General features: G+C 72.0%; 49 protein-coding genes and 1 riboswitch (1 of these 50 running past the window's edge). Of the genes, 27 read left to right on the top strand and 22 right to left on the bottom strand.

What is annotated here, in order from left to right; genetic code table 11:
- Positions 1-221, top strand: partial view of a zf-HC2 domain-containing protein gene (locus P3T34_RS09750; protein WP_280665612.1) — the 3' end only. Its footprint begins 487 nt before the window's first position; only the last 221 of its 708 coding nucleotides appear in the window; its start codon lies beyond the left edge, outside the window; it ends in the stop codon at positions 219-221.
- 10 nt (positions 222-231) lie between these two features.
- On the opposite strand, the gene P3T34_RS09745 is transcribed toward P3T34_RS09750, so the two are convergent.
- Together P3T34_RS09745 and cobN are read right to left on the bottom strand one after the other, a co-directional pair.
- Complete coding sequence (locus P3T34_RS09745) at positions 232-1353, bottom strand: glycosyltransferase (RefSeq protein ID WP_280665611.1); 1122 nt, start codon at positions 1351-1353, stop codon at positions 232-234.
- Between the two features lie 200 nt (positions 1354-1553).
- Positions 1554-5183 carry a cobaltochelatase subunit CobN gene (gene cobN / locus P3T34_RS09740; protein ID WP_280665610.1) on the bottom strand — a complete coding sequence of 1210 codons (3630 nt, stop codon included), beginning with the start codon at positions 5181-5183 and terminating at the stop codon, positions 1554-1556.
- Positions 5184-5311: 128 nt separating this feature from the next.
- Positions 5312-5385, bottom strand: a riboswitch (cobalamin riboswitch).
- 204 nt (positions 5386-5589) lie between these two features.
- Here cobN and P3T34_RS09735 point away from each other — a divergent pair.
- The 3 genes from P3T34_RS09735 to P3T34_RS09725 are packed head-to-tail and all read left to right on the top strand — an operon-like array spanning position 5590 to position 8983.
- Positions 5590-6798 (top strand): cobalamin biosynthesis protein CobG, encoded by a 1209-nt coding sequence (locus P3T34_RS09735; protein ID WP_280665609.1) that lies wholly within the window; start codon positions 5590-5592, stop codon positions 6796-6798.
- Positions 6795-7421 carry a precorrin-8X methylmutase gene (locus P3T34_RS09730; protein ID WP_280665608.1) on the top strand — a complete coding sequence of 209 codons (627 nt, stop codon included), beginning with the start codon at positions 6795-6797 and terminating at the stop codon, positions 7419-7421. Before P3T34_RS09735 ends, P3T34_RS09730 begins: the two co-directional genes overlap by 4 nt.
- Entirely contained in the window at positions 7418-8983 is a 1566-nt protein-coding gene (locus tag P3T34_RS09725) for a precorrin-2 C(20)-methyltransferase (RefSeq protein ID WP_280665607.1), read from the top strand. Before P3T34_RS09730 ends, P3T34_RS09725 begins: the two co-directional genes overlap by 4 nt.
- Positions 8984-9709: 726 nt before the next feature.
- Here the strand turns inward: P3T34_RS09725 and P3T34_RS09720 are convergent.
- Positions 9710-10453 (bottom strand): cobalt-precorrin-6A reductase, encoded by a 744-nt coding sequence (locus tag P3T34_RS09720; protein WP_280665606.1) that lies wholly within the window; start codon positions 10451-10453, stop codon positions 9710-9712.
- A gap of 29 nt (positions 10454-10482) precedes the next feature.
- Here P3T34_RS09720 and P3T34_RS09715 point away from each other — a divergent pair, with 29 nt between their 5' ends.
- Entirely contained in the window at positions 10483-11616 is a 1134-nt protein-coding gene (locus P3T34_RS09715; RefSeq protein ID WP_280665605.1) for a cobalt-precorrin-5B (C(1))-methyltransferase, read from the top strand.
- Here P3T34_RS09715 and cobM read toward each other — a convergent pair.
- Both cobM and cbiE read right to left on the bottom strand, forming a co-directional pair.
- Positions 11613-12365 (bottom strand): precorrin-4 C(11)-methyltransferase, encoded by a 753-nt coding sequence (cobM, locus tag P3T34_RS09710; RefSeq protein ID WP_280665604.1) that lies wholly within the window; start codon positions 12363-12365, stop codon positions 11613-11615. The genes P3T34_RS09715 and cobM overlap by 4 nt on opposite strands.
- The gene (cbiE, locus tag P3T34_RS09705; RefSeq protein ID WP_280671930.1) at positions 12362-13618 is read right to left on the bottom strand and encodes a precorrin-6y C5,15-methyltransferase (decarboxylating) subunit CbiE; all 1257 of its coding nucleotides are present in this window, start codon (positions 13616-13618) and stop codon (positions 12362-12364) included. Before cbiE ends, cobM begins: the two co-directional genes overlap by 4 nt.
- Positions 13619-13820: 202 nt before the next feature.
- On the opposite strand from cbiE, the gene P3T34_RS09700 reads away from it, so the two are divergent.
- The 6 genes from P3T34_RS09700 (at position 13821) to P3T34_RS09675 (ending at position 20931) form a co-directional block, all read left to right on the top strand.
- The gene (locus P3T34_RS09700) at positions 13821-14321 is read left to right on the top strand and encodes a SigE family RNA polymerase sigma factor (RefSeq protein ID WP_280665603.1); all 501 of its coding nucleotides are present in this window, start codon (positions 13821-13823) and stop codon (positions 14319-14321) included.
- A 62-nt stretch (positions 14322-14383) separates the two neighbouring features.
- Complete coding sequence (locus tag P3T34_RS09695; RefSeq protein WP_280665602.1) at positions 14384-15130, top strand: hypothetical protein; 747 nt, start codon at positions 14384-14386, stop codon at positions 15128-15130.
- Positions 15131-15156: 26 nt separating this feature from the next.
- Positions 15157-16971 carry a penicillin-binding transpeptidase domain-containing protein gene (locus P3T34_RS09690; protein WP_280665601.1) on the top strand — a complete coding sequence of 605 codons (1815 nt, stop codon included), beginning with the start codon at positions 15157-15159 and terminating at the stop codon, positions 16969-16971.
- Positions 16972-17024: 53 nt separating this feature from the next.
- The gene (locus tag P3T34_RS09685) at positions 17025-17873 is read left to right on the top strand and encodes a class I SAM-dependent methyltransferase (protein ID WP_280665600.1); all 849 of its coding nucleotides are present in this window, start codon (positions 17025-17027) and stop codon (positions 17871-17873) included.
- A gap of 293 nt (positions 17874-18166) precedes the next feature.
- Positions 18167-19684: an FAD-binding protein gene (locus P3T34_RS09680; protein WP_280665599.1), complete on the top strand. Its 1518-nt coding sequence runs from the start codon at positions 18167-18169 to the stop codon at positions 19682-19684.
- A gap of 212 nt (positions 19685-19896) precedes the next feature.
- A complete protein-coding gene (locus P3T34_RS09675) occupies positions 19897-20931 on the top strand; it encodes a carbon-nitrogen hydrolase family protein (RefSeq protein ID WP_280665598.1) in 1035 nt (344 codons plus the stop codon).
- On the opposite strand, the gene P3T34_RS09670 is transcribed toward P3T34_RS09675, so the two are convergent.
- Positions 20928-21425 (bottom strand): Lrp/AsnC family transcriptional regulator, encoded by a 498-nt coding sequence (locus P3T34_RS09670; protein WP_280671925.1) that lies wholly within the window; start codon positions 21423-21425, stop codon positions 20928-20930. The genes P3T34_RS09675 and P3T34_RS09670 overlap by 4 nt on opposite strands.
- Before the next feature lie 74 nt (positions 21426-21499).
- The gene (locus tag P3T34_RS09665; protein WP_280665597.1) at positions 21500-21694 is read right to left on the bottom strand and encodes an AsnC family protein; all 195 of its coding nucleotides are present in this window, start codon (positions 21692-21694) and stop codon (positions 21500-21502) included.
- Between the two features lie 121 nt (positions 21695-21815).
- On the opposite strand from P3T34_RS09665, the gene P3T34_RS09660 reads away from it, so the two are divergent.
- From P3T34_RS09660 to P3T34_RS09635, 6 genes are all read left to right on the top strand, one after another.
- Positions 21816-22982: an alpha-hydroxy-acid oxidizing protein gene (locus P3T34_RS09660; RefSeq protein ID WP_280665596.1), complete on the top strand. Its 1167-nt coding sequence runs from the start codon at positions 21816-21818 to the stop codon at positions 22980-22982.
- A gap of 428 nt (positions 22983-23410) precedes the next feature.
- A complete protein-coding gene (locus P3T34_RS09655; RefSeq protein WP_280665595.1) occupies positions 23411-24379 on the top strand; it encodes a sugar ABC transporter permease in 969 nt (322 codons plus the stop codon).
- 81 nt (positions 24380-24460) lie between these two features.
- A complete protein-coding gene (locus P3T34_RS09650; RefSeq protein WP_280665594.1) occupies positions 24461-25801 on the top strand; it encodes an extracellular solute-binding protein in 1341 nt (446 codons plus the stop codon).
- On the top strand, positions 25798-26670 hold the full coding sequence (locus P3T34_RS09645; protein WP_280665593.1) for a carbohydrate ABC transporter permease: 873 nt from the start codon (positions 25798-25800) through the stop codon (positions 26668-26670). Before P3T34_RS09650 ends, P3T34_RS09645 begins: the two co-directional genes overlap by 4 nt.
- Complete coding sequence (locus tag P3T34_RS09640; protein WP_280665592.1) at positions 26663-27472, top strand: HAD family hydrolase; 810 nt, start codon at positions 26663-26665, stop codon at positions 27470-27472. Before P3T34_RS09645 ends, P3T34_RS09640 begins: the two co-directional genes overlap by 8 nt.
- Positions 27473-27474: 2 nt before the next feature.
- Positions 27475-28737, top strand: coding sequence for an MBL fold metallo-hydrolase (locus P3T34_RS09635; RefSeq protein ID WP_280665591.1), 1263 nt, complete (start codon positions 27475-27477; stop codon positions 28735-28737).
- 82 nt (positions 28738-28819) lie between these two features.
- Here P3T34_RS09635 and P3T34_RS09630 read toward each other — a convergent pair whose 3' ends face one another.
- Positions 28820-30064 (bottom strand): glycosyl hydrolase family 8, encoded by a 1245-nt coding sequence (locus P3T34_RS09630; RefSeq protein WP_280665590.1) that lies wholly within the window; start codon positions 30062-30064, stop codon positions 28820-28822.
- Between the two features lie 175 nt (positions 30065-30239).
- Here P3T34_RS09630 and P3T34_RS09625 point away from each other — a divergent pair, with 175 nt between their 5' ends.
- Positions 30240-31649 (top strand): FAD-dependent oxidoreductase, encoded by a 1410-nt coding sequence (locus P3T34_RS09625; RefSeq protein ID WP_280665589.1) that lies wholly within the window; start codon positions 30240-30242, stop codon positions 31647-31649.
- A gap of 27 nt (positions 31650-31676) precedes the next feature.
- Here P3T34_RS09625 and P3T34_RS09620 read toward each other — a convergent pair whose 3' ends face one another.
- Together P3T34_RS09620 and P3T34_RS09615 are read right to left on the bottom strand one after the other, a co-directional pair.
- Positions 31677-32354, bottom strand: a complete 678-nt coding sequence (locus P3T34_RS09620) for a Tat pathway signal sequence domain protein (protein WP_280665588.1) — start codon at positions 32352-32354, stop codon at positions 31677-31679.
- A gap of 59 nt (positions 32355-32413) precedes the next feature.
- Positions 32414-33334, bottom strand: a complete 921-nt coding sequence (locus P3T34_RS09615) for a hypothetical protein (RefSeq protein WP_280665587.1) — start codon at positions 33332-33334, stop codon at positions 32414-32416.
- Positions 33335-33633: 299 nt separating this feature from the next.
- Between P3T34_RS09615 and P3T34_RS09610 the strand changes: the two genes are divergently transcribed.
- From P3T34_RS09610 to P3T34_RS09595, 4 genes are all read left to right on the top strand, one after another.
- Positions 33634-34491 (top strand): TetR/AcrR family transcriptional regulator, encoded by an 858-nt coding sequence (locus tag P3T34_RS09610; protein ID WP_280665586.1) that lies wholly within the window; start codon positions 33634-33636, stop codon positions 34489-34491.
- A gap of 142 nt (positions 34492-34633) precedes the next feature.
- The gene (locus P3T34_RS09605) at positions 34634-35260 is read left to right on the top strand and encodes a DUF6230 family protein (RefSeq protein ID WP_280665585.1); all 627 of its coding nucleotides are present in this window, start codon (positions 34634-34636) and stop codon (positions 35258-35260) included.
- A 2-nt stretch (positions 35261-35262) separates the two neighbouring features.
- On the top strand, positions 35263-35733 hold the full coding sequence (locus P3T34_RS09600) for a DUF6114 domain-containing protein (protein WP_280665584.1): 471 nt from the start codon (positions 35263-35265) through the stop codon (positions 35731-35733).
- A 116-nt stretch (positions 35734-35849) separates the two neighbouring features.
- Positions 35850-36167, top strand: coding sequence for a hypothetical protein (locus P3T34_RS09595; protein WP_280665583.1), 318 nt, complete (start codon positions 35850-35852; stop codon positions 36165-36167).
- Between the two features lie 577 nt (positions 36168-36744).
- On the opposite strand, the gene P3T34_RS09590 is transcribed toward P3T34_RS09595, so the two are convergent.
- The 7 genes from P3T34_RS09590 to P3T34_RS09560 form a co-directional block, all read right to left on the bottom strand.
- Positions 36745-37842: a M48 family metalloprotease gene (locus tag P3T34_RS09590; RefSeq protein ID WP_280665582.1), complete on the bottom strand. Its 1098-nt coding sequence runs from the start codon at positions 37840-37842 to the stop codon at positions 36745-36747.
- Positions 37843-37888: 46 nt separating this feature from the next.
- Positions 37889-38446: a Pycsar system effector family protein gene (locus tag P3T34_RS09585; protein WP_280665581.1), complete on the bottom strand. Its 558-nt coding sequence runs from the start codon at positions 38444-38446 to the stop codon at positions 37889-37891.
- The gene (locus tag P3T34_RS09580; RefSeq protein WP_280665580.1) at positions 38443-39402 is read right to left on the bottom strand and encodes a PE-PGRS family protein; all 960 of its coding nucleotides are present in this window, start codon (positions 39400-39402) and stop codon (positions 38443-38445) included. Before P3T34_RS09580 ends, P3T34_RS09585 begins: the two co-directional genes overlap by 4 nt.
- A 30-nt stretch (positions 39403-39432) precedes the next feature.
- Positions 39433-41724 (bottom strand): hypothetical protein, encoded by a 2292-nt coding sequence (locus P3T34_RS09575; RefSeq protein WP_280665579.1) that lies wholly within the window; start codon positions 41722-41724, stop codon positions 39433-39435.
- The gene (locus P3T34_RS09570) at positions 41721-42509 is read right to left on the bottom strand and encodes a hypothetical protein (RefSeq protein WP_280665578.1); all 789 of its coding nucleotides are present in this window, start codon (positions 42507-42509) and stop codon (positions 41721-41723) included. The genes P3T34_RS09575 and P3T34_RS09570 overlap by 4 nt, the downstream gene beginning before the upstream one ends.
- 99 nt (positions 42510-42608) lie before the next feature.
- Positions 42609-43340 carry a Crp/Fnr family transcriptional regulator gene (locus P3T34_RS09565; protein ID WP_280665577.1) on the bottom strand — a complete coding sequence of 244 codons (732 nt, stop codon included), beginning with the start codon at positions 43338-43340 and terminating at the stop codon, positions 42609-42611.
- 373 nt (positions 43341-43713) lie between these two features.
- A complete protein-coding gene (locus P3T34_RS09560) occupies positions 43714-44505 on the bottom strand; it encodes an alpha/beta fold hydrolase (RefSeq protein ID WP_280665576.1) in 792 nt (263 codons plus the stop codon).
- 124 nt (positions 44506-44629) lie between these two features.
- Between P3T34_RS09560 and P3T34_RS09555 the strand changes: the two genes are divergently transcribed.
- Positions 44630-45064 carry a MarR family transcriptional regulator gene (locus P3T34_RS09555; RefSeq protein WP_280665575.1) on the top strand — a complete coding sequence of 145 codons (435 nt, stop codon included), beginning with the start codon at positions 44630-44632 and terminating at the stop codon, positions 45062-45064.
- A gap of 23 nt (positions 45065-45087) precedes the next feature.
- On the opposite strand, the gene P3T34_RS09550 is transcribed toward P3T34_RS09555, so the two are convergent.
- From P3T34_RS09550 to P3T34_RS09540, 3 genes are all read right to left on the bottom strand, one after another.
- Positions 45088-45237 (bottom strand): hypothetical protein, encoded by a 150-nt coding sequence (locus tag P3T34_RS09550; protein ID WP_280665574.1) that lies wholly within the window; start codon positions 45235-45237, stop codon positions 45088-45090.
- A 398-nt stretch (positions 45238-45635) separates the two neighbouring features.
- Positions 45636-46865, bottom strand: a complete 1230-nt coding sequence (locus P3T34_RS09545) for a transcriptional regulator (protein ID WP_280665573.1) — start codon at positions 46863-46865, stop codon at positions 45636-45638.
- Positions 46862-47182, bottom strand: coding sequence for an antibiotic biosynthesis monooxygenase (locus tag P3T34_RS09540; protein WP_280665572.1), 321 nt, complete (start codon positions 47180-47182; stop codon positions 46862-46864). The genes P3T34_RS09545 and P3T34_RS09540 overlap by 4 nt, the downstream gene beginning before the upstream one ends.
- 913 nt (positions 47183-48095) lie before the next feature.
- Here P3T34_RS09540 and P3T34_RS09535 point away from each other — a divergent pair.
- Both P3T34_RS09535 and glmS read left to right on the top strand, forming a co-directional pair.
- On the top strand, positions 48096-48374 hold the full coding sequence (locus P3T34_RS09535; RefSeq protein ID WP_280665571.1) for a hypothetical protein: 279 nt from the start codon (positions 48096-48098) through the stop codon (positions 48372-48374).
- A 51-nt stretch (positions 48375-48425) separates the two neighbouring features.
- Complete coding sequence (gene glmS, locus P3T34_RS09530) at positions 48426-50252, top strand: glutamine--fructose-6-phosphate transaminase (isomerizing) (protein ID WP_280665570.1); 1827 nt, start codon at positions 48426-48428, stop codon at positions 50250-50252.
- A 60-nt stretch (positions 50253-50312) separates the two neighbouring features.
- Here the strand turns inward: glmS and P3T34_RS09525 are convergent, their stop codons facing one another.
- Both P3T34_RS09525 and P3T34_RS09520 read right to left on the bottom strand, forming a co-directional pair.
- Positions 50313-52274 (bottom strand): putative Ig domain-containing protein, encoded by a 1962-nt coding sequence (locus tag P3T34_RS09525; protein ID WP_280665569.1) that lies wholly within the window; start codon positions 52272-52274, stop codon positions 50313-50315.
- 178 nt (positions 52275-52452) lie between these two features.
- Positions 52453-54246 (bottom strand): glycoside hydrolase family 15 protein, encoded by a 1794-nt coding sequence (locus tag P3T34_RS09520; protein ID WP_280665568.1) that lies wholly within the window; start codon positions 54244-54246, stop codon positions 52453-52455.
- Between the two features lie 182 nt (positions 54247-54428).
- On the opposite strand from P3T34_RS09520, the gene P3T34_RS09515 reads away from it, so the two are divergent.
- Together P3T34_RS09515 and P3T34_RS09510 are read left to right on the top strand one after the other, a co-directional pair.
- Complete coding sequence (locus P3T34_RS09515) at positions 54429-55205, top strand: SAM-dependent methyltransferase (protein ID WP_280665567.1); 777 nt, start codon at positions 54429-54431, stop codon at positions 55203-55205.
- Entirely contained in the window at positions 55202-57439 is a 2238-nt protein-coding gene (locus P3T34_RS09510; protein WP_280665566.1) for an EAL domain-containing protein, read from the top strand. Before P3T34_RS09515 ends, P3T34_RS09510 begins: the two co-directional genes overlap by 4 nt.
- The last annotated feature ends 232 nt before the right edge of the window (positions 57440-57671 follow it).

The raw sequence follows: 57671 nt of genomic DNA, 5'->3' as shown, positions 1-57671 counted from the left end.
GGGTGAGCGGACCGCGCGAGTGCGACCTGGTGGCGGTCTCGACCAGTGGTCAGCGCCAGACCGTCACCAGCTGGTACATCGGCCCGACCGGCTACGGGTCCGGGCCCGCCCAGGAGTTGCGGACCGCCGGCGGCGCGGGCTTCCACGCCGCCGACATCAGCCACTTCGACGTCCAGGACCTGGCCACCGGCCGGGTGCTGGTGAGCATCCCGACGGGTTGAGCGGCCAGGATCAGCGCGCGACCAACTGCTCGAAGTTCGCGACCAGCGCGGCGGGCGTCGGCTGGGCGGCGTTCTCCGCCTGGATCCGCACGGCGCCCTCCCGCAGCGCGGCGTCGGTCACCAGTCGGGTGAGCAACTCGCTGTCCACGTCGGCCGATTCCGAGCGCAACGCGAATCCGCAGCGCTGCGCCGCCAGCACGTTGATGAAGTGGTCGGCGCCCTGCGGCATGATCAGCTGGGGTATGCCCGCCACCAGCGCCGTCATCATCGTGCCTGAGCCGCCGTGGTGCACCAACGCATCGGCGCCGGCGAGCAGTTCGGCCAGCGGCACCCACGGGAGCGCGCTGACGTTGGCCGGAAGGGTGCCGAGTGCCTCCAGGTCCGCGCCGCCCACCGCGAGCAGGAAGTCCGCGTCCACCGTCGAGGCGGCCTCGGCCAGTTGGACGATCGAGCGGACGCCGTCCAGCTGGGTGAGCACGGTGCCCAGGGTGACCACCACGCGCGGCCGCTCGGAGCGGCGCAGCAGCTCGGCCGGTACCACCCCGCCGCCGTTGTACGGGACGTAGCGCACCCGCCAGCCGTCGCCGTCCCCGCCGAGCGAGGGCGGGACCACGTCCAGCGAGATCGGGCGGGCCGGTCCGGCCACCCCGTGCGCCTCGTACTGCCCGGCGAACTCGGTGGCCAGCTTGCTGATCATGTCCTGGCCCGAGGCGACGCCGAAGTTCTGCACCAGGGAGGGGAGTTTGAGCTTCGCGGCGACCAGCGGCGCGCTGGCCTGGAAGGAGTCGTAGACCAGGACGTCCGCGCCCCAGCCGGCCGCGGCCTCCAGCAGGCCCTCCACCGTGGACTCGGAGAGGTGGGCGAAGGCCCTGACCGCGCCATGGGGAATCCCGGTCTGGGTCCGGTCGACGTTGACGTAGGCGGCCTCCCCGTTGTTCACGTGCTCGAAGGCCTCCCGGACGGTCATGCCGTCGCCGATCCGGGTGATCGGGAGCCCGGAGCTGCGGATCACGTCGAGCGGCTCGGCGACGGCGAACAGCACCTCGTGCCCGGCGGACCGCAGGGCCTGGGCGGTGGGCACCATCGGGAAGAGGTGGCCGGCCGAGGCCGGGCTGGTGAACAGTATGCGCACGGCACTACTCCTGGTGAGGTACAGGTGGTCAGTTGACGCTCTCTGCAGTCTGTCCGCTCGCACTGATGATCAGTCAAATCGACCCCGACGGGCCGTGCGACAACCGGACGTTCTGCGCCGGCCCCTTGCCAAAAGCGCGCCGCGGTGCGCAAAGCCCACCGCGGCGCTGTGCTCAACTCTCGGGGCTCAACTCTCGGGGCTCAGCTTTCGGCGCCGTCCTCCAGATCGCCCTCGGCCTCCAGGAAGGCCGCGCGCAGCTCGTCCAACAGTCCAGGGTCCGGCTCGGCCCACAGGCCGCGGTCGGCCGCCTCCAGGAGCCGCTCGCTGATCCCGTGCAGGGCCCAGGGGTTGGCGTCGGTGAGGAACTGTCGGTTGACCGGGTCCAGCACGTACTCCTGGGTCAGCCGCTCGTACATCCAGTCCGCGACCACGCCGGTGGTGGCGTCGTAGCCGAACAGGTAGTCGACGGTGGCGGCCATCTCGAAGGCGCCCTTGTAGCCGTGCCGGCGCATCGCCTCCAGCCAGCGCGGGTTGACCACGCGGGCGCGGAAGACCCGGGCGGCCTCCTCGGTCAGCGTGCGGGTGCGGACCGTCTCGGGGCGGGTGGAGTCGCCGATGTACGCGGCCGGCGAGGAGCCGGTCAGTGCGCGGACGGTGGCCACCATGCCGCCGTGGTACTGGAAGTAGTCGTCCGAGTCGGCGATGTCGTGTTCGCGGGTGTCGGTGTTCTTGGCCGCCACCGTGATCCGCTTGTAGGCGGTCTCCATCTCCTCGCGCGCCGGGCGCCCGTCCAGGCCGCGGCCGTAGGCGTAGCCGCCCCAGGCCGTGTAGACCTCGGCGAGGTCGGCGTCGGTGCGCCAGTCGCGGCTGTCGATCAGCTGCAGCAGGCCGGCCCCGTACGTCCCCGGGCGGGAGCCGAACACCCGTACGGTGGCCCGGCGTTCGTCCCCGTGCTCGGCCAGGTCGGCCTGCACGTGAGCCCGCACGAAGTTGTCCGCGTCGGACTCCTCCTGGGCTGCGGCCAGGCGCACCGCGTCGTCCAGCAGGGCGACCACGTGCGGGAAGGCGTCGCGGAAGAAGCCGGAGATCCGCAGCGTCACGTCGACGCGCGGGCGGCCGAGTTCGGCCAGCGGGATCGGCTCCAGGCCGGTGACCCGGCGCGAGGCGTCGTCCCAGATCGGGCGGATGCCGAGCAGCGCGAACGCCTCGGCGATGTCGTCGCCGGCCGTGCGCATCGCGCTGGTGCCCCAGAGCGAGAGGCCGACCGAGGGCGGCACGGCGCCGTCGTTGTCCGCCTGGTAGCGGGCGACCAGCGATTCGGCCAGCGCCTGGCCGGTCTCCCAGGCGAGCCGGCTGGGCACCGCCTTGGGGTCCACCGAATAGAAGTTGCGGCCGGTCGGCAGCACGTTGACCAGCCCGCGCAGCGGCGAACCGGACGGCCCGGCGGGCACGAAGCCGCCGCGCAGCGCATGCACCACGGCGTCCAACTCGGCGGTGGTACCGGCCAGTCGGGGGACCACCTGGTGCACGGCGAAGTCCAGCACCTCGGCCACCGCGGTCGGCAGCCCGGCGGCGACCTTCTCGACCGCCTCGGGGGCCCAGTCGGCGGCCTCCATCGCCTCGACCAGGGCGCGCGCCTGCGCCTCGATGGCGTCGACGCTGCCGAGCGTGAGCGCCGCCTCGTCCAGGCCGAGCGCCTCGCGCAGGCCGGGCAGCGCGCGCACGCCGCCCCAGATCTGGCGGGCGCGCAGGATCGCCAGCACCAGGTTGACCCGGTCGGTGCCGGTCGGGGCCTGGCCCAGCACATGCAGGCCGTCGCGGATCTGGGCGTCCTTGATCTCGCAGAGCCAGCCGTCGACGTGCAGCAGGAAGTCGTCGAAGCCGTCGTCCTCGGGCCGGTCCTCCAGGCCGAGGTCGTGGTCCAGGCGGGCGGCCTGGATCAGCGTCCAGATCTGCGCCCGGACGGCCGGCAGCTTGGCCGGGTCCATCGCGGCGATGTTGGCGTGCTCGTCGAGCAGTTGCTCCAGGCGCGCGATGTCGCCGTAGCTCTCGGCGCGGGCCATCGGCGGGACCAGGTGGTCCACCAGGGTGGCGTGCGCGCGGCGCTTGGCCTGGGTGCCCTCGCCCGGGTCGTTGACCAGGAAGGGGTAGATCAGCGGCAGGTCGCCGAGCGCCGCGTCCGGCCCGCACTCGGCGGAGAGCGCGGCGGTCTTGCCGGGCAGCCACTCCAGGTTGCCGTGCTTGCCCAGGTGCACCACGGCGTCGGCGCCGAAGCCGCCGTCCGCCTGCGCGGCCGCGATCCAGCGGTAGGCGGCCAGGTAGTGGTGCGAGGGCGGCAGGTCGGGGTCGTGGTAGATCGCCACCGGGTTGGCGCCGAAGCCGCGCGGCGGCTGGACGAGCACCAGCAGGTTGCCGGCCCGCAGGCCCGCCAGCACGATGTCGCCGTCCGGGTTCTGGCTGCGGTCCACGTAGAGCTCGCCGGGCGCCGGGCCCCAGTGCTCCTCGACCTTGGTCCGCAGGCCCTCGGGCAGGCCCGCGTACCAGCGCCGGTAGTCGGCGGCCGGGATCCGGACGGGGTTGCGGGCCAGCTGGTCCTCGGTGAGCCAGTCCTGGTCGTAGCCGCCGGCGTCGATCAGCGCGCGGATCAGCGCGTCGCCCTCGTGCTGGTCCTCGACGTCGGCCAGACCCGGCAGTGCGTCCGGGCCCTCCAGCGGGCCGATGTCCCAGCCCTCGCCGTGCAGCCGGCGCAGCAGCCGGGCGGCGCTGGCCGGGGTGTCCAGGCCGACCGCGTTGCCGACCCGGGCGTGCTTGGTCGGGTAGGCGGACAGCACGAGCGCCAACCGCCGCTCGGCGGCCGGGATGTGGCGCAGCCGGGCGTGCCGCACGGCGATCCCGGCGACCCGCGCGGAGCGCTCGGGGTCGGCGACGTAGACGGTCAGGCCGTCCTCGTCCAGCTCCTTGAAGGAGAACGGCACGGTGATCAGACGGCCGTCGAACTCCGGCACGGCGACCTGGGTGGCGGTGTCCAGCGGGGAGAGGCCGTCGTCGCTGGACTCCCACACCGCGCGCGACCAGGTCAGGCAGAGCGCCTGCAGGATCGGGCGGTCGAGCGCGGCCAGCGCGCCGGCGTCCCAGGCCTCCTCGTCGCCGCCCGCCGAGGCGTCGGCGGGCCGGGTGCCGCCGGCCGCCAGCACGGTGGTCACGATGGCGTCGCAGCGGCCGAGTTCGGCGAGCAGCTCGTCGCTCGCGCCGCGCAGCGAGGAGCAGTACAGCGGCAGCGCCCGGCCGCCCGCGTCCTCGATCGCCGAGCAGAGCGTGTCGACGAAGGCGGTGTTCCCGCTCATGTGGTGTGCGCGGTAGTACAGCACCGCGACCAGCGGGCCCTCGGTGCGCCGGGGCGTGCGCTCCAGCGGACCCCAGTCGGGCGCGGAGGCGGGGGCGGCGAAGCCGTGGCCGGTAAGCAGCACGGTGTCGGAGAGGAACGCGGCCAGCTCGGCCAGGTTGGCCGGACCGCCGTGCGCGAGATAGGCGTGCGCCTCGGCGGCCAGGCCGGCCGGGACGGTGGACAGCTCCATCAGCTGGGCGTCCGGCGCCTGTTCGCCGCTCAGCACGATCACCGGGCGGGGCCCGGCCAGCAGCGCGTCCAGGCCCTCCTCCCAGGCGCGCCGGCCGCCGAGCAGCCGCACGACCACCAGGTCGGTGCCCTCGACGAGGGCGGGCAGGTCGGCCGGGGTCAGCCGAGCCGGGTTGCCGAGGCGGTACGGGACCGGGCCGGCGCTCGCGCGGGCCGAGAGCAGGTCGGTGTCGGAGGTCGACAGGAGCAGGATCACGCGGCGGCCCTCCCGCGCTGGTGGGCGGGAACGGGCATGACGGTGCGCATCGGCGTGCCTTCCTCGGGGTCCGCGCCCCGGGCGGGAGTACCCCCGGCCCAAGGCTGGGGGAGCGTGAGGACGGCAAGGAGTTCCTGGCTCCCACGGCGGGTGAGCCGTGGTCACAGTGGCGGGACCGCACCGGTTTCGCACCGGCTTCCTCCCCAGCGCCGTCGCTGGCGTGGGCGGACCGCGAGGCCCACCCGGCGTCATAGTAACGGGCGGCCGCAACGGCCCAGGGTGGCAGGCGTTCCGCCCGCGCCGACGACGGGCAGCCGAAACGCAGCTGGTGCTGCCTGATGCCCTGCCTGATGGCTGGCCTGATGCGGGGCATACGTCCAGTCGGATCATCGGTATGCTCGCGGCCATGTCACCCTCACCCTCCCCCGTCGAGCCTGCCCGCGTCCGGGCTGCTCGGGGGCGCGACGATGCCTGTCCGGGCGCGCTGCGGCTGCATGCGGCGGACGACGGGGCACTGGCCCGAGTGCGACTGCCGGGCGGCCTGCTGTCGTCCGATCAGGCGCTCGCGCTGGCCGAGGCGGCCGAGCAGTTGGGGGACGGCGCGCTCGAGACCACCTCGCGCGGCAACGTCCAGCTGCGGGGTCTGGCGGCCGACGCCGGTGCGGAGTTGGCCGCGCGACTCGGTGCGGCCGGGCTGCTGCCCTCGCTCGCGCACGACCGGGTGCGCAATATCGTCGCCTCCCCGCTGGCCGGGCTGGACGGCGGCCGGGACCTGAGCGGCCTGGTGGGTGAGCTGGACGCGCTGCTCTGCGCTTCGGCGGTCGCGCGCGGGCTCTCCGGACGCTTCCTCTTCGCCCTGGACGACGGGCGCGGCGACGTCGCCGGCCTGGACGCCGATGTGACCTTGATCGCACAGCCGGACGGCACCCACCTGCTGCGCCTGGGCCGGGCGGCGACCTGCGCGGTCGTCGCCGACGGCCCGAGCGCCGCGCTGCGCGCCGCCGAGGAGTTCATGGTGCTCGCCGCCGGCGCCTGGCGGATCCGCGAAGCCGACCCGGACGGGACGCGGCTCGCGGCCCGCCTGGGCCTCGCGCCGCGTGCGCTGCCCGAGCTGTCCGGCCGCCGCCCGGCGGTCGGTGCGGTGGCGGGCGGGATCTCGGTGGGCTTCCGGTTCGGTCGGGCCACTGCCGCGCAGTGGCGGCTGCTCGCCGCGCTGGCGGTCGACGGCCTGCGGGTGACCCCGTGGCGCGGCGCGGTGCTGCCCGGCGTGGCGGCCGGCGAGCTGTCCGCGCTCGCCGCGGCCGGACTGCGCACCGACCCGGCCTCCGCGTGGGAACTGGCCACCGCGTGCACCGGATCGCCCGGCTGCGCCAAGTCGCTGGCCGACGTGCGAAGCGACGCCGCGACGGCGCTGGACGCGATGCCCGCTCCCGTGGGCCTCCCCGTCCACTGGTCGGGCTGCGAGCGCCGCTGCGGCCACCCGGCCGGCGAGTGGGTCGATGTGCTCGCCACCGGCGCCGGCGCCTACCGGATATCCCAACCCGCAGGTGTAGTAGCAGAAGTGACGAACCAACAGATGGCGGCAGCGGTCGCTGCGGCCCGGAGGACCACGTGATCGAGTACGAGAAGGACGGCGCGGCGATCTACCGCGAGTCCTTTGCCACCATCCGCGCCGAGGCGGACCTTGCCGGCCTGCCCGCCGACGTCTCCCAGGTCGCGGTGCGGATGATCCACGCCTGCGGGATGACCGACCTGGTCGCCGACCTGCTCTGGACCCCCGGTGTGGTGGCCTCCGCGCGGGCCGCGCTGCGGGCCGGCGCGCCGATCCTGTGCGACGTCTCGATGGTGGCCAGCGGCGTCACCCGCAAGCGGCTGCCCGCCGACAACGAGGTGATCTGCACGCTCTCCGACCCCTCGGTCCCCGCGCTCGCCGCCGAGCTCGGCACCACCCGCAGCGCGGCCGCCATGGAGCTGTGGCGCGACCGGCTGGAGGGCTCGGTGGTCGCCGTCGGCAACGCGCCGACCTCGCTCTTCCGGCTGCTGGAGATGATCGAGGCGGGCGCTCCCCGTCCGGCCGCGGTGATCGGCGTTCCGGTCGGTTTCATCGGCGCCGCCGAGTCCAAGCAGGCGCTGGCCGAGCACCCCTCCGGCCTGGAGCACCTGGTGGTGCGCGGGCGGCGCGGCGGCAGCGCGATCGCGGCCGCGGCCCTCAACGCGATTGCGAGTGAGATCGAATGACCGCCGACCAGCAGAGCGCTGACCAGCATGACGTTGAGCAGGCGGCCGCCGGGACGACCGGTCGGCTCTACGGGGTCGGCCTCGGCCCGGGCGACCCGGACCTGATGACCGTCCGCGCCGCCGCCCTGATCGGCCAGGCCGACGTGGTGGCCTACCACAGCGCCCGGCACGGGCGTTCGATCGCCCGCTCGATCGCCGCCCGCTACCTGCGCGAGGGCCAGGTCGAGGAACCGCTGGTCTACCCGGTCACCACCGAGACCACCGACCACCCCGGCGGCTACCGGGGCGCGTTGGACGAGTTCTACGAGGAGGCCGCGGCCCGGCTGGCCGTCCACCTGGACGCCGGGCGCACCGTGGTGGTGCTCGCCGAGGGCGACCCGATGTTCTACGGCTCGTACATGCACATGCACAAGCGGCTCGCACACCGCTATCCGACCGAGGTGGTCCCCGGGGTGACCTCGGTGAGCGCCGCGGCCGCCCGGCTCGGCCGGCCGCTGGTCGAGGCGGAGGAGGTGCTGACCATCCTGCCGGGCACGCTGCCCGAGGAGGAGCTGACGGCCCGGCTCGCCGCCACCGACTCGGCCGCGATCCTCAAGCTGGGCCGGACCTTCCCCACCGTGCGCCGCGCGCTGGAGCGCTCGGGACGGCTGGCGGACGCCCAGTTCGTCGAGCGCGCCACCATGGCGGGGGAGCGGCTCGCGCCGCTGGCCGAGGTGGACCCGTCGACCGTGCCGTACTTCTCGGTGGCGATCCTGCCGAGCCGGATCGGGCTGCCGCAGCGGCAGCAGGAGCCGGAGGCCGTCCCGGAGGGCGCCGGCCAGGTGGTCGTGGTCGGCCTCGGCCCGGCCGGTCCGCTCTGGCTGACCCCCGAGGCGCGCGGTGAACTCGCCGCCGCCGACGACCTGGTGGGCTACACCACCTACCTGGACCGGGTGCCGGCGCGCCCCGGCCAGCAGCGGCACGGCTCGGACAACAAGGTCGAGGCCGAGCGCGCCGAGTTCGCCCTGGACCTGGCCCGGCGCGGGCGCCGGGTCGCGGTGGTCTCCTCCGGTGACCCGGGCGTCTTCGCGATGGCCACCGCCGTCCTGGAGGCCGCCTGCGCCGACCCGTACCGCGAGGTGCCGGTGCGGATCGTCCCCGGCATGACGGCCGCGCACGCCGCCGCCTCCCGCGCGGGCGCGCCGCTGGGCCACGACTACGCGGTCGTCTCGCTCTCCGACCGGCTCAAGCCCTGGTCGGTGGTGGCCGAGCGGCTGCGTGCGGCGGCCTCGGCGGACCTGGTGCTGGCCCTGTACAACCCGGGTTCGCGCAGCCGTACCACGCAGGTCGCGCTGACCCGAGACCTGCTGCTCGAACACCGCGCGCCGGACACCCCGGTGGTGCTGGCGCGCGACGTCGGCGGCCCGACCGAGCGGGTCCGCACGGTACGGCTGGCCGACCTCGACCCGGCCGAGGTCGACATGCGCACCATCCTGCTGATCGGCTCCTCGCAGACCCAGGCGGTCCGGCGCGGTGACGGCACCGAGGTCGTCTGGACCCCGCGCCGCTACCCGGAGCGCTGAAGCGCCGCTTCCGGTCCGCCACGGGCCCGGACCGGCCGCGGGCGTGGGTGTGGCCCGGTGACGGAGATCCGTCACCGGGCCGTACTCGGGTCGGAGCTCAGCTCGCGCTCAGCTCCGATTCAGGCCGGGCTGATGCCCGACGCAGGCCCGACTCAGGTCCAACTCAGGTCCAACTGGTGTCCTCCCCAGACGTGTTGACCTGGTACTGGACCTGAACGACCCGAGAGTTTCCCCCGTAAACCGACATGACTGTCCCCTCTGTCTGCATGGTGTTCACCCACTGCTGATGGTCTGGCCCCTGGGCACCCTGGGCACCCCGCCGGGACCGAGCGCGCGGCGTTGCGCGACGGCATGGCGAAGTACCGCGTGTGCGGAGGGCCTTGTGAGTTGAGCTGCTTGGCCGTCTCGCGGCTGCCATCCCCTGTGTGGCAGCCGACCCGGGCGGCTTGACGTCCTTGACGCTACCGGCTCAACAGGTGCCGGCGGTACTGGATTAGTTGTCGCCGGAGCTTCCGCCGAAGCGCCGGGTGCGGGGGCCCGTTCCCCCAGCTGTTGTCATCAATCTAGCGACGGCCACTGACAATCGGCCCCCGCGGTGCATTGCCCGATCGGGCAGCCAAGTCCCCTGTATTCCCCCCGTGTTAAGAGCACCGCCCCTTTGGACGAATCCCGGGCGGCGGAGGTTCCCGTTCTCTCAGAATCCGCCGCCACCGCCGCCACCGCTGCTCAGCCGGCGGCCGCCCGCAGCCAGGCCAGCGCACCCGCCACGTCCGGCGCGACCGGGACCCCGGCGGGCGGCCGCGGACGCTGCACGACCACCACCGGCAGCCCGAGTTCACGCGCCACCGCCAGCTTCGGAGCGGTGGCCGCGCCACCGCTGTCCTTGGTCACCAGCACGTCGATCCGGTGCTCGCGGAAGATCTCGCGCTCGCCGGCCAGGTCGAACGGCCCCCGGCTGAGCAGCACCAGCAGGTCGGCGGGCAGCGGCGGCTCGGGCGGCTCCACCGAGCGGGCGACGACATGCACCCCCGCGACCCCGGCGAAGGCCGCCATGCCGAGGCGTCCGGTGGTCAGCAGGGCCCGCCGCCCGAGCCCGGGCAGCACAGCGGCGGCCTCCTCCAGCGAGCCCACCGGGTGCCAGCGGTCACCGGCGACGGGGACCCAGCTGGGCCGGCGCAGGGCGAGCAGGGGAACATGGACGGTGGCGGCCGCCTCGGCCGCGTTGCGGCTGATGACCTGGGCGAAGGGATGCGTGGCGTCGATGAGGGTGTGCACGTGCTGCGACCGCAGCCAGTCGGCGAGGCCGGCGGCGCCACCGAAGCCGCCGATCCGTACCTCGCCGGCCGGCAGCCGCGGCTCGGCCACCCGGCCGGCCAGCGAACTGGTCACCCGCAGGGTCGGGTCGCCGGCCAGCTCGGCCGCCAGCCGACGGGCCTCGGTGGTGCCGCCGAGGATCAGGATGTGCCGCACGGGTGCTCCTTCGATGCGTGGGGCCGGGCGTGTCTGAGCGGGCGGGCGGGCGCGAGGAGCAACTGCGCAGCAGCGGCCTGCGCCCCGGCTGGACCACCGGAGCCTGCGCCACCGCCGCCACCACCGCGGCCTACACCGCGCTGCTCACCGGCGAGTTCCCCGACCCGGTGACGATCACCCTGCCCAGGGGCCAGCGTCCCGCCTTCGCCCTGGCTGCCGAGGAGTTGACGGAGTGTCAAGCGGCGATGGCGGCCGTGGTCAAGGACGCCGGCGACGACCCGGACGTCACACACGGCGCCGTGATACGGGCGACCGTGCGCCCCGGCCCGCCCGGCAGCGGCGTGCGCTTCCTGGCCGGCAGCGGCGTCGGCACGGTCACCAAGGCCGGACTGCCGCTGGCGGTCGGCGAGCCCGCGATCAACCCGGTGCCCCGGCAGATGATGCGCGACGCGGTGGCCGAGGTGGCCGCGCGGCACGGCGGGACGGGCGACGTCTCGATCGAGATCTCCATCGACCACGGCGCCGAGATCGCCCGCAGCACCTGGAACCCGCGCCTTGGCATCCTCGGCGGCCTCTCGGTGCTGGGCACCACCGGCATCGTGGTCCCGTACTCCTGCTCGGCGTGGATCGACAGCATCCGGCGCGGCGTGGACGTGGCCCGCGCCGCCGGTCGCACGCATGTCGCGGGCTGCACCGGCTCGACCTCGGAGAAGGTCGCGGTGGCCGAGCACGGGCTGCCCGAGGACGCGCTGCTGGACATGGGCGACTTTGCCGGCGCGGTGCTCAAGTACCTGCGCCGGCACCCGGTGGACCGGCTGACCATCGCCGGGGGGTTCGCCAAGCTCTCCAAACTGGCGGCCGGCCACCTCGACCTGCACTCGGCGCGCTCCCAGGTGGACAAGGGCTTCCTGGCCGAGCTGGCCCGCCAGGGCGGCGCCGGGCCCGAGCTGGTGGCCGCGGTGGCGGCAGCCAACACCGGCCTGGAGGCCGTCCAGCGCTGCGCGGCGGCCGGGGTGCCGCTCGGCGACCTGGTGGCCCGCGGCGCCCGCGCGACGGCGCTGGGCGTGCTGCGCGAGGCGCCGGTCGCGGTCGACGTGATCTGCATCGACCGGGCCGGCACCGTCGTCGGGCGCGCCGAACCGCTGGCCAACAGCCGGAGCTAGAGCCCGCACGACCGGTCGCGCTCGGCCGAGTACAGGTGGCTGTCGGGGAACTGCTCGGCCCCCAGCGTCCGGCCGACCAGGATGACGGCCGTCCGCACCACACCGGCGGCCTTCACCTGGTCGGCGATGTCGGCCAGCGTGCCGCGCAGCACCAGCTCGTCGGGGCGGCTGGCCAGCGCGACCACGGCTGCCGGGCAGTCGGCGCCGTAGTTGGGCAGCAGCTCGGCCACCACCCGGTCGACGTACCGGGCGGCCAGGTGCAGCACCAGCAGCGCGCCGCTGCGGCCGAGCGTGGCCAGGTCCTCGCCGGCGGGCATCGGGGTGGCCTGCTGGGCGATCCGGGTCAGGATCACCGTCTGGCCCACTGTCGGCACGGTCAGCTCGCGGCCCAGCGCCGCCGCCGCGGCGGCGAAGGCGGGCACGCCCGGGACGATCTCGTACGGCACGCCCGCCGCGTCCAGCCGGCGCATCTGCTCGGCGACGGCGCTGAACACCGACGGGTCACCGGAGTGCAGCCGCGCGACGTCCTGGCCGGCCTGGTGGGCGCGGACCAGCTCGGCCGTGATCTCGGTCAGATTGAGCTGGGCGGTGTCGACCAGCCTGGCGCCCGGCGGGCACTCGGCCAGCAGCTCGGCCGGCACCAGGCTGCCCGCGTACAGGCAGACGCCGCACTTGGCCAGCAGACGGGCGCCGCGCAGGGTGATCAGGTCGGCGGCGCCGGGGCCGGCGCCGATGAAGTAGACGGTCACGAGGCTTCTCCTCCAAGGGGTGTGGCGGGTTTGACGACCGACCACTGGGTGACCGGCATCGCCTGCCGCCACCCGGTGAAGCCGCCGACCGGCACGGCGTGGGCGACGGCCAGGCGCAGCAGCTCGCCGCCGCAGCGGCGGTACCACTCGGTGAGCAGCGCCTCGGACTCCAGGGTCACGGTGTTGGCGACCAGCCGGCCGCCGGGCGGCAGGGCGGTCCAGCAGGCGTCGAGCAGTCCGGGCGCGGTCAAGCCGCCGCCGATGAACACCGCGTCGGGCACGGGCAGTTCGGCCAGCGCGGCGGGGGCGGCGCCGGTCACCACGCGCAGTCGTGGCACGCCGAGCGCGGCCGCGTTGCGGGTGATCCGCTCGGCCCGCACCGGGTCGCGTTCCACGCTGACGGCCTGGCAGCCGCGGTGGGCGCGCAGCCACTCGATCGCGATGCTGCCGGAGCCGCCGCCGACGTCCCAGAGCAGCTCGCCGGGCCTGGGGGCGAGCGTGGCGAGTGTCGCAGCCCGGACATGACGCTTCGTCAACTGTCCGTCACTCTCGAAGAGTTCGTCCCGCAGGCCGGGCACAAGCGAACCGGGCACGGTGTCCGCGGCGGCCCGGCAGTGCACCGCGACGATGTTCAGCCGGTCGCCGGCCGGGTGTGCCCAGTCCTGCGCCAGGCCGTCCAGCACCCGCTCGTCCGGGCCGCCCAGCTGCTCGAGTACCCGCAACTCGCTCGGTCCGTAGCCGCGCTCGCGCAGCAGACCCGCGACGGCGGCCGGGGTGTGCGCGTCGGCGCTCAGCGCCAGCAGCCGCCGTCCGTCGTGCAGCGCGCCCGCCAGCGTGGCGAGTTCGCGCCCGACCAGGCTGACCGTCTCGGTCTCCTCGAGCGCCCAGCCGAGCCGCGCGCAGGCGTAGGAGACCGAGGACGGGTGCGGCAGCACTCGCAGCCGGTCGGCGCCCAGCAGCTCGGTCAGCGTCCGGCCGATCCCGAAGAACATCGGATCGCCGCTGGCCAGCACCGCCACCCGGCGCTCGGCGTGCGCCGCCAGCAGCCCGCGCACGGCGGGCCGCAGCGGCGAGGGCCACGGCACCCGGACGGCTCCGACCACCGGTGGCAGCAGCGCCAGTTGCCGGGGGCCGCCGATCACCGTCTCGGCCGCCTCCAGCGCGGCCCGCGAGGCCGGCGCGAGCCCGGCCCAACCGTCCGCGCCGATCCCCACGACCGTCACCGGCGGGGTGGTTGGTGGGCTGGTCAACAGGGGTCTCCTCGCAGGTCCGGGCAGGCGCACCGGCAGCCTACCGGTCCGTACCGGGCACCCCGGGTCCAGCCCTCCGAGCCTGTCCACCGCCCGTCCGGGGAGTTCTGGACCCTCGCATCCGGAATCTCTCGAAAAGGATGTAACACGAGGGGCGGGTCGCAGCGTTGGAGGAGTGACAACGTCAGGTGGAAGGACACCTTCGGTGGGGGACGTACCAGCGGACTTCTTCGAGTTCGCGCACGCGTGCAGCGGTCGGCTGTTCCGCACCGCCTGCCTGCTCACGGGGGACTGGCATCTGGCCGAGGACCTCGTGCAGGAGACGCTCGCCAAGGTGTACCGCTCCTGGCATCGGATCGACCTCACCGGGTCGCCGACCGCCTACGCGCGGACGGTGCTGGTCCGTACCTTCATCTCCTACCGGCGCCGGCGCAGTTCCTCCGAGCGGCCGGTCGAGGCGGTTCCCGAGTCGGCCGGCCCGGTGGACGACCCGGAGCTGCGGATGGCCCTGATGGACGCCCTGGCGAAGCTCACCGCCAAGGACCGGGCGGTGCTGGTGCTGCGCTACTGGCAGGACCAGTCCGTCGAGGAGACCGCTCAGACGCTGCGGGTTTCGCAGGGCGCCGTGCGGGTCCGGAGCCTGCGGGCCCTGCAGAAGCTGCGGTCGGTGCTCGGCGACGACCTGGCCGAGCTGGCGAGGTCCTGACCGTGCCCGGGCCCCACTTCCGCCGTCCCCTGACTCCGACCTCCGACCGAACGGAGAGCACCGTGTCCCCCGACGAACTGGTCGACAGCGACGAACGGCTGATGGCCGACGCCTTGGACCGTGCCGCCGGGCGGTTCGCCCCGCACAGCCCCGACCTGGTCCAGCGCGCGGCCCTGCGCGGCCGGCACCTGCGGCGGGTGCGGCGCGCCCAACTGTCGGCCGCCGCGCTGGTGGTGGCGGTCGGCGGGACGGCGTTCGGGATCGCTGGGCTGACCGACCACGACGCGGTGCGGCCGGCGCCCGCGGCCACTTCGGTGTCCGTTGCGCCGTCGCCGTCCGGCCTGATCAGTGACCAGCTGGCCGCGCTGCTGCCCGCCGGAAGCACTGTCCGCGATCCGCGCGACCTCGGCACTTTCAAGGACGGGCAAGTCGCGGGAGGCAACCGGCTGGGGCCCGAGATCATGGGCATGGTGGATCTGGCCGACGGTCACGGCAGTGGCACCCTGGCGCTGGGCCTGGCGGATCTCGCCCCGGACCAGTTGCAGGAGATGCGGCAGGCCTGCCGCCCGACCGCCACGGCGGTCTGTGAGACGCTCCCGGACGGTACCGTCGTCCTGACTCAGCAGGTGTCGTCGGGGAACGGATTGGTCAACTGGCGGGTGGACGCCTACCGTGCGGACGGCCGCAAGGTGGACGCCACTGAGTTCAACGCGGTCCTCGTCCAGGGCCCTCCCGCGAAGTGGAGCGAACTACCGCTGACCATGGATGAGTTGCGAGCGATCGCACTGAACGCGCACTGGGAGAAGTGAAGATGACTCCGGGGGGAGAGCGACCGATGGACGATGGGTCCGACAGGTACGGCGTGCGCTGGGATACGGACGGCGAGGACTACGGCGAGGAGTACGGCGACGAGCCCGTGGCGCGTCTGTCCACCCGTACGGTCCTCAAAGTCGGCCTGGCCGGCGTAGTGCTCGGCCTCTTCGTGGTGGGCGGCCTCGGCGCGTACAACCTGGGCTCCGCCATCGAGGGCGGCTCGCACACCGCCGGCCCGCCGGGCCCGGGCCGCTCCGCCGCGCCGACCACCGACGGCGCCCCGCCGAGCGCCGTGCAGGCGGCGGCCGTCGAGCAGGCGTTCCTGAGCGACTGGGCCGGCGGTGACCTGGCGGGGGCCGGAGCGCTGACCGACGGACCCGCCGACGCGGTCACCGCGCTGACCGCCTTTCGCGACACCCTCCAGCCGACCTCGCTGGCCTTCGCGCCGAGCGGCCCGCTCGCCAACGGGCTGGCGGTGACCCCGGGGCAGCTGACCCTCGGCTTCAAGGCCACCGTCACCTTCGCCGGTGCCCCCGCCCCCTGGACGTACGACGGGCAGGTGGGCGTGCAGCGCGGTGCCGACGGGCGGACGCTGGTGCACTGGGCCCCCACCGTGATCCACCCGCAGCTGGGCCCGGGCGAGTCGATCGGCATCCGCGCGGTGGCCGCCCTGGACGCCAGGACGACCGACCGCAAGGGCCGCCCGCTGGACACGTTCCCCTCGCTCGCCCCGCTGCTCGCCGCCCTGCAGCCGCCCGACGCGAGCGCCGCCAGTCCCTCCAGCGCCACCAGCCCGTCCAGCACCGCCAGCCCCTCCGGCGGCACCCCGGGCAAGGCCGTGGTGATCACCGGCGACTCCGGCGACTCCGGCAGCAATCCCGCCGACCAGTTATTCGTCATCTCCCAGCCGACGGCCGGCCATGAGGACCGGCTGACCCTGGACGCCGACCTCCAGGCGGCGGCGGAGGCGGCGGTCGCGCAGCAGTCGGCGGGCGTCAACCCCGCCTCACTCGTGGCGATCGAGCCCAGCACGGGCGACATCCTGGCCGTGGCCAACGCACCGGCCGGCGGCTTCAACGGGGCGTTCCTCGCAGACGTCGCGCCCGGCTCCACGATGAAGGTGATCACCGCCGCCGCCCTGCTGGAGGCCGGCGACCAGCCGCAGAGCGCCGTCCCGTGCAAGGCGACCACCAACTCGCCGAAGCTCTGGCGCAACGACGAGGCCGGCGACCACCTCGACTACACGCTGGCCGACGACTTCGCGCAGTCCTGCAACACCGCCTTCATCGATGAGAGCCACGCCAAGCTCGCCCCCGGCGCGCTCGCGCAGACCGCCCAGCAGTTCGGCATCGGCCAAGCCTGGTCCACCGGACCGGGGGTGAGCAGCTTCGACGCGGTGATCCCGCCTCCCACGGACTCGGACGACGCGGCCGCCGAGGTGATCGGCCAGGGTGGGATCCAGGCCAACCCGCTCACCATGGCGTCCGTCGCGGCGACCGTCGAGAACGGCACCTTCCGCCAGCCCGTCCTGCGCCCGGGTCAGCCCCAGGTCGCGGCCGCCCACCCGCTGCCCGCCGCGGTCGCCCAGGAGCTGCGCGCCATGATGGCCCGGACCGCGGCCGACGGCACGGCCCGGGCGGCCATGGCGGGCCTGACCGGCCGGGTCGGCGCCAAGACCGGCACGGCCCAGGTGGACGGCGCGCCGGCCCCCAACAGCTGGTTCATCGCCTATCGCGGCAACCTCGCGGTCGCCGCCGAGATCCAGGGCGGCGGCTACGGCGCCGTGGCGGCCGGCCAGGCGGTCGCACACGTCCTGGCGGTGGGCAACCCGGGCTAGACGAGGGCTAGACGCGGGCTGGACGAGGGCTGGACGAGGGCTAGGCTGGCGCGATGACTGATGAGCAGGAGCGGGTGCAGCCCTCGGGAGTATGGGCAACGGCGGTGGGGGTGGCCAGGGTTAGGGCGCTGGAGACCGAGCGGGAGAACGCGCTGTTCCGCGACCCGCTGGCACAGGCCTTCGCCGCCGCCGGTGGCCTGTGGCCCTCCTCGCCACCGCCCGCTGACGAGGCCGCGCGCCGCCGCCGGCTGGCCGTGGCATTCTCCATCGTCATCAGGACGAAGTTCCTCGACGACCTGTTGCAGCAGGCCTCCGCGTCCGGGGTCCGGCAGGTCGTGCTGCTCGGCGCCGGTATGGACAGCCGGGCCTTCCGGATGGACTGGCCCGAGGGCACCCGGCTGTTCGAGGTCGACACCGCCGCGCCACTGGACTTCAAGGCTTCGGTCCTGCGCCAGGAGCGGGCCGTCGCACGCTGCGAGCGGATCACCGTCGCGGTGGATCTGCATGAGGACTGGCCGGGCGCGCTGACCGCCGCAGGGCACGACCCGGCGCTGCCGACCGTGTGGATCGCCGAAGGACTGCTGATCTATCTGCCCGAGGACGCGGTGGAACTGCTGCTGGCCCGGATCAGCGCGCAGTCGGCGGCAGGCAGTCGGATGGGGCTGACGTTGGGCTCGCGCGGCGTGATCGAGCGCTTCGGCGCGGACGCCCTGCCGGGATCGGCGGCGTCCATGTGGGTTTCGGAGATGCCCGACGACCCGGTGGGCTGGCTGGCCGGGCACGGCTGGGAGGCCGGCAGCCACACCCTGCGCGAGCGCGCTGCCGCCTACGGCCGCCCGATCAGCACCCCGCCGCAGCGCGAGGAGGGGCCCGGCGGACTGATCTCGGCGGTCCGCCGGTAGAGCGCCTCCACCGCGGTTGCGCTGGTCGGGCTACGGCAGCCGGGGGACGCGGTGCGGCGCGGGTGGCCTGTCGGGCGGGGCGAACTCACCGGCCGGGGCAGGCTGGTCCCGTTCTGCGGCGCAACCCGACCCCGCAGCCGCAACGCCCTAACGCCCTAACGCCATAACGGGAGCGCGCGATGGACCGGCCGGACCGCAACGTAATGGATCGCCGCCGCCTGCTCACGGCGGCCGGCTCCGCGCTGGGCCTGGCAGGCACATTGGGTGCCACGCGCGCCGCTGCCGTGGCTGCCGTGGCTGAGCCCGAGGCGTTCGGGCCGGTGACGGTGGGTCCGGCCGACTGCCGCTACGAGAGCCTGCTGCGCGGCAACAACTTCCGCTTCGTGGGCGCACCCGAGGAGATCCGGGTGCTGGGGTCCACCGCCCAGGTGGTGCGCGCGGTGTCGGATGCCGTGCGCTCGGGGCGGCGGGTGGCGGTGCGCAGCGGCGGGCACTGCTTCGAGGGGTTCACCGCGGATCCGGCGGTGCGGCTGCTGCTGGACCTGTCGCCGATGGACGCGGTCGGCTTCGACGCCGAGCGCGGGGCCTTCGCGGTGCAGCCGGGGGCCACGCTCGGGCAGGTGTACCGGCGGCTGTTCACCGGCTGGGGCGTGACCATCCCGGCGGGCGGCTGCCCGGAGGTGGGCGCCGGGGGCCACCTGTCCGGCGGCGGGTACGGGCCGCTGTCGCGCCGGTACGGCTCGGTGGTGGACCACCTGTACGGCGTCGAGGTGGTGGTGGCCGACCGGGACGGCAACGTCCGCCCGGTGGTGGCCACCCGCGAGCCGGACGACCCGAACCGCGACCTGTGGTGGGCGCACACCGGCGGTGGCGGCGGGAACTTCGGTGTGGTCACCCGGTACTGGCTGCGCTCGCCCGGCGCCACCGGCACCGACCCGGCGCACCTGCTGCCGCGCGCGCCGCGCGAGCTGCTGGTCCACCTGGTCAGCTGGGCCTGGGACGAGCGCATGACCGAGCAGGCGTTCAGCACGCTGCTGCGCAACTTCGGTACCTGGCACGAGCGCAACAGCGCGCCGGGGTCGCCGTCCGCGGGCCTGTACGCGATCCTCGAGCCGACGCACCGCAGCGCCGGTTCGTTCCAGCTGACCGTGCGGATCGACGGCGATCTGCCGGGCGCGGACGGCCTGGTGGCCGACTTCGTGGCCGCGGTCACCGCCGGCTCCGGCGTCACCCCCACGCTCGCCGCCGGGGAGCGGATGCCCTGGCTGCACCCGACGACCTGGCCCGGTACCGGGGAGTCCGGCGACGTGGTCGTCCGTCGCTACAAGGGCAAGGCCGGCTATCTGCGCCGCTCCTTCACCGACCGCCAACTCGCCGCGATCTACCGGCAGTTGACGAACTCCACCGGTGGCCCGACCGGGGGCATGCTGATCGTCGGCTACGGCGGCCAGGTCAACACCGTGGACCCGGCGGCCACCGCGGTCGCCCAGCGCGACGCGGTGATGAAGGCCGTTTACCACACGGTCTGGGCGGATGAGGGCGACGACGACGCCAACCTGTGCTGGATCCGCGAGTTCTACCGCGCGGTGTACGCGGACACCGGTGGTGTTCCGGTGCCCGGCGAGGTCAGCGACGGCTCCTACGTCAACTATCCGGACGTCGACCTGGCCGACCCGGCGTGGAACACCTCCGGCGTGCCGTGGCACCGGCTGTACTACAAGGACAACTACCCGCGCCTGCAGCAGGTGAAGGCCCGCTGGGACCCGCGTGACGTCTTCCGCCACGCGCTGTCGATCGAGCTGCCGGCCTGACCGCGCGGTGCGCGGGGGGAGGTTGACAGGAGTCGGCGGGCGCGGCAGCCTGGTAGCCGGCGTGGCCTACGCCCAACCTCCCCCGACCGCCCCCGGCGCGGTCTTGTACGGAGGCAAAGGGGCTGTTGTCTCAGGCTGTTGTCGCATGGTCCGAGCGTCTCGGATGTGGTTGCCGGTGGGACTGCCTTCGAGGCGTGGAAGGCCAGAGGACGATGACAGCGAACAAGCACTTCAAGCGCCTGGTGCGCGCCCGCGCCGCCAGGACCGGCCAGTCGTACACCACGGCCCTGCACCACCTGCACCACCTGCGCCCGACGCCCGCGCCGCCCGCGACCCCTGCGGCTCCCGGCGAGCCCAAGCGCGTACGGCTGGCGGTGGCCCAGAGCACCGTCCGCGACGATCCGCGCAGCGAAGCCGAGTTGCGCGAGAGCGGGCGCGAGGTGCGCCGCCTGATGCGCGAGGCGCGGGCGGCCGGCGCGCGGATCGTGCACTTCCCCGAGGGCGCCACCTGCGCTCCCGGCAAGCGGGTGCTGTCCGTCGACGGCCCGGAGCGGGTCGGCGCCGCGGACTGGGAGCGCTTCGCCTGGCACGTGCTGCGCCAGGAGCTCAGCGCCACCGCCGAGTTGGCGCGCGAGCTCGGCCTCTGGGTGGTCCTCGGCTCGGTGCACCGGCTGACCGCCCCGCACCGCCCGCACAACAGCCTGTATGTGATCTCCGACCAGGGGCAGCTGGTCACGCGCTACGACGAGCGCCTGCTCTCCCACACCAAGATCTCGTACCTCTACGCGCCCGGCTCGGCGCCGGTCACCTTCGAGGTCGACGGCGTGCGGTTCGGGTGCCTGCTCGGCATGGAGGTGCACTTTCCCGAGCTGTTCGGCGCGTACGAGCGGCTCGACGTGGACGTCGTGCTCTTCTCGTCGACCGGCGGCGCGCCCGACGACGGCGGTGTCTTCGCCACCGAGGCGCAGGGCCACGCGGCCACCAACGGCTACTGGGTGAGCTTCTCGGTGCCGGCGCAGCTCAGCCACAGCGCGCCGGCGGGGGTGGTCGCGCCGAGCGGCCGGTGGCTGGCCCGCTGCCCGCAGGACGGGACACCCGCGGTGGTGGTCGTCGACCTCGACGAGGGCTCGGCGGACGTCGAGGTCGCCGTCTTCCGGGCCCGCCCGTGGCGGCGCACCGCGCGCGACGGCGTCTACGACCCGCACTTCGTCGCCGACCCGCGTAGCGAGGACCGCCGGGCGTTCTAGGGCCTGTCCGGGCGCCGGGGCTCGGGAACCGTCGTGCCGGGGTCGGACCAGAGGTCCGCCGGCACGACGCCCAGGGATCTGCCGTACGGATCGAGGAGGTGGCCGAGCAGCTTGTCCTGCCGGAGCATGACCGCCCGGTCGACGATGTCGAGGCTGGGGTGCGTGCTCGCGAGCTGCGTCTCGAAGCGCAGGACATCGGCGAGGGAGTGCAGGCTCGCCTCCACGATGAGGTTGTACGGTCCGCTGACAGCAGCGCAGTTGCGGGTCTCCGGGTAGCGGACCAGCGCGTGGCCGACCTCCGGGAGATCCGCGGGCGGCACGCGCGCCCAGAAGGTGACCGCGACCGGCCAACCGCCCAGCGGGCGGGCGAAGTCGCAGCGGAACGTGATCAGCCCGAGGCGGCCCAGCCGGTCGATCCGGCGTTTCACGGTGGCGGCACTGGTGTCCAGCACGGTGGCCAGCGCCTGGTAGGAGGCCCTGCCGTCGACCGCCAGGAGCCGCAGGATCGCCCGGTCGAAGGGGCTGACCTCCTGCGGCTCCCGGCTGCGCGGTTCCTCGGGTGGCGCGGTCAGTCGGGCGCGCCACCGCCCCAGGCCTCACCGCGCCGCGCCAGGCGGTTCCACCGGCGGGCGACGGTGACCGGGTCCACCCCGAGTGCGGCGCCGAGGACCGTCCACGACGCCCTCGGCCGCAGTTGAAGGGCGTTGATGAGCGCCAGGTCGTCCTCGCTCAGTATCGTCGCCTGTTCGTGCAGTTCCTGCATCCACGTGCTCTTCTCTGCGGGATTCCTGCGTTTTCGTCCCTGCGACTGCCAAGCATCGCACTGTGGGGGCAACGGAGTTCAGCGGCCCCGGGAGCCGGGGTCCGAGCAGCGGGAGCGGTTCATGAGTCGTGCCTTCGGTTCCTACCAGGACGAGATCTACGCGGGCGGCCTTCGCGGGGTCGTGCCGTCGTATCCGATGACCTACGACGGGTGGGAGGCGGGGGCGCAGGCTGCACTGCCCCCGTCCGTGTGGTCCTACGTGGCGGGCGGCGCCGGAAACGAGCACACCCAGCGGGCCAACGTGGCGGCCTTCGAGGGCTGGGGGCTGGTGCCGAGGATGTTCGTCGGGGCAGCCCAACGCGACCTCTCCGTCGAGCTGTTCGGGATGCGGCTGCCGACGCCGCTGTTCATGGCCCCGGTCGGCGTCATCGGCCTGTGCGCCCAGGACGGCCACGGTGACCTCGCCACGGCGCGCGCCGCCGCGCGCACCGGGGTCCCGATGATCGCCTCGACCCTGTCCGTGGACCCGATGGAGGCCGTCGCCGCGGAGTTCGGCCAGACTCCGGGCTTCTTCCAGCTCTACACCCCGACCGATCGGGACCTGGCCGAAAGCCTGGTGCGTCGAGCCGAGACGGCCGGGTTCAAGGCCATCGTGGTCACCCTGGACACCTGGGTCACCGGGTGGCGCCCGCGGGACCTGAGCACAGGCAACTTCCCCCAGCTGCGCGGCCACTGCCTGACCAACTACACCAGCGACCCGGTCTTCCGGTCCCAGTTGGAGCGGACCCCGCAGGAGGACCCCGGCGCGGCGATCCTGCGCTGGATGCAGGTCTTCGGCAACCCGCTGACCTGGGACGACCTGCCCTGGCTGCGTTCGCTGACCTCGCTGCCGCTGATCGTGAAGGGGATCTGCCACCCCGAGGACGTGCGGCGCGCCAAGGACGGTGGCGTGGACGGCATCTACTGCTCCAACCACGGCGGCCGCCAGGCCAACGGCGGGCTGCCGGCCCTCGACGCGCTGCCCGCCGTCGTCGACGCGGCCGGCGACCTGCCCGTCCTCTTCGACTCCGGTGTCCGCAGCGGTGCCGACGTGGTCAAGGCCGTCGCCCTGGGAGCCACCGCCGTCGGCATCGGCCGCCCGTACGCCTACGGCCTCGCCCTGGGCGGCACGGAGGGCGCCGTCCACGTGCTGCGCTCGATCCTGGCCGAGGCCGACCTGACCATGGCGGTCGACGGCTACCCCGACCTCGCCGGGCTCACCCCGGACGCGCTGCGCCGTACCCGCTGACCCGCTGACCCGCAGGGCCGTCCCGACGGCGGTCCGGCGCCCGGTCAGGCCGTGAGCGGTCGGACCTCGACCAGGTCGACCCGGCCGCCCACCTCCACCGTGCCGCCGGCCTGCGGGCGGGCCAGGATCTGCGAGCCCGCGGTCGCGCAGCTCCGCGCCGACGGTGCCCCACAGACAGGAAAGTGGTCAGCCTTTCAGGATTTCATGTGGCTCCGGAAAGGTGAAGCATCGTCACCAAGTGTTTCCTTAGTTGCCATGGCCCCGCTATCTACGCGCGTTTAAGTCAATCCCGGCAACGCGAAGGCGAGTTGCCGCCGGACCGTCGGGCCCTCGCGCTCGCCGCCGGTACGGGCCAGACGACCCAGGGGGTCGGTACAGGTGTGGGGTGCAGGACGATGTCGCAGCACGCAGCAGTGACGGCCACAGCAGTGACGACCGCAGCAGGGGGCGAGCCGGCGCGAGGGGCCCGGCTCGGCGGGCTCGGCGCCGCCAAGGGGCGGCCCCGGCGCGCCCGCCGCCGGGTCCGGGAGAGCCCGATGGGCTGGCTCTACACCGCGCCGGCCCTGTTGATCTTCTCGATCTTCATCATCGGCCCGACCGCCTACACCCTCTACGTCAGCCTGTTCCACTGGAACGTGCTCAACACGGCGAAGTCCCGCTACATCGGCTTGGCCAACTACCACGCGCTGCTGGGCTCCACGGCACCGAGCTTCCTGTCCAGCGCCTGGCGGTCGCTCTACTTCAGCGGCGCGATGGTGATCGGCGGGACGGCCCTCTCGCTGGCCCTGGCCCTGCTGGTGCAGCGCGGCGGCCGACTGCTGACCACCGCGCGGGTCGCGATCTTCGCCCCGCACGCCACCCCGATCGTGGCCACCTCGCTGGCCTGGGTGTGGATCTTCAACCCGCAGTTCGGGCTCGCGGACACCCTGCTCAAGGCGATTCACCTGCCGCAGCCCGGCTGGTTGCAGTCCACCACCTGGGCGATGCCCTCGGTGATCGCCTACAGCCTCTGGCACGAGGTGGGCTTCAGCGTCGTGCTCTTCCTCGGCGGCCTCGCGGTGATCTCGCCCGAGCTGAGCGAGGCGGCCCGGGTGGACGGCGCCAACGGCTGGCAGGAGTTCTGGCACATCACCTGGCCGCAGCTGCGCCCGGTCACGCTCTTCGTGGTGATCATCACCAGCATCTCCTCGCTGCAGGCGTTCACCCAGTTCTACGAGATGAGCCAGGGCGGGCCGGTGTACGCGACCACCACCCTCAGCTTCCTCCTCTACCAGGAGGCGTTCGTCTTCTTCGACACCGGCTACGGCGCCGCGCTCGCCATCGTGCTGTTCGCGGTGACCGCGGCGTTCACCCTGCTCCAGCGCCGCACCGGCGACCGGATCAGCCGCTCCACCTGAGACCCCAGGTGCCGCGCCACCCGTTCCAACTCTCCCGTTCCAACTCTTCCATGACTCGCCATCACTTCAGAGGGAACCACCATGACCAGCTCGCACCCGCGTAGCCGCTCGCCGTTCGCCCGGAACAGTCGCCGGGCCGCCGGCTCCGCCCTCGCCGCCCTCACCGTGCTCGCCGCGGTGGCCGGCTGCTCCTCCGGCAGCTCCTCCAGCTCGTCCGCGTCCGGCACCACCACCATCTCGTTCATGCAGATCATGATCAACGGCGCGCAGAAGAGCACACTGGTCAAGCTGACCAATGACTTCGAGACCGCCAACCCGAACATCAAGGTCGACCTGCAGTACCAGCCCGACTACGGCACCCTGCACGCCAAGGAGACCGCCGCCATCGCCGCCCACAACGCGCCGACCATCGGCCAGGTCTACGAGAGCTGGGCGGCGCAGTTCGCCGACAGCCAGGCGATCCTGCCGGTCAGCCAGTACGCGGGCAGCGACAAGCCCGACCAGTTCTCGACCTTCTACGCGGGCGTCCAGAAGGACCTGGCCCTGCCGGACGGCAAGAACTGGATGTGGCCGTTCAACAAGAGCGTCCAGGTGATCTACTCCAACGCCGATCTGCTCAAGGCCAAGGGCCTGACCGCCCCCACCACCTGGGACCAGTTCGCCGCCGATGCCAAGGCCGTCTCCGGCAACGGCGTCACCGGCATCGCCATCGACCCGGGCACCACCGCCTCCCCGGCCGGCGGCACCGTCATGTTCCAGTCGCTGGCCGCCGCCAACGGCACCCCGGACTTCGCCCCCGACGGCACCCCGCAGCTCAACAGCCCGGCCGCCGTCCAGGCACTGACCTACCTGGTCGACCTCAAGAAGGCCGGTGCTCTGCAGGTCGGCACCAACTACCCGGGCGAGGCCGCGCTCGGTGCCCAGAAGGGCCTGTTCGACCTGAGCAGCGCCGCCGGCTACTTCTACGAGAACCAGGCGGTGGGCGGCAAGTTCACCATGAGCACCAATGTGCTGCCGACCGGCTCGACCGGCCGGCCGACCAACGTCATGAGCGGTACCAACCTTGTCGAGTTCGCCGGGGCGAGCAAGGCGCAGCAGGCGGCCGGCTGGAAGTACATGCAGTTCCTGGCCTCCGCCTCCAGCCAGGCCCAGTGGGCGAGCCAGACCGGCTACCTGCCGGTCACCGCGGCCGCGCTGCCGCTGATGAGCGACTTCATCGCCAAGAACCCCTACCTGCCCACCGCCGTCGGCGCCCTCGCCTACGCCGTGGCCGAGCCGCCGTACAGCTGGGTCGCCAAGGCGGAGGGCGAGGAGGTCGTCGCGCTGCAGGCGGCGCTGGACAAGGGCACCGACCCGACCACCGCGCTGAACACCGCGCAGACCAACGCCCTCGCCGACCAGAAGGCCGGGGCCGCCCAGTGACGGCGGCCTCGACCGCGGCCCGGCGCCGGGGGCTTCCCCGGCGCCGGACCGGCGGGGCCGGGCGGTTCGTCAACCGGGCCCTGGTCGTGCTGGTCGGACTGGTCTTCCTGCTGCCGTTCTACTACGTGCTGGTCACCTCGCTGAACAGCGCCAGCGTCTCCGCCTCGCTCTCCGACATCCTGCTGCCGCACTGGCAGTGGGCGAACTACAGCCGGGCCTGGGCGGCGGCGCCCTGGCCCCGGCTCTTCCTGAACACGCTGCTGATCGCCTCGTGCACGGTGCTGCTGGCCCTGGTCACCTCGCTGCTGGCCGGCTTCGCCTTCGGGGTGATGCGCTTTCGCGGGCGCGGCCTGCTGTTCGGCCTGGTGATGTCGGTGCTGATGGTCCCGGGGACGGTGCTGATCATCCCGGACTACATCGTCGCCAACGACATCCACTGGCTCGACACCTACTGGATCCAGATCGTGCCGTGGGGCGCCAGCGTGTTCGGGATCTTCCTGGTCCGGCAGTTCTTCCTGGGCCTGCCGCAGGAGATCTTCGACGCCGCGGAGCTGGACGGCGCCGGACGGCTGCGGATGCTCTGGTCGATCGGGGTGCCGCTGGTGCGCCCGGCGATCGTGATCATCTCGCTGAACGTCTTCCTGGCCTCCTGGAACTCCTTCCTGTGGCCGTTCATCATGACCAGCAGTCCCGACGTCCAGCCGGTCGAGGTCGGCCTGGCCGCCTTCGCCGGAGCCAACGGCACCGACTTCCCGGCGCTGTCCGCCGCGGTGGTCTTCACCACCGCTCCGGTGCTGCTCTTCTTCCTCGTCCTGCAACGCCACTTCATCACTGGCGCGATGTCCACCGCCGGAGGCGTTCGTGGCTGACCCGCATACCGATCCCCAACAGCCCGGACAGGCCCTGGTCCTGGTCACCGACTTCGACGGGACGCTGTATCGCGGCGACGCGCCGATCCGGTACTACGCCGGGCAGGCCGCGGCCGGACTGGCGCCGCTGGAACGGGCGGAGCTGCTGGCCGGGGTGGAGCACTACCTCGTCGAGGGCGTCGCGGCGGCCGACCGCGCGACCGACGCCGTGCAGGCCGAGGCGTTCCGCGCCGCGGCGGACGGCTGGGAGGTGGTGGCCGAGCTCGGCCGCCGCCGGCACGGCCTGCAACTGCCGCGACTCAACGCTGCGTTCGCTGCCACCCGGGCCCATATGGCCACCTCCGCCTGCGCGTTGGAGGTCCCGGCGGGGTACGCCGAGCTGCTGAGCGACCTGCGCGCCGACGGCGTCCGAGTGGTGCTGGCCACCAACAGCCCGGCCGCCGGACTGGACGAGCTGCTGGACCGGCTCCAACTGCGGCCGCTGGTCGACGAGGTGGTCTCCAGCACCGGCAAACCGGCGGGCCTGGAGCGTCTGTTGCGGCGCGAACTCGGCCTGCCCGAGGAGGCCGATGGACAGTACGCGGGCGCCGCCGCCGCCCGTGTGCTGTCCATCGGCGACCACTGGCGCAACGACATCGCCCCCGCCGCCGCCCTCGGCGCGCCCTGCGCCTACATCGACCGCTTCGGCCGGGCCGACGGCCCCGCCACCGCCGCCGCCGCGCACATCGAGGACCTGCTGCCCGCCCTGCGGGCCTGGGCCGCCGGCGACGCACGTACCACCGCACCTGCTGAGAGGAACTGACCGTGGTTTCCATCGAGTTCTGGGGAGGCGTCGGCGTCATCGGATCCAGCAAGATCCTGATCACCGACGGGGAGCACCGCGTCCTGCTGGACATCGGCCTGGACATCCCCGGGGGGAAGGACCTGTTCCGCCCACCGGTGCGGATCCGGCCGGGCCGCGAGCTCGAGGACCGGCTGCGGATGGGCGCCGCGCCGCGCCTGCCCGGTCTCTTCGACCCCGCCGCACTCGCCGGCGGCGACCCGCTCGGCGAGGCCGTCGGCCACACCGCCGTCTTCGTCAGCCACCCGCACATCGACCACGTGGGCCTGGCCGGCTTCGTCCGCCCCGACATCGCGGTGCACGCGCACACCGACGCGGTGGACGTGCTGCGCGCGCTGAGCAGCACCGGCGCCGGCGTCAGCGGCGGCGACCCCGACTGGATCGGACTGACGGACGGTCAGAAGGCCACGGTGGGCCCGATGGAGGTGGAATGCGTGCTGGTGGACCACGACGTCCCCGGCGCCAGCGGCTACCTGGTGCACACCTCCGACGGCGTGCTCGCCTTCACCGGCGACATCCGCTTCCACGGCCGCAACCCGGACCGGGCCTGGGACTTCGTGCGGCGGGCGGGGGAGAGCGCGGTGCTGGTCACCGAGGGCACCACGCTCGGCTGGGAGCAGCGGGACAACCGGGTGCGCGACGAGGACGACGTCGAACGGGACTTCGCCGCCGCCCTGGAGACGACCCCCGGGCTGGTGCTGCTGTCGATGTACCCGCGCGACATCGAGCGGGTCGGCTCCTTCCTGGAGATCGCCGCCGCGCACGGGCGCACGGTGCTCTGGCCGGAGCAGACCGCCGTCTTCCTGCGCCTACTGGGCGTCGAGGCCGCGATCAGCGCCGACACCGTCGGCTGGGCGGAGGTGCACGCGGCGCCGGCCAGCTACGTGGTGGTGCCCGACCCGGCCGACCTGCCGTCCCTGCTGGACCTGCCGGTCGGCCCGCAGAGCGTCTTCGTGCACGCCAACGGTGAGCCGCTGGGCCCCTTCGAGCCGCGCTGGGAGCCGTTCACCGACTGGCTGGCCGCGCTGAAGGTGCCGCTGCGCCAGATCGGCTGCTCGGGCCACGCGAGCCAGGGCGACCTGCACGCGATGGTCGAGCGGATGCGGCCGGGCACGGTCTTCCCGATCCACACCACCTCGCCGACCCGGCTGCACCCGCCGCTGGGCATCTCCCGGGTGATCGCCGAGTACGGCAGCACATACGACTTCGGCGGCCGGACGCTGTGACGACGTGACGACGTGACGACGTGACGACGAGGGCCCGTCCCGCCGGCTCGGCGGGACGGGCCCTCGTCGTCAGAGGGGGGAGTTACGGCGCCCAGTAGTCGCCGGCCATCACCAGGTAGACCAGCGTCTTGATGGTCTCGCCGTAGTAGCCGTCACCGAACGGGTTGCTGCCCAGCTGCTTCCAGATGGCGTCAGTCCAGGCCTGGTCGCCGGCGGCCATTGCGGCCGGGCCGACCGAGTCGCCGGCCTCCTCGGCCTGGTCACTGGTGCTGTACGGCGTGCAGTTGAGCTTGGTGTGCGGGTAGACCTTCTGCGGGTTGCCGCCCGACTCCTTCTTCAGGCAGGCGGATTCGAGCTTGGCGGTGGCGTACGAGGTGGCCGCCGTCGAACCGCCGTAGACCAGCGCGTCGGTGCCCAGGTGCCACGGCACCCGGATGGAGTTGTAGCCGACGATGTTGTCCGGCTGGTCCTCCTGGTAGTTGGCGGGCGCGGGCTTGGGGCTGGTGGTGTTGGCGTTGACGACGAAGTCGGACATCAGGCCGCCGGTCGCGGAGTAGCCCTTGGTGAACTCGGAGATCACCGCTTCGGTGCGGGTGATCACCTTGTTCCAGTCGTGCGCGGTGTCGTATTTGGCGAAGGCGCGCAGGTGGTCGAGCATCTGGTCGGAGGGCCGGGTGTCGGTGTTCGGGCCGTCGTCCTCGCACTTCAAGTGCCCGTCGGGCGCCACGTCGTGGGCGTAGAAGGCGGCCAGCCAGGCCTTGGCGTCGGCGGTGTAGCCGCCCCACTGCTTGTCGGCCAGGATCAGGCCGTAGCCGATGTCGAGGTCGCCGTCGGTGGCGCCGTCGGGGGTGCCGCTGCTGTAGTACTTGCAGGTCTTGCCGTCGAGTTGCCACTGCATCAGGCCGTACTGGTCCTTGTGGTCCTTGACCAGTTGCCACAGGCCGTTGAACTCGGTCTGCGCGTTGGCGTCGTAACCGGCCATCAGGGGAACGATGTTCATGCCGTAGCCCTGGCCCTCGGAGACCGGGCCGTTGTTGCTGGCGTCGGAGTCGCCCTTGGTGGAGACGTAGTACTCGTTGGAGGCGCAGCCGTGGACCAGGTAGGTGGACTTCCAGGAGTTGTACTGCTTCTCCACCGCCGCGTCCCGGGAGGACTGCGAGGCCGAGGGCATCACGCCGACCTTGTAGGTGGTGTGGGCGGGGAACGCGTGGGCCGGTGCGGCGGCTGCGGCCGCCGGGCCCGCGGTGGTCAGGGTCAGCCCGAGCCCCAGGGCCGTGGTGGCGAGGGCCGCGCCGGAGGCGATCAGCGTGCGGAGTCGATGTGCCATGAACGCTCCTCGTGGGGGGAGAAAGTTAGGAAAGTTTCTTAACTGTGGGAGTTCATGTCAAGACCCCGAACCGAAGCGGCTTGCGCCGTACTTCGCGATGCCTTGCGCTGTACTTCGCGATGATGGAGGCCGATGGGCCGACCCCGGCCCGCTGACAGTGGAGGCGGTCGGCAGTATGACGGAGCATCTGGTGGTCATCGGCGGGGACGCCGCGGGGATGTCCGCCGCCTCGCAGGCACGCCGCCGGCGCGGGCCGGACGAGCTGCGGATCACCGCCTTCGAGCGCGGCGACTTCACCTCGTACTCGGCCTGCGGCATCCCGTACTGGACCGGCGGCGAGGTCCCCGAGCGCGACGCGCTGATCGCCCGCACGCCCGAGCAGCACCGCGAGCGCGGCATCGACCTGCGGTTGCGTACGGAGGTCACCGCCATCGACCCGGCCGGGCGCCGGGTGCGCAGCCGTGACCTGGACAGCGGCGAGGAGTGCTGGACGGCGTACGACCAGCTGGTGATCGCCACCGGAGCCGAGCCGGTCCGGCCCGCGCTGCCGGGCTTCGACGCGCCGGGGGTGCACGGCGTGAACACGCTGGTGGACGGCGCCGCGCTGATCGACACGCTGGAGCGCGGGGCCTCCGACGGCGGGGTCCGCAGGGCCGTGATCGTGGGCGGCGGTTACATCGGCGTCGAGATGGCCGAGGCGATGCTGGCCCGCGGCCTGCGCGTTACCCTGGTGCACCGCCCGGCGGAACCGATGCCCACCCTGGACCCGGATCTCGGCCTGCTGGTGCGCCGCGGCCTGGAGAAGCTCGGCGTCGAGGTGGTCCCCGGCGCCGAGGCGCAGGAGGTGCTGCTCGGCCCGGACGGACGGCCGACCGCCGTGCGCAGTACGGCCGGTGAGCACCCGGCGGACGTGGTCGTGCTGGGCCTGGGCGTACGTCCGCGCACCGGTCTGGCCCGCGCGGCCGGCCTGCCGCTGGGCGAGCACCGCGGACTGCTGACCGATGAGCGGATGCGGGTGCTCGGCGCCGACGGCACCCCGCTCGACGGGATCTGGGCCGGCGGCGACTGCGTGGAGGTGCTCAACCTGGTCTCAGGTGCCCGCCAGTTCGTCGCGCTCGGCACCCACGCCAACAAGCACGGCCTGGTGATCGGCACCAACCTGGGCGGCGGGCAGGCCGCCTTCCCCGGCGTGGTCGGCACCGCGGTGACCAGGGTCTGCGACCTGGAGATCGCCCGCACCGGCCTGAACGAACGTGAGGCGACGGCGGCCGGCCTGCGCTGGACCGCCGTCGTGATCGAGTCCACCGCTCAGGCCGGCTATCTCCCCGGCGCCCCCTGGATGACCGTCAAGATGCTCGCCGAGCAGGACACCGGTCGCCTGCTCGGCGTGCAGATCGTCGGCGGCGCGGGCGCGGCCAAGCGGATCGACGCGGCCGCCGTCGCCTTGGGCGCCCGGCTGACGGTGCAGCAACTGGTCTTCCAGGACCTCGGCTACGCACCGCCGTTCTCGCCGGTGTGGGACCCCCTGCTGGTGGCCGCGCGGAAGGCGGCCGACCGGGTGGGGCCGGTCGGCCACGAACGCTGACTGACGCTGACTGGCGTACGGTCGAACCTAGTTGACCCACACCAGCGGGCTGCCGGACTGGCTGGTGTCGACCACCGGGCCGTAGGTCGCGGTGAAGTACCCGGCGCTGAAGCAGGTGCCGGGGCCGCTGCTGCGGGCGAACACCTGGTTGGCGAAGCCGATCGTCTGCGCCGTGTTGGAGGTGGTCCCGGACAGGCTGGCCGGGTTGGCCTGGTAGGTGCAGGTGACGTTGCCGAGCAGGGTCCTGAGCACGATGGTGGTCTGGATCGGGCCCGCCGTGCCGGGGCTCAGCGTGACCGGGTTGCCGGCCGCGTCGCTGACGTTGTTGACGTAGGACAGGTGGTTGACGGTGACGCTCTGCACGGCGGTGACGCCGGGGATCTTGACCGCGACGCAGGAGCCGAAGGTCTGCGAGGTCAGCGACTCCACGGCGGTGCCGGGTGCCGCCGGGTTGGAGCTCACCGTCGCGCTGAAGCCGGAGCTGGAGCACTTGACGCCGACGCCGCCGGCCGCCGTGGAGTAGAAGTCGGCGGTGGAGGTGCCGGAGAGCGAGGCGGTCAGCACGTCGCCGAGGCCGACCGCGGCGCCGCCGGCCGCCGTACCGTAGCTGAGCACGCTGGGGCCGGCCGCGGAGGCGGGCAGGGCCGTGACGGCCGCGAGGGCGGCGGCGGCCAGGGCCGCGCCGAGGTAGAGGCGGTTGCGCATGAGGGAACTCTCTTTCCGCTGGGTGTGGGGGAGTTGCTGCGGAGTTGCTGCGGCGTTTGCTAGCTGTGCGAGGCGTTCAGCGCGCTGGTCAGATCGGCGAGACTGGCGTCCAGCGCGAGCGAGGTGTCGGTCTGCTGGAAAGTCACCGAGCCCGTCCCCGCGCCGGCCGGGATGCCCATCACCAGGTCGATGATCGGGTCGAGGATGCCGCCCAGCCCGCAGCCCGAGGCTCCGGGCACGCTGAAGGTGTTGTCCACCAGCTTCGCGCCGGTGAAGGAGGCGATCACCGAGCCGTAGCCGTTGGGGTCGGCGGCGACGCCGATGGTTCCCGGGTCGCCGGTCATCGGCACGCCCGGTGCGGGCGGCGCGGTGGTGCCGGTGGTCGGGCTCAGCACGATCGGCGAACTGTCGCTGCCGATATAGCAGTTGGGCCCGAAGAAGGCGTTGTACAGGTGGAGTTTGACCGGCAGCTTGAAGACCGGATAGGACTCTCCTGCCGCCAGCGGGGTGAACGCGGTGACCGGACCGGCCTGTTCGACCTGGGCGAAGACACTCGTGACGCCGGGCAGGAAGTTGATGATGCCGGGGATGGTGATCTCGGCGGGCTTGGCCGTCAGCAGCGTGGTGCCGGTGGGGGCCACTGTGGCGTACTGGTTGGCGCTGCTGCCGTCGGGAAAAGTCACCGTGGGGGCGGACTTGTCCCAGTAGACGCCGAACTGCAGCGTGATCGGGGAGTTGAGCGGGACGGTGGTGGTGCCGATGGTGAAGCTGCCGGTGTGCGTCACCGACACCACGCAGCCCACCTGGAGGTTGCTCGGGTCCTGCAGCTGGGCCGAGTTGAGCGGGCAGCCGCCCATCCCGGCATACGGACCACCGGGTGCGGTGGTGGCACCGGCCGGCGTGGCGGCCACGCCGAGCAGCAGCGCGGCTGCGCCGACCAGTGGGGCAAGTCGCTTGAGGGATAACAGAGTTCGCTTCATGGCGGGGGTACTCCTCGCGGCACGGGTGGTGAACGGGAGTGAGTACACAGCCCGGCCGGTCCGGGGGAGGGGACGGATCGCGGGCAGCTCGGCGCCACGAGCGGTACGTGATCGGCAAGTCCGACGAGTCCGGACGGCTGCCAGCGCGTCCGGCCTTCGCCATACTTGGGGACTCGGCGTCCCCACCCCCGGGCCCGCTGAGGCGGGCTGCGGACCGGCGCTGTCACATGGTCGCGACAGGGCCGAAATATTGAAAACCTGTGAAGGTTCTAAACCTGACTGAACGTCAGCGTCAATGGGTGGAGCTGAAGTTGAAAATAAATCTTGAATTCGGCGGACCCTCGGCCGACGACCTGCTACCCGGCACCCGCAACGGCCGCGACCCCTCCCGGTCGATCCGCCGGGGCCCCAGCCGGCTGCCTCCGGAGGTGGTCGCGGCCACCCAGCGCGACCGGCTGCTCGACGGGGTGGTGCACACCGTCGCCCTGCACGGCTACGGCGGCGCCCGGGTGAGCGACATCTGCCGGGCGGCCGGGGTGACCAGGCCGGTCTTCTACGAGCAGTTCAGCGGCAAGGAGGAGGCTTTCCTGGCCGCCCACCGGCTCGGCACGGCGGTGGTGATCCGGCGGATGGAGGAGGCCTTCGCGGCGCAGGCCGACTGGTGCGCGGGTGTCCAAGCGGCCCTGCGCGCGTTGCTCGACATCCTCGCCGAGGTGCCGGCCTTCGCCACCATGGCGGTGGTCGAGGTGGAGGCACTCGGCGCGGCCGGCCGGCTCGTCCGCGAGCGCCTGCTGAGCCGCTTCCGCCGACTCTTCGCCGACTGCCCCGCGCCGCCGGCCGGGGTCAGCACCGAGCTGCTGACGGACACCGTCGTGGGCGGCATCCACTCGACCGTCTACCGCTGCATCGCCGCCGACCGGCACGCCGAACTTCCCGCCCTGCTCCCGACCTTGGCCCTCTTCGCGCTGGCTCCCTTTCTCGGCCCGACCGAGGCCGTGCGGCGGCTGGCACTGGCCGACGCGGCAGGCGCGCCCTGGTCCAGACCGGTGCTGGCCTGCACCCTGGACCAACCTCCCGGGCCGCCCGCGCGCTCGGTGCCCCAGCAGCGAAGGCCCGCCGCACGCAGGCCTATTGACCCTCCGTCTACTGCGAGGTAACTTCCAGTCAGCTGCCATGGATGTGATCTGGATCACCAACTCCTCTGCCAGGGAGGGTGGTTGAGCATCGGCCTCCATGGGCGCTGTCCGCGCCAGGGCAACGTGTCGGTGACCGCAGGTCCTCGAATCCACGGGAGCATCCATGGCCACACCCGAGAACGTTCCGACCAGCCCGGCCCCGCGCGGGCGGGTCAGGCTCCGCCGGGCCGCACTGATGGCGATACCGGCCTGCGTGGCCGGCGGCGTCCTGATGACCCTGTCCGCCCAGGGAGTGCTCGCCTCCCAGTTCGCCATCTCCGGCATGGCCTTCACGGTCACCGCGGACGAGCTGAACGGCAACGGCTTCGAGCAGTTCGGCGGCCTCGACAACATGATCCCCAACAGCCCGAACGCCGGCAGCACCGGCGGCCAGGTGGTCGTCGCGGTCTCCGCCATCAAGGATGCCACCCTCACCAACCTCTGCCAGAGCGTGAACCTCGGCGGCACCAATCTGCTGATCCGGGCCGGCAACGCGGGCACCCCGGTGACGGCGAGCAACCTCACCACCGACTCCGACCTGCTCTCCGGCGACGCGTCCTTCAGCAACATCCAGATCGGCGGCGATGCCAGCACCTTCACGGAGGCCGGCGTGGCCGGCCCGGCGGGCGTCTTCGGGCAGCAGGCGGACACCGTGGACATCAAGAACCTGCGCCAGGACAACTACGCCACCACGGCCGCGTCCTTCAAACTCCCCGGCCTCCAGCTGAGCTTCAGCGACACGGGCTGCTGACCATGACCGACGCCGCCGCCCCCGACCCCGAGCTCACCCCCACCCCCGAGCCGGAGGCGGCGGCGCCCCCCACCGCCCCGCTGCGGTCCTTCTCCACCTGGCGAGGCCAACGCCCCTTCTGGGGCGGCCTGCTGGTCACCCTCGCCGGCGCCGAGATCCTCTTCACCGAGAAGGCGCCGCTCCCGGTCGTCCTGCACATCGGCATGCTCGGCCTGGCCGGCTACCTGGTCCCCGCCATCCTGCTGCTCTGCGGCCTGCTGATTCTCTTCAACCCGGCCCAGCGCATCTTCTACTCCATCCTCTCCGTCCTCCTCACCCTGGGCACCTGGGTCACCTCCAACCTGGGCGGCTTCCTGCTGGGCCTCTTCCTCGGCCTGATCGGCAGCACCCTCGCCTTCGGCTGGCTCCCCGCCCAACCCGCCCGCCGCAAACTCCGCGACCGCCACCGCAACAGCTCGGCGACTGCTGCGTAGACGCACGCCAAGAGGGCCGCCCACCCGGGCGGCCCTCGCATTCCCCGAGAGTGCGACGGACCGTGGGGCAGCGCATACTTGACAGGGGCTGACGATCATTGTTCAGGTGAGTGACAATGCTGAATGTAGTATGGGAAGCATTCGCAAAGCAGGCTTCGCAGCCGGACACCCTGTCCATCGCAAGGACAGTCGTGGCGAAGCAGGGCTACACCATTTGGCTGGCACAGGACAATTTCAACGTCATCGGCGGGCACACGACTGGTGCGACCACCGACGTAGTTGTCAGCGTTTCCTGTGTTCCCGTGGGTGCAGGGAGTGGCATTCAAGCTGGCAGCTGGGTCTGCGTCAGCGCATATTCGCCAGATGAACCCACCGCCAAAACAGCATGCGACACCGTCCATCAGCAAATACTCTCCACGGTGTCATTCGACTAACCCTGAACCGAACCAGCCACCAAACACCACCTCGTCGGATCGAGCTCCATCAGCCACTGCGCAAGGTGCCTCGCCTGTCTATGTCCTGCGGGTGTCGGCCCCTCTCGTGGATCCGGCGCAGCGCCAGAAGTCGGCCTGGCCGACTTCTGGCAGCGAGATGAGGTCACGCGTCGCGAACGCCGTGCGGCAGCTGAGCATCACGGGTGTGCCGGTGGTCAGTTGGAGACGTTCTTTAACGGTTTAGCCAACCCCCACCCCGGCGGCCTGCGCTCCACCCCCAAAAGTCGACCCACCCGACTTTGCCTCCAAGCTCCCGGCTACGACACAAGCACGCAGAGGCCGACCACGATGATCACGCCGGCCGCGAGCGCTATGGCACCTCCCACCACCCGCTGAACCTCGGGCGTCGCAGGCGGAACCACCACCCAGCGCACCACCCTCGGCACGCGCGCCCGGAGCGCCATCTGCCGCGAGTACCGACGGGTCACCACACCGCGGAAATCATGCCGCACATCGTCAGGCAGCCCGATCGCCTACGTCAAGGCACACCCGGCCACCGCCGGCCCAACCCCCACCGTCAGGCCGCGACTGCGAGGTAGTCCTCCAGCTGCCGGATTCGGGTGTAGGAGTCCGGGTGTGAGGCGAGCAGTCGGTCGGCCAGTCTCGGGCGGGTGGCGCGCTTTCCGTTGGATGATCGGTGTGCGCGCTCGGCGCTGGCCTCCTCAGCACGTCGGAAGGCGTGCAGGACGTCGAGCATCGCCGGGGCGAAGCCGAGCTCCGCGGCCAGCCGGTCGGCCCGCAGCTCGGCGCGTCGTCCGACCGCGGCCACCAGGTACGGCGTGACGAAGACCAGGAGCACTGGTGGGAAACTCGTCGCCACGGTGATCAGCACCGCGCTGCAGAGCAGCGCGATCACCAGGACACCCAGCACCGAGAAGGCCGCGACGACCTGCAGCAGGACCGCGGTCACCCGCCGCAGCAGCTGCCACGTGACCCGCCCCGGTAGGGAGTACCAGTAGCCCAGCAGGCCGGCCCAGGCGTGGCCGCCTTTATGGTGGCCGAGCTCATGGGCCAGCACCGCGGCAAGTTGGACCGGTGGCAGTTCGTTGAGCGAGTACCGGGTGACCGCGACGATGTGCCCGGCCGCAGCGAAGGCGTTGAGGCCGCCGCTCTCCTCGATCCACAGCTCGTAGCCGGAACCGTCGATACCTGCCCTGGTGGTGACCTCCTGCCAGATCGGCTCCAGGCGGTCGCGCTCGGCTCGTAGCGGGAGCCGGACATGGAACAGGTATCTGGCCAGGAAGCGTTCGGTGGGCCGGTGGAAGACCAGTGCCCCGCTGGTGAGCCAGAGCCCGATCATCAGGTATCCGAGCATGGTCGGCAGTGCCTGGGAGAGCAGTGCGACGACGATCAGGCTTCCGGTGAACTGCGGCAGTTGGAGCAGGATCTCCCCGACGGCTGTGGCATCCGCTCCGCGTTGGCGCGCAGCGAGATGGATCCGGCCGGTGTGGAAGGAGAGGCCGGGCGGCGGCGGTGCCGATCGCTGGGGCGGGACCGTGGCGGAGTCGGGTGCAGGCACGCTCGGCCGGGGCGGCGGGGCGCTCGGGTAGGGCGGTGGCGCGCTAGGGTACGGCGGAGGTGTGGTGGGGTAGCGGGGTTCTGCGGAGTCGCTCAAGGCGATGTCCTTCGCGGGCGTGTTCGGACGGCTGGCGCACTGCGGCTCAGCCGATGAGCAGGGCGGTGGGAAGCAGCAGCAGACCCAGAGCGAAGGAGAGGACCCCGATCCGGACCCACCAGTGCTTGCGGGAGACGATGGCGCTGGTGTCGGTGAGCGCGATCACGATTCCCTCGTACTGTGTCTCCTCGGTTGCGGCCAGGGCGTTGGCGAGCGAACCGAGTTCGGCAGCCCGGTGGATGTCGCCGAAGTAGGCCAACGGCCGGCCGGGGGTCCAGCTGCTGCGGTCGTAGCGCGGCAGGACCGCGAGCAGGAGTGCGAGCAACGAGAGGATCAGCGCGCCGCCGCCGGCCAGCAGCAGGGCGAGCCCTGGGCCTGACCTGATGTGCGGTCCGCCGGAGCTGTTGACCAGCGGGCCGCTGAACGCCCCGGTGGCCAGGCCAAGCGCGGCGACCAGCACGGCGGCCTTGCTGTCGGCTCGGGCGATCTCGGTGCGTAGCTCGGCGAGCAGTCGGGTGCCGGCGAGCTCTCCGGGGGGCTGTGGTGAGTTGGGCTGTGGTGCGCCGGGGGAGGCGGACGCCGCAGTCACCTGACGGCCGGTCATCCTAGTTCCGTGCTGGCGCTCAGCTGCGGGGCCCCGGAGCCACCGGTCTCCCGCCGCAGGATGCTGGTCAGCGCCTCCAATGCGGCCCGGGCCGGCTCCTCCAGTTGGAACTGCTCGAAGTGGCTGGTCTCCAGCAGCTTCTCGACGAGCGCGATCTGGTTGCGGACCAGGTCCTGCTGCTCACCGCGGAGGTGTTCGAGGGCCATCGGCAGGTCGTCCGGGTGCTCGGCCAACCGCAGCGCCCACGCGGACACGCCGCCCTGATCCAGGTGGTACTGGTAGAACTTGGCTTTCTGGGAAATGAGTTCGGCCTGCTCCTGGGCCATTCGCAGGGCGTCGGCGTGTGCCTCGCGGGCGTACCGGTAGTCCCGTCGAAGCTGCCGTTGCACCTTGGCCCGCTCGTCCAGGTCGAGGTGCACGGTGCAGCCGACGTACAGGCCCTCGCCGAGGGCGATCGGCTCGGCCGCCAGTGCCTGCTGGACAGCGGGCTCCGCCAGATGACTGAGGTCCACCGCGAACTGCCGGGCGGTGGTACGCATCAGACGCCGGATCCGGGGTGTGATCAGGGCCGGTACGTCCCGCAGGCCGCTGCTGACCACCCGGTCGGCGGCCGTCACCTGCCAGCTCACCTCGACGTCCACGCGGAACGCGCCCTCGTCGTCGCGGCTGGGGAGCAGCTCAGTGAGGGTGAAGTGGTGGATCCCTGTGTCGACTTCGAACATCGCTCGATAGCGACGGCCGGCCAACTCGCCGCGGGTCGGCCGCAGTGGCGGAGCGTACACCTGGTACGACCCCTTCGCGGTGGCGAAGACCAGCGCGCAGTCGGCCCGGCCGCCCGGTCGCCCGCCGAGTGAGCCGAAGCCGCTGAGCTGGCGGACCGTCAGAACGGGGTCGACGATGTCGCTGCTGCGGCTGGCCACTTGGTTCCACTCGACCTCGTGGTGGGACTCTGGCATGGCAGTTGCTCCTTGCACGTGGGAGAAGGATCACGGGGTGCCGACGGCGGCGAGCATCCGGTCGACCGCGCTCGGCTCGGCGGCTGCCGAACCCCGCAGGGTGCGCAGCAGGTGGTTGAGCCGCCGTCGATCGTGCTCGGTCAGGGATAGCGAACCCAGCAGGCCGCTGAGCTGCTCCTCGATCTCCGGGTCGGCCTGGGCGGCATGGAGCCACCTCCGCAGAGCCCGCAGGGCGGCCGATCCGAGGGCGCGATCGGCGAGTGCGGTGCGCCAGAGCGTCGCGAGCCGCGGCCGGATCGCCAACAGCGGATCCGGGCCGGGCAGTTCGGTCACCGATACCGCTTCGCCCGGGGCTGCCGTGGGGCTGACGGAGTACCAACGCAGGAGCAACGGCCAGCCGAGCGGGTCGTCCTGGTCGCCGTCCGTGCGGCGGGCCGCGGACAGGAAGGCGGCCAGGGCCACCTGCCTGAGCTGCGGCACGTCGGTGGTCCATTCCGTCAGTGCGACCAGCGTGGTGGGTCCGGCGGGCGAGAGCAGCAGCAGTTCGATCGCCTCGACCAGGCCGGTGGCCTGGAAGCTGGCCGGCTGGTCCGGGAGTCGGGTAGGGTCGGCGGCTTCGATCGTTGCGGTCAGGTCGGTGAGTTCGTCCGCGTCGAGCCTTCCGGCGGCCACCCTCATGGCCTCCAGGCTCTGCTCCGGTAGCAGGTGCCCGAGCAGCGCGTAGCCGCGCACGGCCGTCCAGCGGCGGTGCGGATCGTCGTCCCCGCACCAGTCGTGGAGGATGCGCGGCACTGCGGCGGTGCCCGCGTAGTAGGCGAGCGCGAGGCTGTTGGCGGCTTGCAGGCAGAGGCGGAAGTCCTTGGCGCCGGACCACGGACCGAGCAGGCGCCCCATGGCGGAGGAGAGGTCGACCGAGGCGAGCAGCGCCGTGGTCGAGGCGGCCCGGGTGCGAACCAGCGGCCGCGGGTCGGCCGCGAGATCGTGCAGCCAGGCGATGACGGCGGGGCGGGCCGAAGGATGGCTGGTCCAGACTTCACGGAACAGCGTGTGCGGGGTCCGCGGGTCGACGAAGGCGGCCATCCGCTGGGGGACGGGACCCCAGGGGGTCTGCTCGTTCTCCTGGTACTGCTGGGCTCGCGCCAGCGCCAGGCGCTCCTCGATGGAGCCGCCGAAAGGCGGGATCCCCTCTTTTCTGCCCGGCGCCTCGATTGCCTCCAGTCGCCGGAAGAGCTGGTCCGACAACTCGGCGGTGAGCGCGTACGGCGCCTGATGGAAGACGCTCAGAGCCAGCAGGAAGGACTTCTCCCGCAGCTTGATGTCCGGGGCGCCGAACCACCGCCCGACCTGTTCCCGAACTGCGGCTTGCCCGAACGCCGACAGCGCCGTCAGGTCGCTGTGGCCCGCCGCGTATTCGGCCAGCGGCCCGGCGAAGTCCGCGATCTCCCGGACCGGGCGGTCCTTGGCGAGGAACTCCGCGACTGGTTCCAGTTGGAGGAGCTCGGCGATGCCGTCCGCCGCAGTGTCCGCGAGCCGAGGCATCAGGTGCGCGGTGAGGACGGCCACAGGATCGGGGGCCGTCCAATGTACGGAGCGGATGTCGGCGGGGACGGGGTGTTCGGCGATGGTGATGACCAGCTTGCTGCGGAGCCGGGTCAGCGCCTCCCGAATCTGCAGCAGGTGCAGCGGGGTCAGCGGACGGCTGCGCGGGGTGGCGAGGTCGCTGAGCAGATAGCCGTCTGCCGGTTCGACGCCCTTGAGCAGCGAGGCGGGGCTGACCTCCGGGCTGAGGGCCCGGATCCGTCTGGCGCCCAAGCGGTGGAGCAGCATCAGACCGGCTGCCCGGCGCCCGGTGTCCTGGCCGCCGCGTAGGATCAGCAGGTGTGAGCTTCGGAGCTCGGCCAGCGCGATGGCGAACTCCGGTCCGTCCTGGAAGACCGCGGCCAAGGCGGTCAGTTCGTCGGCCGGGACCTCACCAGACTCGTGCAGCGGGCTCCCGAACGCAGCGCCGAGCTGGTAGATCGTGGTTTTCTGGCCGGTCACCACGTCGCCGTGGACCTGGCCGCCGGAGACGGTGTGCTGATCGCCGTGGATCAGGCTGCCGCCGAACCGCGGTGCGCCGCCGGCGAAGAACGAGCCCTGACTGGTGAAACTCTCGGGGGCGTGCTCGAACAGCTCCTGCGCCGCGTCCCAAGCGTTCTGCGGTGGCTCGGTCGGCGCCTGCGGGGCCTCCTGGCCGGTCTCTTCCTCCTCGCTCGCGGTCGCCTGCTCGGGCTCGGGCCCGGTCGGATCCGCAGCTGCCTCCTTGGCGGCAGGACTCGTCACCGGGCGCCGCCGCGACCGATGTTGACGTCGCCGTGGACGTGGCCCCCGGAGACGATGTGCTGGTCCCCGTTGACCAGGCTACCGCCGAACGACGGCGAGCCGCCGAGGAAGTAGGTCCCGATGGGGGCCTGTTGCGAGGAGTCGGACGGCTCGGCGGGGTTCGAGGTGACTCCGGGGCCTGGGGCCGCTGCTCCAGCCACGGCGGCCGGATTGCCGTGCAGCCACGCGGTCAGCTCGCCTTCCTTGCCAGCTACGGTGATGCGCTGGAACTCGGCTCCGGGTACTCCGTGCGGACTGTGCCGCACGATGCCCTGGTAGACCGCGTCCGACACACAGAGCACGCTCTGCGCGGTGCGCTCCTTGAGGGCGCTGCGCAGCACGTCCGAGTTCAGCAAGCGGAACGCCTGGTTGAGGTCCCAGCCGACTGCTCCGCCCAGAGCGCCGCCGAGTTCCTGGATCGCGACCTCCCCGGCGGCCAGCACGATGCGCAGCCTGACCTGCGCGCTATTGGCAGCAAGCCGGTTGTTGCTGTGCAGCAGGGCCGGAGTCTCGGTGAGCAGGGCACGCAGCAACCGGACCTTCGACACGGTGGGACTGATCAGCACCATCACCGAGTCACCGCGGTCCTCCAATCGCTGCTCCAGTTGCTCGATGCCCGCGTGTTGCAGCGTCTCCTGGAGGATCGCGTAGAGCATCCGGCGCATGAACGCCTGCTCGACGTCGTCACGTTGCCCGAAGCGCTCGATGTCCAGCAGCAAGATGGTGCGGTTGACCGGCTCAGTCATGACTGCCTCTCGGTTGTCCGTAGGCAGCAGCTTGTCGCCGGGCGGACGGTTGGCGTGAGGGCGGATGACACACCTGGTGTGTGACTGTGTGCACAGAAGTCAGTGGATCCGGCTCAGGACGTCTGGGCGGGCGATGACAAGGCAGCGGCGGCGGGTGATCACCGCGCCGCGCTCGCGCAGTTCCTTGAGCAGCCGGGCGACAGCTTCACGGGACGCGCCCACCGATCCCGCCAGCTCCTGCTGGCTGAGCGGCACGGAGATCATGATGCCTTCGTCGGTCGGATTGCCGTGGCTGCGGGCGAGTTCGAGCAGCAGTCCGCAGAGCCGCTGGCGAACGGTGAGCGCGGCGAAGTCGAGCCGCCGGCGATCCGCGGCGCGCAGCCGGTCGGTCCCCAGGGCCAGCAACTGCAGGGCCACGTTGGGCTTTTGCTGCAGGTAGTCGGTGAAATGCTGGCGGTCGATGGCGACGGCGTCGACGAGTTCGAGTGCGGTCACCGTGGCTGCTCTCGGGCGCCCGGTGAGCGCCGCCGACTCACCGACGATGTCGCCTGGGCCGCGCAGTGCGAGCAGGGCCTCGTAACCGTTGGCCGCGGCGGCCGTGACCTTCATCCAACCTTGCAGGATCAGGATGATGTGGTCGGAGGGTTCCTCCTGCCGCATGACCACGGATCTCGCTGGATAGGAGATGCGGCGGCCCAGCGAGAGCAGGGTGCTGCGATCCTCCCGCTCCAGTCGGGCGAGGAACGGCACCCGGTCGTCGAGGTTGCGGTCCGCAGGGCTCTGCTGTCGTTCTGTTGCCGGGCCAGGTAGGCCGGCGGGCACGGTGATCATTGGTGGAAGTCCCCCGAGGTCCGTCCTGAACGCTGAACTGAGCGCGATCAGTCAACCTACTCCTACGCTCGGGCACGGTCAGGCCCTTGGCGCCCTTTGTGAGCGAATGGAGTGTCATGAATCGCTCGGGTGAGTGAACCTGAATTCCTTGGGGTGGGAGGGGATCAGGGTGCGGGTCCGAGGAATTCCAGGAGGTTGCCGGCGGGGTCCTGGCTGTAGAGGCGTCGGGTTGGGGGCAGGGTGTCGGGGGGCAGGCGGAGGGCCTCCTCGCGGGGCTGGGGGTCCGCTGGCGGATGCAGATCAGCGACGCCTCCCCGACCGCGGCACCTCGCGACCTCGCCCGGCGGCACCACGCCGACCTGATCGGCGCTATTCAGCTCTGGCCCTGTGCTTGGCGCTGGTCCACGCGCTCGGCGATGATCGAGAAGAACCGCGCAGGGTCCTCGAACGGCAGACCGTGGCCGCCGGGAACCTGGAGGTAGTCGGCCTGGTGGATCGCGGCGGCCAGTTCGCGCTGGTGGCGCGTCGGGATGATCTGATCGTCGGTGCTCGCCAGCACGAGTGTGGGCGCGGTGATCCGGCCCACCGCGTCACGTAGGTCGATTCGGCTGTCGAGTTCTATCTGCCCGAGGATTCGCTCATCCAGCATGGCTGTGAAACCTGCGGTCAGTTCGGCGAACTGCGCGTCGTCGAGGGTGTCGAGGAGACCGGGCCCCATCGCGGTGAGGATCAACTGGCCGGCCAGTAGGGCTGGGTCGGTACGCAGCAGGCGCGCCCACAGGTCGAACATGAACGCCTCGCGCGGGGTCGTCCTGACCCATCCGGCGTGCAGGACGAGCGAGGTCACGGCCGCAGGGTGCCGGGCGGCCATGGCCGTGGCGACGGCGGCGCCCAGTGAGTGACCGACCAGGTGAAACCGTTCCAGTCCAGCGGCCTGGGCGGTGGCGACGACCCGGTCGGCGAGTGCGTCCAGGTCGGTCGGTGCCGGGTCGACAGGGGTGGCGCCGGCGCCGGGCAGGTTCGGGGCGACGACGGTGTACCGGTCACGCATCGCGTCGATGAGAGCGCCCCAGTTCGAGGTCGCGTCAGCGCCAGTGCCGTGGATCAGGACCAGGCCCGGGCCGGCCCCGGCGACGACGTGATCAAGCGGTTCAGGGTCGGCCAAGGGGTGCCTCCATGAGTGAGTGCTGAGTGAGTGCTGAGCGATGGAGAAAAGGTAGCAGAACTCTGGCATGTATCAGTACTCTGCCATAAGCCAGGGTTCGAGCTGGTGACGTACGATCGGCCTCATGGAGATGCCGGTCACCGAACGCCTCGGGCTGCACATCAAGCGGGTGGAGCAGGAGCTGATGGCGGCCAAGCACGCCGCGCTCCGGCCGCTCGGGTTGACGGTTCCGCAGTACGTCGCGCTGTACACGCTCGATGACCAGCCGGGACTCTCCGCCGCCGCGCTCGCCCGCGCCTGCCTGGTCACCCCGCAGACCATCGCCACCGTGCTCGCCAACCTGGAGGCGAAGGGGCTGATCACCCGCCAGCCGCATCCCTGGCATCGCAAGGTGGTCGAGGTGCGCCTCACCGACGACGGACGCCGACTACTCGCGCAGGCCGACACGAAGGCCGTCGCCATCGAGCGGCGGATCGCTGACGGCTTCAGCCCCCAGGAACACGCTCTGCTGATCGACCTGCTGGCCCGCGCATCGAGTCAACTGACCCTCGAGCCCTAGAGGCCACTCACCGCACCCGCTGCTCACCCGGCTTCGGGCAGATGGGTGGAGTCCTGGTCCTGATCGGGAGCGGGGGTCGGCACGAAGATGCTCAGCCGGTAGGTGGTCGGCTGGATCAGGCGCCCACAGAACCTGTCCACCCGCGCGGCAGTCCAGTCGATCTGCTGGTCCATTGCTCGCAGATGGTGGACATGAGCGCGCCACTTCGACTCGTCCTGGGTCTCGAAGAGCACTTCCCAGCGGCCCGCTTCGGGCGCGAAGCGAGCAGCCGCTGCTGCATACGGTCCTGCCGCTGACGCTTTCCCTTCCGCTGCCCTGGCATCGGCTCAGCGTCGCTGGCTTCCACCGTCGCCGCAAGGGCGGAAGGGGGCGGCCCAGAGAAAGCTTTCGTCGAAGTGTCGAAGTGGGGGGGGGGGGGGGGAGTGCGGGGGCTCGTCGTACATGCGGCGCAGGTGCGACCAGGTACGCGAGGACGTCCAGCGTCGGCATGGCCGACTTCTGGCGCGTGGTCTGACGAACGAGCAGTTCCTCGGGCGGATTGCCGAGAGCTGCCGACGCCGATGGACCGGCCTTACGGCTGAGCGCTGGCGCGCTCAGCGAGGGCCTTGAGCTCCTGCGGAGCCTTGCGTCCGGCAATGAGGAGAAGTTCGCGGATGGCGTTCCGTGCCGCAGTGTGGCTGTGGACGGCTTCGGGCGCCAGTTCCTCTGCCTTGAGTAGGCAGGCGAGTGCTTCTGTGCTCTGGCGGCGCTGGGCGTATGCGCGCCCGAGGTCCATGAGTAGCCGCGCTTGGCGCTCCACCGACAGGGTGGAGGCGTCGATTTGGGCGCCGATGTCGATGGCTTCGCCGGCGTCGCCGAGTTCGACCGCGATGGACACCGCCTGGATCTCGACGTTGGTGGGCCCGAACTCCAGGTCGAAGTCCTGCCGGTCCTCGCCCAGTTGCCGGCCGACAGCTCGCGCCCGTTCCATCTCGGCCCGGGCCCGCGACCGGTCGCCTGCTCGCGCGTGGACGAGCGCGAGCACCAGGTGCAGTGAGCCGAGCAGGGAAAGGTGTTCGGGATCGGAAGTGGCGTGGTTCTGTAGGGCGGCGATCGCCGTTGTCGCGGTGTGCTCGGCCTGGTCCAGGCGCTTGAGGCGGACGAAGGCATGGGCGAGCCGGAAGATTCCGGCGAATGCCTCCATTGGGTAGCCCGCCTGCTCGGCGGCTCGGATCGCCCGATCCGCCGCTAGCCAGGAGGCGTCCGGCTCGTCCTGACGCGCGAAGGCAGCGGACAGCGCTTGGTAGGCCCGGCTGAGGAGGAGCCAGATTTCGGGGGCCTGGGCGGGAGGAACGGTGCGGGCTGCGCGCTCCAGACCGGGAACCAACTGGCTTAGCGAAGCGCTGAGTTCGGCGAACTTGTTACCGTGAGTGAGCCCCCAGAGCCGGTCGACTGCCGCTCGGAGCTCTGGCAGGTCGATCGAGGCGCCTGTGGGGTGGCCGGCGAGTAGGAGCTCGGGGGCCGGGTGACCGGAGAGCACGAGCCGTGCCTGGTCCAGGTCGTTCGCTTTCGGTGGTGCCGCAGGGAGGGGGGCGAGTGCCGAGGCGTCCGGGCGAAGGGTCTCCAGGGAGACGCAGAGCCCATCGGCCAGCAACCGGAGGACATCGAGGCGGTTGACCGGCTGCACTCCGCGCTCGACCTGGGACAACCAGCTCGCCGTGCGGCCGATGACGGCGGCCAACTCTTCCTGCTTCAGGCCGCGTTGCTTGCGCAGCTCGGCGATGTGGCTGCCGAAGGCGCGCCGTTCTTCAGAGGTACTCACGGAAGTGCTGGACCCTTCCCGGTCTCGACCTGGAGGAAGGTGACATGGAGGCCGGCGAGGTACTGCTCTCGCTCGGCCAGGAAGTGCAGGGTGTGCGGCTGCTGCTCGTGGGCGTCGAAGGCGGCCCGATCGGCGTAGAGCTCGTAGAAGACCCGGACGTTCGGCTCCTCCGGCACGGAGTGGACGACGTACGCGAGCGTGCCCGACTCGTGCTCCCGGATGGCGGGGACCGTGCGGGACACCAGGTCGTCGAAGCCGGCTGCCGCACGGTCGTCACGGAGCTCGAAGCGCACGACCAGGCCGAAACCGCTGCTCATGGAACCTCCCTCGTAGGCGGGCCCCAGTCTTTCAGAAGCGCAGAAGTACTGCTAGTCGCAGAGTTTCTTGAGTCGCAGAATAACTGCGCCTAGGATGAGATTGCTACCGAGAGGGGCGCCACTGCGACGGTGAGTGGCGGCCTCGCCGTGCTCAGCAGGAGGAAGCGATGTCCGAGCTGCCAGAACGACAAGGTGTTGTGCCCTACATCGCGACGTGGAGCGCTGAGCGTCGTACCCGGCCTGATCTCGTGGCGCTGCCAGGGCGAGGGCTCGCCTATCGGGATGAGATCCCGCACGACCGCGATGTGGACGGCATCCTGTGGGCTCGGATGGCGCTTCAACCAGGGCGAGGGAGACCGGAGTTCGGCCGTGTGCATCCTGGGCGGCAGTGCCGTGCGATGCGCAGGCTGTTGTGTCAGGTCTGCGGCGAACCGGCTGACTGCAACGCTGACGGCGGAGTCCCGTGGTTGCTGCGCGATGATCGGGGTGACTGGCCGGGGTGGCCGAAGGGCATGGCCGCGACTCATCCGCCGATCTGTTTGGGCTGCACTCAAATCTCGGTGCGGCTGTGTCCGCATCTGAGAGATGGGTTCGTCGTCGTCCGAGTGAAGGACAGTGCGACGCGCGGCGTGTACGGCAGTCTCTGTCGACCGGGGCCGGTGGGGCCGCGGGCCGTGGGGGAGATCATCGCCACGGTTGAGGATCCGCAGGCTCGATGGGTCCTGGCGGCGCAGATGGTGCGGATCCTTCGGGGGTGCAGCTTGGTCGATCTTGAACGCGGAGTATCGGGGGAGTTCGGGGCATCGATGAGGCCGGCGGCCTGATGATCCCGTGAGGCATTAGGGGGGAATCCTGCCCGATATCGGGCAGGATTGTTGGGGGATCGCGGGGGGTCGGCCTAGGGTTTCGTCCTGTGCCTACCTCTTCACCGCCCCCGTACGGGGATCTGCTCGCTCACCTGACTCGGACCAGTGCGCTGGGGCCGGGGGAGGCGGCGAGGGTGGTGGCGGAGGTGCTGGCGTACTTCTCGGAGAGTGCGACCGAGTACGTCCAGCGTCGGCATGGCGAACTTCAGGCGCGCGGCCTGACCAACGAGCAGATCTTCGGCCGGATCGCCGAGGAGCTGCCGGCGCGCCGGGTCGCTGCGCCGGAGCTCTCGCTCCGGCAGCTGCGTCGCATTGTGTACGGCTGAGAGATACGGCTGAGAGAGCCGAGAAACCCCACCCTTAGGAGTCTGTCCAGTATGTGCGGAATCGTCGCCTATATCGGTCCCAAGGACGCCACCCCGTTCCTCCTGGAGGGCCTGCAACGCCTGGAGTACCGCGGGTACGACTCCGCGGGCGTGGCCGTCACGGGGAAAGCGGCGGGCCTCAAGGTGCGTAAGACCAAGGGGCGGGTCGCCGACCTCGCCGCCGCCGTGCCCGCGCGCTTCAAGGGGTCGACCGGGATCGGGCACACCCGGTGGGCCACCCACGGCGAGCCGAGCGACGCCAACGCGCACCCGCACCTGGACAACGCCGAGCGGTTCGCGGTCGTGCACAACGGGATCATCGAGAACGCCGACCAGCTGCGTGAGCGGCTGACCGCCGAAGGCGCGGTGTTCAAGTCCGAGACCGACACCGAGGTGCTGGTGCACCTGGTCGCCGCCCACGCGGCGGAGGGCACCGACCTGGAGGAGGCGGTCCGCTCCGCGCTCAAGCTGGTGGTCGGCACGTACGGCATCGCGGTGCTGGACGCCGAGCAGCCCGACCGGATCGTGGTGGCCCGCAACGGCAGCCCGATCGTGCTGGGCATCGGCGAGAAGGAGATGTTCGTCGCCTCCGATGTCGCCGCGCTGGTCCGCTACACCCGCCAGGTGGTGCACCTGGAGGATGGCGAGCTGGCCACCGTCCGGGCCGAGGGCTTCCGCACCTTCACCGAGGACGCGCGTCCGACGAACCGTCAGCCGTCCATCGTGGACTGGGAGATCGACTCCTATGACACCGCCGGGCACTCGCACTTCCTCGGCAAGGAGATCCACGAGCAGCCCGCCGCCGTGGAGCGCACGCTCAGCGGACGGCTGGACGAGCGGTTCGCCACCGCGCACCTGGGCGGCCTCAACCTGGACGCCCGCGAGCTGCGCGACATCCGCCGGGTGAAGATCATCGGTTGCGGATCGGCCTACTACGCGGGCCAGATGGGCGCGCAGCTGATCGAGGAGCTGGCCCGGATCCCCGCCGACAGCGAGCCGGCCTCCGAGTTCCGCTACCGCAACCCGGTGATCGAGGCGGACACCCTCTACGTCGCGGTCAGCCAGTCCGGCGAGACCTACGACACGCTGGCCGCCGTCCAGGAGATCAAGCGCAAGGGGGGCCGGGTGCTGGGTGTGGTCAACACCGTCGGCAGTGCCATCGCGCGCGCCTGCGACGGCGGGATCTACCTGCACGCGGGCCCGGAGATCTCGGTCGCCTCGACCAAGGCGTTCACCTCCACTGTGGTTGCCTTCGCGCTGCTCGCCCTGCACTTCGGACGGATCCACGACCTCTCGCCGGCCGACGGGCGGCGGATCGTGGACGGCCTCAAGGCGCTGCCCGGCCAGATCCGCGAGATCCTGGAGCAGGAGAAGCAGATCGCCGAGCTGGCGGCCGAGTACGCGCAGTGCCAGGGCATGATGTTCATCGGCCGGGTGCGCGGCTACCCGGTGGCCCGCGAGGGTGCGCAGAAGCTCAAGGAAATCAGCTACGTGCACGCCGAGGCGTACCCGGCGAGTGAGCTCAAGCACGGTCCGCTGGCCCTGATCAGCCCCGAACTCCCCACCGTGGCACTGGTTCCGGACGACGAGCTGCTCGACAAGAACCTCACCACCCTCGGCGAGATCCGCGCCCGGGCCGGGCGCGTGCTGGCGGTCGGCCACCGCGTCCACGACCCCAAGCTCGCCAACCACTGCATCGTGGTCCCCAAGAACGAGCCCGAGCTGGACCCGCTGCTGCTCAACATCCCGCTCCAGCTCTTCTCCTACCACGCCGCGGTGGCCCTGGAGCGCGACGTCGACAAGCCCCGCAACCTCGCCAAGAGCGTCACCGTCGAGTAGCTCGCCAACCGCTGAGGGGTTTCTGCCGCGGAGGGCGGCAGAAACCCCTCAGTGGCAGCCTCAGGTCAGGTGGACCGAGGCGTCGTCGATCAGGAACGCGGTCTTGCCGGTGGTCGAGTGCGACACCAGCTTGATGCCGACCGTGGAGCCGAACTCGGCTGCGACGTACGGCGTCAGGTCGAAGGACTGCAACTGGTAGCCCTTGGTGGCGTTCAGGTTGGACCAAGTCCTCACCGTGGCCATGTACTTGCCGCTGTACTGGTCGTAGAGCTCCAGCGAGAGGGTGTCGGCCGCGGTGCCGCCGGGGGCCGAGGCGCCCTGGGCGGCGCCCGTGATGTTCAGCCAGAAGGTCAGCGACTCCTTGGAGTAGCCGGGCGTGGTCTCCACCCACTGGGTGATGGAGTCGTCGGTGGTGGTGTTCTGGCCCAGCCAGGCGTACGAGCTGCCGCTGTGGGCGGCGTGCGCACTGGAGGGGGTGATGATGTTGTAGCCCGAGGGGTTCCAGGCGCCGTGGTTGGAGGTGCTGTTCTCGAAGCCGGGATCGGTGAGCTGCTCGATCGGGGCGCAGCCGACCTGGGGGCCGTTGGCGAGCGCCCAACGGAAGCTCTGGCTCTGCGCGTTGCCGTGGTCGTCGGTGCCGGTGACGGTGACCGTCCGGGTGCCGGTGGCGTTGCTGGTGCCGATGATGCGGCCGGTGGCGGCGTTGATGTGCAGGCCGGCGGGCAGGTTCGCGGCGCTGTACCTGATCGGCCGGCCGGCGGAGTCGGAGGCCAGGACGGCGAAGTCGACGGCCTTGCCGCGCTGGGTGGTCTGGTCGCAGGGCTTGGTCACCAGCAGGGTCTGGTTGCCGAAGACCGGGTCGTCGCCCATGCACAGGTGGTCGTAGTTGGACCACATCGTCTGCACCGGGAAACTACCGGTCGACAGCTGGAGGTTGAACATCCCGCCGTTGGAACCGACCGGGATCCAGGAGCACTTGTCGCCGATCTCCTGGCCGGTGGCGTCGGTCCAGGCGCCCGACGGGTTCTGGTCGGTGATGGTCTCGGCGTACTCGTGGCCGCCGATGATCCCGTAGCCGTCCAGCCGGCCGCGCGCGCCGGGGTTGATCCAGTTGGTGCCGCAGTCCGGCACGTCGGTCAGGTAGGGCATCAGGGTGTAGGCGAGGGTGCCGTACGAGCTGCGCATGAAGGTGTGCCAGGCGCAGTAGCCGAGCTCCTTCCAGCTGTCGGAGTCCTCGCCCTGCGGGGTGTTGATGATGTACTGGACGTTGCGGTTCTGGTTGGGGTCGCCGTTGCCGAAGTGCTTGGCGGCGGCCAGGACTTCGGCCGCGATCTGCGGTTCGGTGGCGGCCTGCGGGGACGGCGCGGCGTTGTCCACCCAGACACCCGAGAGGGTCTGGCCCTGGACCGGCTGGCCGACGTGGTTGGCGCTGCTCGGGCACTGGTCGGTGCCGGGGGTGATGCCCTCGCAGTACTGGGTCATCACCTTGGACCAGGTGTCGTTGGCGCTGCCCAGGCCCTTGAAGAACTCCTGCTGGTAGGGCGCGGCGCTGTCCGGGTCGCCGGTGAGGGTGGTGTCGCCGGTGCTCGGGTCGGTGCCGGGGGTGCCCCACTGGCTTCCCCAGTAGATCAGGTAGACCTTCGGCTGCCCGGTGGTGACGCCGATGGAGTCCTGGCCGCCGCGGTAGGTCATCTGCAGGTCGTAGTTGTTCATCGGCCTGTCGATGCCGCTGCCGGCGGCCGCGTTCGCCGCCTGCTGGGCGCTGTAGGTCTTGGCGTTGGGCATCACATGCGGCCGGGTGGCGCCGAGTTGGACCCAGACGCCGTTGATCTGCTGCCAGCCCTCGCTGGACGGGTGCTGGGTGTCGTTCGCGGTCTGTCGGGCGGTGGAGGCCTGGGCGGCCTGGGCGTCGGCGGTGCCGGCGACGGCGCCGGAGAAACCGCTGGTGGCGACGCCGAGGGCGAGGCCGGCCAGCAGGAGGCGGCGCAGGCGCGCGCTCGGGTGCGAGCGGACTGTGGGCACAGGGGTTCCTGACTCTCTCGGCGGTGCGGGGGCAGGGGGAACCGATGGCCGACGGGCGGGGCCCGGCGGGACCCCTCGACCACCTGTGCAATGACACATGTCACCTGTCACACGGGTCAAGACCTGTGCAGGGTGATTCCTGTTCAGTGGTGAGGGATTGCGCGAAGAACTTCGCGGTTCACTGCGCCGCGGACAGCGTGAATGCGGTGTTCACCAGCGCCACATGGCTGAACGCCTGCGGAGTGTTGCCGAGTTGATGGCCGGTCAGTGGATCCCATTCCTCCGACAGCAGGCCCAGGTCGTTGGCCAGGCCGACCGCGCGGCCGAACAGCTCCCAGGCCTCGTCGCGCCGGCCGATCGCCGCCAGCGCGTCAGCCAGCCAGAACGAGCAGGCCACGAACGCCCCTTCGGATCCCGCCACCCCGTCCACGCGGTGGCGGGCCGAGCCGTCGAGGGCGTAGCGGCGGACGAAGCCGCCGTGGTCCAGGCCGTCGCGGACCGCCTCCACGGTCCGCACCACCCGCGGGTCGTCCGGCGGCAGGAAGCCGGTCTTCGCCACGAAGAGCGTCGCGGCGTCCAACTCCCGTCCCCCGTAGTGCTGGACGAAGACTCCCTGGTGCTCGTCGTAGCCGTGCAGGCAGACATCGGCGTGCACCGCCTCGCGCAGCGCCCGCCAGCGGTCCACCGGCGCGGGCAGACCGGTGGCCTCGGCGAGCTTGACGGCCCGGTCGGCGGCCACCCAGCACATCACCTTGGAGTGCACGAAGTGCCGCCGCTCACCGCGCACTTCCCACAGTCCCTCGTCCGGGTCGCGCCAGTGCTGCTCCAGGAACGCCATCAGCGTGCGCAGCAGCCCCCACACCTGCCGCTCCATCGGGATGCCGGCCGCGTAGGCCAGCTGCAGGGTGTCCACCACCTCTCCGTAGACGTCGAGTTGGAGCTGCGCGACGGCCGCGTTGCCGAGCCGCACCGGCGCCGAGCCGCCGTGCCCGGGCAGCCAGTCGGCCGGCGTCTCGGGCAGCCCGCGTTCGCCGGCCACCCCGTACACCGTCTGCAGGTCACCGGGGTCGCCGGCGATCGCCCGCAGCAGCCACTGCCGCCAGGCCACCGCCTCCTCGCGGAAGCCGCCGCGCAGCAGGGCGGAGAGGGTCATGCTGGAGTCGCGCAGCCAGCAGTAGCGGTAGTCCCAGTTGCGCTCGCCGCCCAGCTCCTCCGGCAGCCCGGCGGTGGGCGCCGCGACGATGCCGCCGGTCGGCGCGTACGCGAGCGCCTTGAGGGTGATCAGCGAGCGCAGCACCGCGGCCTGCCACTCGCCCCGGTAGCGGCAGCCGGCCGCCCAGCGCTGCCAGCGCTCGGTGGTCTCGGCCAGCGCGCGCTGCGGGTCGACGGGCCGGGCGGCGGAGCGGTGCGAGGGTTGCCAGGTGAGCACGAACGGCACCTGCTGACCGGCCCGCACGGTGAACTCCGAGCGGGTGCTGTGGTCCTGGCCGTAGGTGTGCACCCCGCTGGGCACCCGCAGCCACACGGCGTCCGGGCCGGCCACCGCCACCCGGTGGTGGCCGGTGCGGCGCACCCAGGGCACGCTGCGCCCGTAGTTGAAGCGCAGTCGGAGCTCCCCGCACATCTCCACCGAGCCGCGCAGGCCCTCGACGATCCGGATCAGCTGCGGGTCGCGCTCGCGCTGCGGCATGAAGTCGGTGACCCTGGCTGCCCCCTCGGCGGTCTCCCAGTGGGTTTCCAGCACCAGCGTGCCGTCCCGGTAGCCGCGCCCGGCGGGGGCCACCACGCCGGCGCCGGTGTTGGCGGGGGCGAGCCGCCAGTGGCCGTGCCGCTCGTCGCCGAGCAGCGCGGCGAAGCAGCTGGGAGAGTCGAAGCGCGGCAGGCAGAGCCAGTCGACCGAGCCGTCCCGGCCCACTAACGCGGCGGTCTGCAGGTCGCCGATCAGGGCGTAGTCCTCGATCCGTCCTGCCATGCAGCTATTCTGCGCCGCATCCCGCGCGGTATGACCGACAGGACCGGACGGTTGCGGTGACGCATGAATCGTAGGATGATCTTTGTGCCTCTTGTCTAATTCTGTGTCGGATGTTTCGGAAGTGCCGAAAGAAGTGCCGAAAGGGGTCCCTGATGCGGCGACCGCCGTGGGTGCCAGCTGGTATGGACCTTGACCGGCCCAATGCGGCGCGGGTGTACGACTACTACCTCGGCGGTTCGCACAACTTCGCCGCCGACCGCGAGATGGCCCGCCAGGCGGTGAAGCTCTGGCCGGACCTGCCGCTGATCATGCGGGCCAACCGCGCCTTCCTGCGCCGCTCGGTGCAGTATCTGGCCGAGCAGGGCTTCACCCGCTTCCTGGACATCGGCTCCGGCATCCCGACCTTCGGGGCGGTGCACGAGATCGCCCGCGGGATCCAGCCGGACACCCGGGTGGTCTACGTGGACAAGGACCCGGTCGCGGTCGCGCACAGCCGGCTGCTGCTCAAGGACGACGAGCTCAGCCAGGTGGTACACGCCGACCTGACCGACCCGGCCGACCTGCTGGCCCGGCCCGAGGTGGTCGAGCTGCTGGCGCCGGGCGAGCCGGTGGCGGTGCTGCTGGTGGCGGTGCTGCACTTCGTCACCGACGAGCAGGACCCGGAGGGGATCGTCCGCACGCTGCGTGACGCCCTGCCGCCCGGCAGCGCGCTGGCGCTCTGCCACGCCTCGCTGGAGGGCCGCCCCGACCAGACCGACGCGCACCAGGACCTCTACCAGCGCACGCCCACCCCGCTGACCATGCGCTCGATGGAGCGGATCAGCGGCTTCTTCGAGGGCTTCGAGCTGGTCGAGCCGGGCGTGGTCTACCTGCCGCAGTGGCGTCCCGAGCAGCCCGCCGCGGTCGGCCCGCACCCCGAGCGGATGGTCGGCGTGGTCGGAGTGGGGCGCCGGACGTGAACAGACCGCCGCCGGCGGGTGGCAGCGCCGCCAACGGCCTGCCCGAGAGCAGCCCGAACGACAGCAGCAGCCTGACCGAGAGCAGCAGCCCGACCGAGAGCAGCCCGAACGACAGCGCAGCCGGCGCCGCCGACGGCTTCCCCGAGAGCTGGGCCCTGCTGCTGCAGGGCGGCCAGGGCGTCGCCATGCACCCGGGAGCGCTGCGCCGGCTGGTGGCCAGGACGACCGCGCTGCTGCTGCAACACACCGAGGCCGACCCGTCGGACGGCTTCGACGCGGGCCCGGCCGAGCAGGCCGGCGCGCTGCTGGTGGACGCGCACTTCACCGACCCCGACCTGCTGGCCCGCGCGGTCGGCCTGCTGCACGGCAGCGACCTGGCCCAGGGCCGGACCGCCGAGCTCACCGGCGCCTTCGCGGCGGGCTGGGCAGCCGCGCTGCGCGAGCGCACGCTGGCCGAGCAGGAGGCGATCCGGCTGGCCGCCGACACCGCCCGGCGGGACGCCGAGCGGGCCCTGCGCGAGTCCGAGGCACGCTTCCGGGCGCTCTTCGAGAGCGCCGCGATCGGCATCGGCATCGGCGACGTCGAGGGCAACATCCTGGCGGCCAACAAGGCGCTGCAGGACATCTTCGGCGCCCGGCCTGAGGACCTGCGGGGGCGCCGGGTCAACGACCTGGTGCACCCCGAGGACACCCCGGGCGTCTGGGAGGCCTACGAGGAGCTGGTCAGCGGGAAGCGCGAGCACTTCCAGTTCGACAAGCCGTACTACCGGCAGGACGGCGAGGTGGTCTGGACCCATCTGACCTGCTCGCTGATCCGCGACGACGAGGGCCTGCCGGTCTACCAGGTGGCGATGCTGGAGGACATCACCGACCGCTACCGCCTGCAGGAGCGGCTGCGCCACCAGGCCACCCACGACCCGCTCACCGGCCTGCCCAACCGCACCGCGTTCTTCGAACGGCTGGAGGCGCTCTTCGAGTCCCCGGAGCCGGGAGCCCGCTTCGGCCTGTGCTACGTGGACCTGGACGGCTTCAAGGTGGTCAACGACAGCCTGGGCCACGAGATGGGCGACCAGCTGCTGGCCGCCGTCGCGGTGCGCCTGGAGTCCGCGCTGCGCCCGCTGGGCCACCTGGTGGCGCGGCTGGGCGGCGACGAGTTCGTCGTCCTGCTGGAGAACTGCCGGGGCGAGCAGGAGGCCGTCGCGGCGGCCAAGACGGTGCTGGCGGCGCTCGCCAAGCCGGTCCCGATCGACGGTCACCGGCTGGCGGTGGGCGCGAGCGTGGGGGTGCTGGAGCGGCCGGTCGCGGCCACCACGCCGATGGCCGCCGTCCGGGCCGCCGACCTCACGCTGTACCGGGCCAAGGAGGAGGGCCGCGGGCGCTGGACGCTCTTCGACCCGCAGCGCAACGCCCGCGCGGTGAGCCGCTACGCGGTCTCGGTACGGATGCCGATCGCGCTCGACCGCGGTGAGTTCTTCATCGACTACCAGCCGCTCTGCACGCTGGCGGACGGCTCGCTGGCCGCCGTCGAGGCGCTGGTGCGCTGGCGGCACCCGCAACTGGGCGTGCTGGGCCCGGACGAGTTCATCGGCACCGCCGAGGAGACCGGCCTGATCATGCCGCTGGGCCGCTGGGTGCTGGAGCAGGCCTGCGGCCAGGCGGCCGACTGGGTGGCCAGGTTCGGCGACCGCGCGCCGCAGATCAACGTCAATCTGGCGGTCCGTCAGGTGCGCAACGCCGGGCTGGTGTCGGACATCGACCGGATCCTGCGCTCCTCGGGCCTGGACCCGCGGCTGCTCCAACTGGAGATCACCGAGAGCGCGGTGGTCGGCCCCCAGGACGAGTCGGTGCGCGCCCTGCACTCGCTGGTGGACCTGGGCGTCTCGCTGGCGGTGGACGACTTCGGCACCGGCTGGTCCAACCTCGCCTACCTGCGCGACCTCCCGGTCTCCAGTCTGAAGATCGCGGGCTCCTTCGTCAGCGACCTGAAGGACTCCGGCAAGGAGCAGCTGCTGGGTTGGCGGATCATCGGCGGCCTGGTCTCGCTGGCGCACACGCTCGGCCTGACCGTCACCGCCGAGGGCGTGGAGAACGCCGGCCACGCCGAGCGGTTGCGCGAGATGGGCTGCGATTGGGCGCAGGGCTGGCACTTCGGCCGGCCGGCCCGGCCGGAGGAGATCGCCCGCCGGATCGCCGAGTCGACGACCGCACACCCGGCAAAGCGGGACATTCGGTAAAGCGCGCTACAAATCACCAAGTACCCCCTTGACTTGGGGCAAAGCTGCGCGCCATGATGGGGCCCTGGCACCGCCGCACCGGAGCATCATCGGGAAGGCTTCACCACCCACCGGCAGCGCAGAGCACAGCGCAGAGCGCAGCGGCCAGTTGTCACCCGACGCTTCTGCGTCCGAGATCGGCGGTCGTCCTCGCGCTCGCGCTTCCCGACGCGCGAACCCCCGTCGCCCCTCT

It is taken from the genome of Kitasatospora sp. MAP12-44, assembly GCF_029892095.1.
Lineage (GTDB): Bacteria > Actinomycetota > Actinomycetes > Streptomycetales > Streptomycetaceae > Kitasatospora.
This window is presented reverse-complemented; position numbering and strand designations above follow the sequence as displayed.

Coding starts and splice junctions, on each gene's coding strand:
- P3T34_RS09550 (WP_280665574.1), bottom strand. CDS start 45,237: ATGGACCAGCAGATCGACTGGACTGCCGCGCGGGTGGACAGGTTCTGT.
- P3T34_RS09690 (WP_280665601.1), top strand. CDS start 15,157: ATGGACGATGGGTCCGACAGGTACGGCGTGCGCTGGGATACGGACGGC.
- P3T34_RS09600 (WP_280665584.1), top strand. CDS start 35,263: ATGACCGACGCCGCCGCCCCCGACCCCGAGCTCACCCCCACCCCCGAG.
- P3T34_RS09665 (WP_280665597.1), bottom strand. CDS start 21,694: ATGCAGGAACTGCACGAACAGGCGACGATACTGAGCGAGGACGACCTG.
- P3T34_RS09650 (WP_280665594.1), top strand. CDS start 24,461: ATGACCAGCTCGCACCCGCGTAGCCGCTCGCCGTTCGCCCGGAACAGT.
- glmS (WP_280665570.1), top strand. CDS start 48,426: ATGTGCGGAATCGTCGCCTATATCGGTCCCAAGGACGCCACCCCGTTC.
- P3T34_RS09735 (WP_280665609.1), top strand. CDS start 5,590: ATGTCACCCTCACCCTCCCCCGTCGAGCCTGCCCGCGTCCGGGCTGCT.
- P3T34_RS09605 (WP_280665585.1), top strand. CDS start 34,634: ATGGCCACACCCGAGAACGTTCCGACCAGCCCGGCCCCGCGCGGGCGG.
- P3T34_RS09620 (WP_280665588.1), bottom strand. CDS start 32,354: ATGCGCAACCGCCTCTACCTCGGCGCGGCCCTGGCCGCCGCCGCCCTC.
- P3T34_RS09660 (WP_280665596.1), top strand. CDS start 21,816: ATGAGTCGTGCCTTCGGTTCCTACCAGGACGAGATCTACGCGGGCGGC.
- P3T34_RS09615 (WP_280665587.1), bottom strand. CDS start 33,334: ATGAAGCGAACTCTGTTATCCCTCAAGCGACTTGCCCCACTGGTCGGC.
- P3T34_RS09520 (WP_280665568.1), bottom strand. CDS start 54,246: ATGGCAGGACGGATCGAGGACTACGCCCTGATCGGCGACCTGCAGACC.
- P3T34_RS09515 (WP_280665567.1), top strand. CDS start 54,429: ATGGACCTTGACCGGCCCAATGCGGCGCGGGTGTACGACTACTACCTC.
- P3T34_RS09725 (WP_280665607.1), top strand. CDS start 7,418: ATGACCGCCGACCAGCAGAGCGCTGACCAGCATGACGTTGAGCAGGCG.
- P3T34_RS09570 (WP_280665578.1), bottom strand. CDS start 42,509: ATGACTGAGCCGGTCAACCGCACCATCTTGCTGCTGGACATCGAGCGC.
- P3T34_RS09630 (WP_280665590.1), bottom strand. CDS start 30,064: ATGGCACATCGACTCCGCACGCTGATCGCCTCCGGCGCGGCCCTCGCC.
- P3T34_RS09625 (WP_280665589.1), top strand. CDS start 30,240: ATGACGGAGCATCTGGTGGTCATCGGCGGGGACGCCGCGGGGATGTCC.
- P3T34_RS09685 (WP_280665600.1), top strand. CDS start 17,025: ATGACTGATGAGCAGGAGCGGGTGCAGCCCTCGGGAGTATGGGCAACG.
- P3T34_RS09580 (WP_280665580.1), bottom strand. CDS start 39,402: ATGCCAGAGTCCCACCACGAGGTCGAGTGGAACCAAGTGGCCAGCCGC.
- P3T34_RS09540 (WP_280665572.1), bottom strand. CDS start 47,182: ATGAGCAGCGGTTTCGGCCTGGTCGTGCGCTTCGAGCTCCGTGACGAC.
- P3T34_RS09585 (WP_280665581.1), bottom strand. CDS start 38,446: ATGACCGGCCGTCAGGTGACTGCGGCGTCCGCCTCCCCCGGCGCACCA.
- P3T34_RS09595 (WP_280665583.1), top strand. CDS start 35,850: ATGCTGAATGTAGTATGGGAAGCATTCGCAAAGCAGGCTTCGCAGCCG.
- P3T34_RS09675 (WP_280665598.1), top strand. CDS start 19,897: ATGACAGCGAACAAGCACTTCAAGCGCCTGGTGCGCGCCCGCGCCGCC.
- P3T34_RS09565 (WP_280665577.1), bottom strand. CDS start 43,340: ATGATCACCGTGCCCGCCGGCCTACCTGGCCCGGCAACAGAACGACAG.
- P3T34_RS09555 (WP_280665575.1), top strand. CDS start 44,630: ATGGAGATGCCGGTCACCGAACGCCTCGGGCTGCACATCAAGCGGGTG.